The sequence below is a fragment of the Paraburkholderia terricola genome (assembly GCF_900142195.1).
Lineage (GTDB): Bacteria > Pseudomonadota > Gammaproteobacteria > Burkholderiales > Burkholderiaceae > Paraburkholderia > Paraburkholderia terricola.
Genome location: NZ_FRAB01000014.1, coordinates 1 through 55497, shown reverse-complemented (window position 1 = coordinate 55497; position 55497 = coordinate 1). Strand labels below are relative to the sequence as shown.

Genomic DNA, 55497 nt, shown 5'->3' with positions numbered 1-55497 from the left:
GACCGGCCGCAGCTTCGGCAGCCGCAACTGCACCCAGTAGGCGGTCGGCACCACCAGCAGCACGCCGACGACGATCGTGAACACCGCCATCATGATCGAATAGCCGAACGAGGCCTGAAAGCGCGGATCGGCCAGCACGACGCGGTACGCCTCGAAGCTGTAGACGCCGCGCTTCATGCGCATGCTGAACTCGACCGTGGCGATCAACGGAATCAGGAAATACAGCGAACCGACGATCATCGCGGTCCACGCGCCCACCCGCGACTGGCTTTTCATCGGCGCCCCCTTTCAGCGCGCGAACGCAGCCAGATGTAGCCGCCGTTCGAGAGGCCCGTCACCAGCACCATGCCGAGCGCGAGCGCGTAGCCGAGGTTCTGGTTGTGCATCACGTCGCCGCGAATCTGCGCGTACAGCAGGATCGTGACGATGTTCAGCGAACTTCCCGTCAACGCATAGGCCGTGGCGACCGCGCCGAACGAGTTGGCGAACAGCAGCAATGTGGCGCCGAGCACGCTCGGCCACAGCACCGGCAACGCGACGTGGCGCCAGTATTGGTACGCGGTGCCGCCGAGGCAGTCGCACGCCTCGCGCCATTCGCGCTTCAGGCCGTCGAGCGCGGGCGTGACGATCAGCACCATCAATGGAATCTGGAAGTACAGGTAAGTCAGCGTCAGGCCGGTAAAGCTCAGAATGCTGAAGCCGGTCGAATAGAGATTGATGTCGAGGTACTTCTTCAGCAACACGGTGACGAGTCCGACGCGCCCCAATGTGCAGATGAAAGCGAACGCGAGCGGCACGCCGGCGAAGTTCGAAGCGACGCCGGAAAACGTCATCAGGGTCGGGCGAATCCAGCGCGGCAGCTTGCCTTGCACCGCCGCCCAGGCCAGCAGCGAGCCGATCACCGCGCCGCCGAGCGACGACGCCGCGCTCACCTTGAAACTGATCAGATACGCGTTCATGACCGTGGGCTGAAGCAGGTCACGAAAGTTGGCGAGCGTGAAGTGACCTTGCGAATCCTGGAACGCGCCGATCATCAGAAAGCCGGTCGGCAGAATCAGAAACAGCAGCGCGAAGGTGAAAAACGGCACCACGCCGATCCAGGCAAGCAACTGCGACGCGCGGCCCGGACCGTCGACGCGAGGCGTTGGGGTGGGCACGGGAGGAACCAGCAGTTCCGTTTGGACCGACCCGGCATCCGATGAAGCACTCATAGCTCACCCTTGGCAATCTGGCTAACGCCGGGGGCACCGCTCATTACGAGCGGCGCGCCGCCGGCCCGACTTCACGCTATGGTTTGAAGCCGCGGTACGTCCGCGGCCAGGTTCGTCGCTGCGCTCAGTTGATGCTCAGTTGGCGCTCAGTTGAGCGCTTACCTGACGCTCACTTGACGTTCGCGCCGACCGCTTCGTCCCAATGCTTGGTGATGGTTTCCTTGTACGCGTCCTGTTGCGACAGTGTCGGGAACACCACGTTCTTGTACGACGAAGGCGGCGGCAGCTTGTCGAGCAGCGCTTGCGGAACCTTCTTCGCCGCGACCATTTCGTTATAGCGCATCGGGTGGCAATAGCCGGCTAGCCAGCCGATCTGGCCTTCGTCCGAGTACAGGTATTCCATCCACAGCTTGGCCGCGTTCGGATGCGGCGCATACGCGCTGATCGCCTGGACGTACACGCCCGCGACCACGCCGGTTTTCGGAATCACCACCTGCACCTTCGGATTGCCCTTCAACGTATCGCGGTCGGCCAGCGCGTTGTAGTCCCAGCGCACGATGATCGGCGTCGTGCCCTGCGCGAGCGATGCGGCCTTGCCGATCACCGGCACGAAGTTGCCGCTCTTGTTCAGATCGGCGAAGTACTTGAGGCCGGCTTTATCGGCCTTGCTCACGTCGCCCTTGCTTTGCGACAGACCCGCCGCGAACACGGCCTGAATCGCCTGGTTGGCCGAGCGCGGATCGCCCGCGAGCGACACGGCGTTCTTGTAGTCCGCCTTGAGCAGGTCGCTCCAGTCGGTGGGCGCCTTGTCGATCATGTCGGCGTTCACTTCAAACGACAGCACGCCGTAGTAGTCGCCGTACCAATAGCCGTCGGCGTCTTTCAGTTCCTTGGGAATCGAGTTCCACGACGAAACCTTGTACGGTTGCAGCAAACCCTCCGCCTTCGCCGTGGGCCCGAACGACAAACCCACGTCGATCACGTCGGGCGCTTGCGGCCCCTTGTTGCCCTTGTTCGCCTTGATGGCTTCGACTTCGTCGCCGGAACCGGCGTCCGGATTCAGTTCGTTGATCTTGATGCCATATTTCTTCTGAAAGCCGGCGACCAGTTGACCGTAGTTGCACCAGTCGTGCGGCAACGCGATCACGGTGAGCTGGCCTTCCTGCTTGGCGGCGGCGACCAGCGCGTCGAGCGGCGCGGCCGAGGCGCTGCTCACGCCGGCTGCGGCAACGCCCGCGACGGTCGACAGCGAAAGTATGCGAGCTAACGCGGTGCGGTTCATGGTTTTCCCCATCCTCTGCCGAAATTGCTACGTTTGGAAAATTTCTGGTTCGAGCATCAAGGCGGGCGGGTGTGATTCGCACTCGCCCGCCCGCGGCATGTTCACACCGGATTAGCCAGTGCGGAAAACATGTCGGGTTTCAGTCTATCGATACGATCGGTACAAATCATGTCAACGCCCCACTGCGCCAGCAGCAGGGCGCGCGCCGGTTCATTCACCGTGTAGGCGAGCACGCGCAAGCCGGCCGCGTGGATGTCCGCGACCAGCGGCTCGCTCAGATACCGGTGGCTTGCGTGCAGCGACACGCAGTCCAGTTCACGCACGATGCGCAGCCAGTCCGCCGGCACCTCTTCGAACAGCATGCCGCGTCGCAATGAAGGCGCGGCGTCGCGCGCCGCGGCGAGCGCGTCGAATGAAAACGATGAAAGCAGCGGCGGCGTCTGTCCTTGCCACAATGTCAGCGCGCCGCTTGCGACCAGCCGACCGGTGATCTCGTCGCGGCCCGGACACGGCTTGATTTCGATGTTGGCGGCAATGCCGTCGCGCGCGCAACGCATGGCCGTGTCGGCCAGCGTCGGCAGACGCGTGCCCGCGAATTGCGGTCCGTACCAGGCGCCGGCGTCGAGCGCGGCGAGTTGCGCCCAGGTGTAGTCGGCGGCGGCGCCATGACCGTTGGTGGTGCGTTCGAGGGTGTCGTCGTGCAGCAGGAAAAGCTGGTTGTCCGCGGAAAGCTTGGCGTCGAATTCGACCATGCGGTAGCCGTGGCGCACGCACGCGTCGAAACCGGCCAGCGTGTTCTCAGGCGCGAGGCTGCCGCCGCAACGATGCGCGACCAGTTGCGGATACGGCCAGTCTGCGGATACAGCGCGATCAATCCCGTTTCCCACGTCTCGTCACCTTCCATGCGGATAGTTCGAAATAGGCACGACGCTATGATTTGCGAAGGCTAAGTTGAAATACACAAACTTGCAAGCTGCCAAAAAAATACAACACAATCCGGCTAAAGTAGTACGCTTGACATCGCCCGGACACACATTCGTGTCCACGATGTCGTCCTTAGAAACAAAGTCGTGTAACGCGCGTTCGCATCCAGGGAAAAACGCATGTGGCAGGAAGACCGTCATCAGAGAATTCGAGCGTTGTTGTCGACGCTTCAACGCGTGTCGACCGAACGGATCATGGCGGACCTTGGCGTGTCACGCGAAACCGTGCGGCGCGATCTGCTCGATCTCGAAGCGCTCGGCGAACTGCGGCGCGTGCACGGCGGCGCAATCAGACCCGCCGACGAAGCGCCGATCGCCGAACGCGCTCACACGCGCGTCAAGTCCAAAACGGCGATTGCCAAGGCGGCCACCGGTTTGATCGCGAGCGGCCAGACGCTTTTCATCGACGCGGGCACGACCACCGCGGCGCTCGCCGAACAACTGGCGAAACTGGCGAATCTCACCGTTGTCACCAACTCGATCGACGTCGCGCTGAAAATGCGCGGCGCCGTGGAGCAAGCCGACGCGGCCAACGAAGTGATCCTGCTCGGCGGCTCGATCAGCGACCGCGCAATGGCGACCACCGGCGCCACCACCGTGCTCGACATCCAGCGCTATCGCGCGGACATGGCGCTGCTGTCGCCGGTCGGCGTCGACCACCGGCATGGCGCGACCAACTACGACCACGCCGAAACGGAAGTGGCGCGCGCGATGGTCGCCAACGCGGACCGCGTGATCATCCTCGCCGACTACAGCAAGATCGGCCAGCGCAGCCGCATTTCGTATTGCCCGATCGATCGGATCGACGTGCTCGTCACCAACAAAAAGGCGGCCGAGGCCGCCGACTTTGCATCGCTAAAAAAGAAGCTGGAAGAAATCGTGCTGGCCTAGGATCGGGCGCTCGCGCCTATTCCTTCACATGCATCGTATCGAGCACGCGTTTGCGCAAGCGCGTGTCGTGCAGCGCGCCGGCTGCGTCGAGCACCGGATAGGCGGTCGAACAGAACAACGAGTTGAGCCGCTTCATGTCGCTGATCAGGTCCAGATGCAACGCGCTGGTCTCGATGCTGCGCAGGCTCTGTCCCGCGAGACGATCGAGGTGCTTGTAGGAATACGCGCGCTCCAGGTCGCGAAAGCGCTCCTTCTCCGCCAGCAGGCGCTCGGCGCAACGTAGATCGTTATTGAGGAACACGGAGAGGCCAAGTTGCAGATTGCTGACGAGCCGCGCCTGGAGGTCGTCCAGTTCGCCCAGCCCTTCCTCTGAAAACGAAAGGCGGTGCGCGATCTTCTTCTCCTCGATATCGCCGACGATCCGCTCGATGATGTCGCCCGCATGCTCCAGGTTGATCGTCAGCGAAATGATGTCGGTCCAGCGGCGGCTGTCGGCTTCGTCCAACTGCTCGCGCGAGATCAGCGTGAGGTACGTTTTGACCGCGGCGTAGAGTTCATCGACGTCGTCGTCCATGCGGACGGTTTCGCGCGCTTTGTCCAGGTTGTTGTGGTGAATCAGCTCCGCCACGTTGTCGAGCATCGTCCGCACGATGTCGCCGATACGCAGCGCCTCGCGCGAGGCATTCGCGAGCGCGAGCGTGGGCGTGGACAGCGCTGCCGTATCCAGGTGCAGCGGCCGCAGTTCGCCGTTTGGCAGCGGCCGGTCATGCAGCACGCGGGTGCAGATGCGCGCGACCGGGTCGATCAGCGACAGGCACGCGCAGCAACGCAGCGCGTTGTAGATCAGATGGAAGCCGACCGTGGCTTCACGCGGATTCGCGATCAACACCGGCAAACCGCGCGCGAGCAGCGAGGTGAACGGCAGGATCAGCAGCGCACCGGCCAGCTTGAACGCGAAGCTGCCCAACGCGAGCCGCCGCGCCGCCGAATTTTGCGCGACGGTGCCCATGAGCGCGAGCACGCCGCTGCCGAGATTCGCGCCGATCACCAGACACAACGCGACCTTCAGCGAGATCACGCCGGACGAGGCGAGCGTCGCGGTGAGCAGAACCGCGGCGAGGCTCGAATAGGACAGCATCGCGAACGCCGCGCCGACGAGCGCATCGAGCATGGTGTCGCCGGTCAGCGCGCCGAACATCACGCGCACGCCGGCGCCTTGCGTCATCGGCTGGGCGGCCTCGACGATCAGATGCAGCGCCAGCAGGATCAGGCCGAGACCGATCAGCGTGCGCCCGACCTGCCCCAGGCGCGTTTGCTTGCGCGACAGGAAGAGCGGCACGCCGAACAGAATCAGAATCGGCGACAGCCATGAAAGGTCGAGTGTGAGGACTCGCGCCATCAGCGCGGTGCCGACATCGGCGCCGAGCATGATCGCAAGGCCGCTGGTCAGCGGCACCAGACCTTGCGCCGCGAACGACGTGACGATCACCGCGGTGGCATTGCTGCTCTGTACCAGGCTCGTTACGCCGACGCCCGACAGAAAGGCGCGCCAACGGCTGCTGGTGCTGCGGCCGAGCACGCTGCGCAGATCGGCGCCGAGCACCCGCAGGATGCCGGTACGCACGATGTGCGAGCCCCACACGAGGAGCGCCACACCGGCCAGGAGGTTAAGGAGTATCAACATAAGGCACTGCGCGTCCGTTCCTGCTGCCATGACCCGAACCGCATGCCGCGCGAACCGGCACCCGGGGCGTATGACAGTAGTGTTGCACAATTTTGCCTTATTGTAATTTTGTGCTTTTAAATATACGCTCGGTGGCACGCGGTGTACGAATGGCGTCGACCTTTGTGGACGCATGTTTCGTCGTTCATCGCTCCGCTACTTACTTCGTTCGCCCACTTGATCACGAGGACGCTGGATGAGCCGCAATCTTGCGCTGTTCGACCTGGACCACACGCTGCTGCCGCTCGACAGCGATCAGGCGTGGGCTCACTTCATTGCGGGCCTGGGCATAGAGGGCGCTGCGCGGCACGCGCAAGAGATCGACGAGTATTACCGGCAGTACGTGGCCGGTACGCTCGATATGACCGACTATCTGAACTACACGCTGGCGCCGCTCGCCCGCCACTCGCGCGAGCAACTCGACGCATGGCATGCGCAGTTCATGCGGGACGTGATCACGCCGGCGATTCTGCCGGCCGCGCGCGAACTCGTGCAACGCCATATCGAGGCGGGCGATTTGTGCTGCATCGTTACCGCCACCAATGTGTTCATCACACAGCCGATCGGCAAGGCGCTGGGCTTCGAGCATCTGCTCGGGATCGAACTCGACACGGAACACGGCGATCCGCTCGCGCGCTTTACCGGAAGCTCAGTGGGCGTGCCGACTTTTCGCGAAGGCAAGATCACGCGCACCGAGAACTGGCTGGCGTCGCTCGGCCATTGCTTGCAGGATTTTCCGCAGAGCTATTTCTATAGCGACTCGATCAACGACGTGCCCTTGATGGAGCGCGTCACGCACCCGGTCGCGACGAATCCCGACGCGCGGCTGCGAGCGATTGCGGCAGAACGCGGCTGGCCGGTGATCGAGCTGTTTGCTTGAATCGACAGGCGTCGCCTCGACGGTGTTAACCGCGGCTCCAGCGCCTGGATGCCGCGACTGAGCAACCTATAGCGGGCACTGCATGGGTTCTCGCGAATGATGACGCGTCGATATCCAGTTGCGCAAGCTGGCCGTTCGGCAGATTGACCGCGTGCGGCACGCAGCGCGATGATCTTCGCGTTGCCATTCTTCGCATCCGCCATGGTCTTCGTATTCAGTTGTTTGAGCTGGCTGTTCTTCAATGTCGGCGTGCCGGTGTTTGGGCCGATTGCACTGCTGCCCTTGTTGAGTTTATCGCGCGTTTTTCGGCGGGCGTCGCAGGGCGTTGCGATAAAAGCCATCAAAGACGGACAGCTTCTCTGGGTCGTCATTTCGATGTGCGCGAGCGCTTGTTATGAGATTGACTCTGCGCTAGGCGACGCACGAACCGACGGCTCGCTGGCTTTCATGCTGGCGGGGCTGGTCTGGCATGTGTTGTTTATCATCGTGGCGTCGATCCTCGTATCGTTCGCTGCGGCTGACGCGGTGTATCACCCCGCGCGAAACGACAGCGAAGAACCGTGCGACCGAAGGCTGATGTGGTTTTCGCTATTCATGACCGCAGCCGTCGCCGCCTCTTTCTCCGCATCTCATTATTCGCTAGCCTAACCAATACCAGGACGATTGCACTATACTTTTTCACCGAGCCTAACAGGGAGAGCCAACATGCCGAATCTGATCGATCACCTCATCGAGAATCGCGCGCTGCGCAATCGCTTTATCGACCTCATGTACCCGTTCACGTTAATTGGTGCAACGCTGGCTTCGATCTCAATGCTGCTCGCGCGCTACTATCGGTAGTCCGCTCGCATGTTCCGTGAGCGCATGATTCCAGCGCTCACAGTTCGCTTGCCAAAAAGAACAAAGCCCGCAACATGTGCGGGCTTTGCTTTTTTCAAACCGACCGTAATCAACCCGCTCAGACCACGCCTGCTCCGTGCGCCTGCAAATCGGCGTGGTAGCTCGATCGAACCATCGCGCCCACGGCGGCATGCGTGAAGCCCATCTTGTACGCTTCTTCCTCGTACATCTTGAACGTGTCGGGATGCACATACGAGCGCACCGGCAAATGATGTTCCGACGGTTGCAGATACTGGCCGATCGTCAGCATGTCCACGTCGTGCTCGCGCAGGTCGCGCATCACTTGCAGGATTTCTTCCTCGGTTTCGCCGAGGCCGACCATCAGGCCGGACTTGGTGGCGACGTCCGGATGCAGCGCCTTGAAGTCCTTCAGCAGCTTCAGCGAATGCGCGTAATCCGAACCCGGACGCGCTTCCTTGTACAGACGCGGCACCGTTTCGAGGTTGTGGTTCATCACATCGGGCGGTGCGGCGTTCAGAATGCCGAGCGCGCGATCCAGGCGGCCGCGGAAGTCCGGCGTCAGAATTTCGATGCGCGTTTCCGGCGACAGCTCGCGCGTCTGCCGAATGCACTCCACGAAGTGAGCCGCGCCGCCGTCGCGCAAATCGTCGCGATCGACGCTGGTGATCACCACGTATTTCAGCTTCAGCGCGGCGATGGTGCGCGCGAGGTTGCCCGGCTCCTCGGTGTCCAGCGGATCGGGGCGGCCGTGGCCGACGTCGCAGAACGGGCAGCGGCGCGTGCACTTGTCGCCCATGATCATGAAGGTCGCGGTGCCCTTGCCGAAGCATTCGCCGATGTTCGGGCAGCTTGCTTCTTCACACACCGTGTGCAGATTGTGCTCGCGCAGAATCTGCTTGATTTCGTAGAAGCGCGAATTGCCGGTCGCCGCCTTGACGCGGATCCAATCCGGTTTCTTCAATTTTTCGATTGGGACGATCTTGATCGGAATGCGGGCGGTTTTGGCTTGTGCCTTCTGCTTCGCGGTGGCGTCGTAGGCGGCGGAAGCCGGCACGGCTTCGGCGGCGGGAGAAGTTGCGAGGTTCGCGGTAACGTCAGTCATTCGTTCGGTCCAGTCAGGCGGTGATCGCACCGGCCTGCGGTTGGGCGACGGCCGCGGGACTGCCGTCGAGGTTTGCGGTGAGGCGTGCTGCAAGGGTGCGGGCCACGTCGTCCCAGCCGGCGGCAACGCCGAGCGTCGCCATATCGACTGTTTCGAGCCCCGCGTAGCCGCATGGGTTGATGGCCAGAAACGGCCGCAAGTCCATGTTCACATTGAGGCTCACGCCGTGATAGCTGCAGCCGTTGCGGATTTTCAGACCCAGCGCGGCGATCTTCGCGCCGGCGTGCAAGCCGGCTTGCGGATGAGGCGCCACGTAGATGCCGGGGGCGCCCGCCTTGCGTTCTCCGGCGAGATTATACGCCGCGAGGGTGTCGATCACGGCCTGCTCGATCCGCGTGACCAGTTCCCGAACCATCAGTTTGCGGCGGCGCAAATCGAGCAGCAGGTAGGCCACCACCTGACCGGGCCCGTGATACGTGATCTGACCGCCACGGTCCACCTTGACGAGCGGAATGCCGCTATCGGCCGCCAGCAGATGCGACGGATCGCCGGCCTGGCCCAAGGTGAAGACGGGAGGATGTTCGACCAGCCAGATTTCGTCGGGAGTGTCGGCCGTGCGCGCGTCGGTGAATGCGCGCATGGCTTCGAAACTGGCTTCGTAAGGTTCGCCGCCGCGCCAGCGCAGCGTGAGCGGCGCCGTGGCGGACAATGGAGACGGGGAAACCGGGGTGGCGCACATGGTGGCGCTAGTTTACCGAAAACCAGCGATCCCCGCCGGGCGCGGCGGCGACGCCGAGGCGAACGCCGGAAGCGCGGCCTGCGCCGGACATGCGCGGCAGGCCGCGCGCCGCGGCCTGCCAGTGCGCGATTCCCCGCTCAAACCGTCCGCCAGCCGCCGCGCATGCGCGCCGCCAGCCGTTCGCCAACCCGGGCGAACCAGTTCAACGCGCGTTCGTCGCAGCGCGTCGGCACGGAAAACATCACGTTCGCCTGCGCGCTGTCCTCGGCGCTCAGCCAAAGCCGCTCGCCGCGCCGAAGCCGTAGCGTGTGGCCGGGTTGCAGCCAATAGTCTTCCGTGTCGTCGCTGCGTGTCACCCAGACCGCGCCGCCTTGCACGACGAGCCTGGTGCTGCGCGCCACCTTCATCGGAACCGTTTCGCCACGGCGGATTTCAAACGCAATGCTAGAGGAAATTTCTCGCATGATGCCCTCGCCAAAAATCGTTTCATGGCTACAATCGTAGGCGTAGCAAGGGTTGACGCAAAACGATCTATTTTCACCTCTATGTGAGAAAAATTTCGATGGATCTCCGGCAATTACCCGCGCTGAACGCAGTCAAGGCATTCGAGGCCGCCGCCCGCCACGAGAGCTTCTCGCGCGCCGCCGACGAACTGTTCGTCACCCACGGCGCCGTCAGCCATCAGATTCGTGCGCTCGAGGCCGAACTGGGCGTCTCGCTGTTCGCCCGCGACGGCAAACGCGTGCGGCTCACCGAAACCGGCCGGCGCTACGCCGCACAGGTGCGCTCGGCGCTCATGGCGCTCGCCGACGCCACCCGCGAAATCCGCGCGGGCGACCGTGAGCGGCGGCTGGTCGTGTCGATGCTGACTTCGTTCGCGGCGCGCTGGGTGACGCCGCGCATCGGCAGCTTTATTGAAGCGCATCCGCAGTGGGATCTCGAACTGCTGTCCACCAACGCGCTAACCGACTTCGCGCGCGACGACGTCGACGTGGCGATCCGTTTCGGCTTCGGCAAATATTCGGGGCTGCATTCGGAGCTTCTGCTGGAGGAGATTTTCTTTCCGGCGTGCGCGCCGACCTTCAACGGCGGCAAGCTACCGCAAACGCCGACCGATCTGGCCAAGGTACCGCTGCTGCGCTCCGACGACGAATTGTGGCGTCCGTGGTTCGACGCCGCCGGCCTCACCGACTGGCCGGAGCCGAAACGCGGCGTGCTGTATCAGGATTCGTCGAATCTTTTGCAAGCGGCCATCGACGGCCAGGGGGTCGCGCTCACGCGCCGCTCGCTGGCGATGCACGAAATCGCCGCGGGGCGCCTCGTGCGGCTATTCGATGTGGATGGGCCGAGCCCGTGGCAGTACTACTTCATCTGCCCGCCGCAGATGCTCGAAACCGCGCGGGTCAAGGCGTTCCGCGACTGGGTATTCGACGAGGTGGGCCGCTTCAAACAGCTTTTCGAGCGGGCTTGCGAGGCGCGGCCCGCGGCAGGCACCGAGCAGACGGCGAACGCCTTGCGCGCCGCGCCGTGACGCTCGCGCAGGCGTTAAAGCACCACCTTCACCATCGGGTGACCGGTAAGCGCGCGGTAGATATTGTCGAGCTGTTCGCGGCTGGTGGCGCGAACCGTCACCGTCAGGCCGGTGTAATTGCCGCTGCTGGACGGCCGCGTCTCGACGTTTGCGGCGTCGACTTCGCTATCGAACTGCCGAACCACCGTGACGATCGTCTCGGTGAATTCGGGGTGCGACTTGCCCATGATCTTGATCGGGAAATCGCACGGAAACTCAAGCAATGATTCGTTCACGGAACTCATTTTCCACTCCTTGCCGCGCTTCTCGCGCCTGCTTTGCCTTGGCGCGCTGATACGCCGCGTACAGCGCCGCAAACACCGCGCCCGGCTTACCGTCGCCAACCGGCTGACCGTCCAGTTGCGTGACCGGCAGCACTTCCTTGGTGGCCGAGCTGACGATGATCTCATCGGCCGCGCGCAATTCGGCTTCGGCGATCTCGCGCGCCTCGAAGCGGATGCCGCACTCGCTCGCCAGTTCTTCGATCAGCCCGTAGCGAATCCCTTCGAGAATCTTGTGGCTGCGCGGCGGCGCGGACAACACACCGTCTTTCACCATCCACACGTTCGACGACGAACCCTCGGTCAGCATGCCGTCGCGAAACTGGATCGTCTCGAACGCGTCGTTTTCCGCCGCGTATTGCGCCATCAGCACATTGCCGAGCAGCGACACCGACTTGATGTCGCAATTGAGCCAGCGACGGTCTTCGGCGCTCACGCAGCGCACGCCTTGCGCGCGCTGCGCGGCGCCGGGCAGATTGAGCGGCGTGACCATCACGAACACGGTCGGCTGGATGCCGGCCGGAAACGCGTGAGCGCGCTTCGCGACACCGCGCGTGACCTGGATGTAGGCGATCGCGTCCTGCTCGGGGCTGAGGCCGGCGTCCGCTTCGTTCGCCGCGACCACGCGCTCGATCAACTCGCGCCAGCCGGCGTCGCCAAACGGATTGACGATGCCGATCTTGTCGACCGACCGGGCGAGGCGCGCGAGATGTTGCGTGAAACGGAACGCCGTGCGGCCGCCGGCATGCGCATACAGCGGCGCGACTTCATAAATGCCGTCGCCGAAAATAAAGCCGCGGTCGAGAACCGGCACGCGCGCTTCGGACAACGGCACCAGTTCGCCGTTCAGATAAACGATCGGGTCGAGCGAAACATCGGAAAGGGCGGTCATCGCGATTGGGCGCTTATTTTTTCTTGTTGAACATCAGCATCAGCGAATCCCACACGCGGCCCACCACGCCGGCTTGCGGCACGGCCTGCAACGCGACCACCGGGAATTGCGCCAGCACCTTGCCGTCCGCAACCAGCTTCGCCGTGCCGACCTGCTGACCGCTGGCGATCGGCGCGATCAGCGGATCGATCTGCTCGATCTGCGGCTTCACCTTGTCGGCCATGCCCTTCGGCACGGTGATGTACTGATCGCTCTTCACGCCGATCTGCACGGTGTCCTGCGCGCCCTTGTAGACGCGCGGCGTGCCCACCACCTGCGCCGCCTTGTACAGACGCACCGTGTCGTACGCGGTGTAGCCGTAGTTCAGCATCTTCAGGCTGTCCTGCACGCGGTCGTGCTCCTTCGGCTCGCCCATCATCACCGTGACCAGACGGCGCGCCGCGCCGGGCGTGCCCGGCAGCTCACGCTTCGCGCTCGCGATCAGGCAGTAGCCGGCAGCTTGCGTGTGGCCGGTCTTCAGACCGTCGACCGTCGGGTCGATCCACAGCAGACGGTTGCGGTTCGGCTGCTTGATCTTGTTGTACGTGAAGTCCTTGACCGAGAAGATGTTGTAGTAGTCGGGAAAGTCACGAATCAGACGCGCCGACAGCACCGCGAGGTCGCCCGCGGTGGTGTAGTGCTGCGGATCGGGCATGCCGTTCACGTCGGCGAAATGGGTGTTCTTCATGCCGAGGCGCTGCGCCTCGGTGTTCATCATGTTGACGAACTGCGACTCGCTGCCGCCGACCAGTTCGGCCAGCGCGATCGCCGCGTCGTTACCCGACTGGACGATCATGCCGTACACCAGGTCGTGCACGGTGACCGGCTTATTCGATTCGATGAACATGCGCGATTCGTCGGTGCGAACGCGGCGCACCGCTTCGCCCGGCATCACCGTTTGCTCCATCGTGATCTTCTTCGTCTGCAATGCCTCGAAGACGAGATACGCGGTCATCAGCTTGGTGAGCGACGCCGGCTCCACGCGCTCGTCGGGATTGCCGGATGCGAGCACCTGGTTGCTGGTCGCGTCGACGAGTACCCACGAACGCGCGTTCACCGCCGGCGGCGGCACTTGCGCGAACGCGGTGCTGGCAACGAGGGTTGCCGGCAACACGATGCCGAGGGTGACGGCACGGCCAAGCGTATTAGGAACGAAGGAAACAGCGGATGGAAATGACGTGCGGCCGAAAGTGGAGAAACGCATAGGGTCGATTCGTGCGGAAAAGTACATCGTGCGCAGGGCGCATTGTTGGAAGAGCCGGTCGGCGAGCGTCTGGCCGTAAAACGGCGCGGCGCCCGTTGGACTTCCGGCCACGCGGTCGGTTCGCACAGCACGCCCGCATCCGGCACCGCTGCGCGCGAGAAGAAACCACGCGTCGCGCGAACTGCCGGGTGGGCGGCGCTGCGCCCAAAAAAGAGCGCCCATTATACGCGCGCTATCTCGCCAACCATCCGCGGGGCGCGGCGATTAATTGCGGTTTGTGCGTACCTGTACCCCGGAAAACGCGCGCTGCCCGCCCTTCAGCGCCACGCGTCGACGATGATCCGCTTGAGAATGTGCAGCTTGCGATGCAGAAAGTGCTCGGCGCCCGGAATCACGATCACGGGCAATTCCTGCGGCCGGGCCCAGTCGTAAACGGATTGAATGGGAACGGTGTCGTCGGTTTCGCCGTGAATCAGCAGCGTGTTGTCCGGCACCGGCGCGACTTCCCAGCGGCTCGCCGCCGTGCCGACGAACACCATGCGCTCGATTGCCTGGCCTTCCTCGCGCAGCTTCGCGGCGACGTGCGACAGCACGAACGTGCCGAACGAAAAACCCGCGAGCACGAGCGGCAGATCGCCCTGCCCGGCTTCGGCGCGCATGTGATCGATCACGGCGCGCAGATCGTCGCGCTCGCCGATGCCCGCGTCATGCTCGCCTTGCGTTTGCCCGACGCCGCGAAAATTCGTGCGATATGTCACGTAGTTCAACTGCACGAGCGTGCGCGCCAGCGTCTGGGCGACCTTGTTGTCCATCGTGCCGCCGAACAGCGGATGCGGATGCGCGACCAGCGCAATGCCGCGCGGCGCGGCGCCGTTTTCACGGGTTCCGTCGGGCAGATCGCGCGCGACCTCGATCTTGCCGACCGGGCCGTCGATCAGATACTTCTTCGTGTGTACGTTCATGGGGACGCTTATTGATCGATTTTCAGACGCTCGACAATCTTGCCGTTCACGAGATGCGAATCGACGATTTCGTCGATGTCGCTCTCGTCGATATACGTGTACCAGACGCCTTCGGGGTACACGACGAGCGTCGGGCCGAGTTCACAGCGGTCGAGACAGCCGGCCTTGTTGATGCGCACCTGGCCGGGGCCGGCGAGGCCCAGTTGCTTCACGCGTTTTTTCGCGTACTCCTGCATCGCCTGGGCGTTGCAGTTCGCGCAGCTTGGGCGATCGGCGCCGGGTTCGCGCTGATTGAGGCAGAAGAAAACGTGGTACTTGTAGAAGGAATCCATGTGTGCGGTGGCGAGGCTGTAAGAGTGGAAAAGGCGCTGGATGCGCCACGGCGCGCCTGTCGGTAATGCGGACGATTATAGCGAGCGGGGCTCGCGATCGCTGGCGGCGGGCCGTGCTTCGGCGGGTCCGCGCTACGCATGGAGGTGGCGGCCGCACCGGCTTCTTCACGCGCCGGGGCAAACCGGCGCCCCACGCGCCGTCAAACGTGCGTCACGCGCCGCTTGAGCCACGCCTGCTCGACGACGAACGCGAGCCACACCAGCGCCGCATACGGCCAGATCCACGCGAGCCAGTGCGCGAGACCGTTGAAATGCAGATACCGCCCCTGCCGCCAGTCCGCCAGCACGACGTCGAAATACGGATTCACCGGCAGCAGATTGACGAACACCAGCGCGACCGTCAGCGCGCAGGCCGCGAGCGCCGCGCGCGAACGGCGCCGCAAGCGCAGCGCCAGCAGCGCCGCGACGGTGCCGCACGCAAGCCCGGCGAGCGCGCCGGAGGTCGCCCAGTCGAATGTCAGACCCGACTGCGACTGTAGAAACGTCGCGCCCACCTTGACGCCCAAGGTCATGACGATGAACGCGATCAACAGTCGCACGCGCGGCGCATGACGGCGCACCGCCAGCGACGCCAGCGCGAGCGCGGCAAACAGATTGAGGGTGGTGATCGCCGCTTCCCACAGGTCGATGGGCAGCCACGCGGCGACCCGTGCCGGCCATGCGCCGACGTGCCAGCGCAGCGGCGTCCATGCGAGCAGCGCATCCTGTGTCGTCGAATCGAAGCGCAGCCACAACGCGCGCGGCCAGTTGCCGAGACCGAACAGGCGGGGCGCCGGATACATCGTCGCGAAAGGCCACGAGAAGATGAGGCACGCGAGCGCCGCACGGTCGCGTTCGAACCAGAGGAGCCGCAAGCGCCGCAACAAGCCGCGATCGAGCAGCGCGCCGGTGGCGGGCGACATGATCGCCGCGCCGAGCAGCGCACCGAGCGCGTTGGCGGCCAGATCGACGTTGGAAGCGACGCGCGTGGGCAGATAGGTTTGCACCGCCTCCATGGTCCCCGACAGCAGTCCGCCCAGCACGAAGGCCAGCGCGACCGCCAGCGGGCCGCGCCAGCGCGGATAGACCGCGAGCACCACGAGCGCGCCGAACGGCATGTAGCCGAGCACGTTGGTGATCACGTCGAAGGCCGTGAGGTACTGCGGCAAGGGATCGGACAGAAAGGCGAACGGTGCGAGGCCGAGCGAGCGCCAACCGTAAAACGGATACCACGAACCGTAGACGATCAGCGCGGCATACAGCACCAGCGCCTGCCGGGAGAGCGCCGACGGGCGCCGCTGCCAGGGCTTTTCGCTCATGCAGCGCTCCGTTGCGTGCGCCGCCGGGAGGTCATTGCGCGGCGACCAGCGCCTGCACGCCGAGCCATGCGCCGATTTGCGCGACCAGATCGTCGCTGGCCGTGGCGAGCGCCTGCGCGCCGCCGGCGGCGTCCGACGAACTGGCCGGCGCACGCGAGACGAACGTGCGCTGGCCGATCACCTTGCCGTTCTGCGTCAGCGTGGCGCGCGCGGTGACTGCGGCGTGGCTCTGGGAACTGCTGTCGAAAACCTGCTCGAACTCGCTCAGATCGACCTTCAGCACCGGTGCGCGCACGCCGTCCGCGCCCGTCAATACGGTGCCGTTCGAACTGAGCGCGTTGCGCAGACGCTGGGTCAGCAACTGCGCGGGCGGCATCGTCCAGTGGCTGTTCGCGTAGGCGGCGGTTTGCTGCGCGTCGGCGTAGCTGAGCCGGTAGATCAGCTTGTCGGATTCGAGCATGCCCGGCGCGCTGACGTCGAGTATCTTCACAGCCGGCAACTGGCCCGCCGAAGCGGCCTGATTCGGCGGGCCGAAATCGTAGCGGATGTCCGAGATTGCCGCAGGATTACCCGCGCAACCCGCGGCCAGCACGCCGAACGCGAGCAGCGCCGCCAGCGCGGCGCGCGTGGACCATCCCGAGGACAACAATCGGTGAATCGAGCGTGACATAACCATCTTCCTTCCTCAAAACCTTCAAATCATTTATCGGCGCGGGCGGCGGGCCACTTGAAACCGGCCTCGCCAGGTCCGGGCGCCGCGCCCGGCGCGCCGAACAGCACGCTGCGCGGATTGCTGCTCAACGTATCGGCCGCGCGGTCCACCGAACGGGCCGCCGAGCGCACGTCCTCGGCGAGCGAATTGACGCGCGGCAAGGTGTCGTAGCCGACCCGCGCCGACAACTCCTGCAGCGAGCCGTTCATCGACGTCAACGCGTCGCCCGCCTGCTGCGCCGCCGCGCCGACCTTGTTGAGGTTGGTCTCGAACGGACCGTCCGGGCGGTTCAGACTGGTGATCAACTGATTGGTCGACGCGAGCGTGCGATCCAGTTGGTCGATCGTGGCGGGCAGCTTGCCGGCGACCGGCGCCGCCTGCTGGGTCAGCGTGGCCACACCGTCGGCGGCCTTCTGGATGCTGGCCGCTGTGCCTTGCAGTTGAGCGGCCATTTCCGGCGACAGCAGATTATCGACGTCGTCCGCGACTTTTTCGAGTTTGCGCAGCAGCACGTCGCCGCGTTGCTGCAATTGATCGAGCAAGCCCGGACGCATCGGCAACTGCGCGACCTGCTTGGGCGACGACGGCAGCGGCGACGGATCGCGCCCGCTGTCGTCCAGCTGGATGAAGGCAATGCCCGTCACCCCCTGGAAGCCCAGGCTGCCGAAAGTCGAATGGGTGATCGGCGCGTGCGTGTCGACGAGGATGCGGATCAGAATCTGCCCCGGATGAGCCCGGTCGAATTTGATGGACTGCACCTTGCCGACGTCGAGCCCGCGATAGCGCACCGCCGCGTCGGTATAAAGACCCGTCACGTTGGTGCGCGCGATCAGATCGTACGGCACCCGCACGGAACGGTCGACGTTGAACAAAAAAGCCGCCACCGCGATCGCAACCAGCAGGACGATCGTGAAGAGCCCCGCCCAGAAGGCGTGTGATTTGTTTTCCATTGTCAGGTTCCCTGGTTCACAGCGGCAATTCGGACGACGCCGGTTCGAGCGCCGCGCGCGGCAGTTTCGCGCGGCGCTCCGGCGGCAGCGCCTGCAACGCGCGGCGCCCGCGCAGGCCGAGGAAATATTCGCGGATGAAAGGATGATCGACGCCCGCCGCCTCCTCGACCGGCGCGGCGACCAGCACCTTGCGATCGGCCAGCACCGCGACGCGGGTGGACAGCGCGACCATCGTGTCGAGATCGTGCGTGACCATGACCACGGTCAAACCCAGCGCGCGATGCAGCGCCGAGATGAGTTCGACGAATTCATCGGACGCCTGCGGATCGAGCCCGGCGGTCGGTTCGTCGAGAAACAGTAGTTCGGGTTCCAGCGCGATCGCGCGCGCAATGCCCACGCGCTTGATCATTCCGCCCGACAGCGCCGACGGCATCTTCGACGCGTGCTTGCACGGCAGACCGACCATTTCCAGCTTGAGCATCACGATGTCGCGCAACAGGTCCTCGGGCACCTGGCCGAGTTCGCGCACCGGCTGCGCGATGTTGTCGAATACCGAAAGCGACGAGAACAGCGCGCCGCGCTGAAACAGCATGCCGGAGCGGCTGCGCATCAGCAGCGCGGTTTCCGGCGAGATGGTCGCGAGGTCCTCGCCGAACAGCTTGATGGTGCCCGACGACGGCCGCTCCAAACCGAGAATCTGCCGCACCAGCGTGGTTTTGCCGGAGCCCGAGCCGCCGACGATCGATACGATCTCGCCGCGCCGCACGTCCAGATTCAGGTGCTGATGCACGATGTTGCGGCCGTAGCGCTTGGTCACGTCGATCACCTCGATCACCGGCTCGGCGATCGAGGGCATCGGCTGGCCGCGCACGGCCTGGGTAAGCGGCGCGATCATCCGAGCCCCACGTTCTGGAAGAGGATCGCGAACACCGCGTCCGCGAGAATCACGATGGTGATCGAGGTCACCACCGAAGTCGTCGTGCCTTCGCCGAGACTCTGCGAATTGGCCTTGATGCGGAACCCGAAATGGCAGCCGACGAGCGCGATCAGCATGCCGAATGCGACGCCCTTGCCGAGGCCGATCCACAGATTCGCGACCGGCACCACGCCCGGCAACGCGCGCGCGAAGTAGCTCATGTCGATGCCGAGCACGATCTTGGCGGCCAGCGCGCCGCCGGCGAGCGCGATGATGTTGGTCCACATCACGAGCAGCGGCATCGCCACGCCGAGCGCGATCACGCGCGGCAGGATCAGCCGCAGCCCGTGCGGAATGCCCATCACGCGCATCGCGTCGAGTTCCTCGGTCACGCGCATCACGCCGATCTGCGCGGTGATCGCCGAGCCCGAACGGCCCGCCACCAGGATCGCCGACAACACCGGCCCCAGTTCGCGGATCACCGAGAGCCCGAGAATATTCACGATGTACTGATTCGCGCCGAAGAGCCGCAGTTGCTGCGCGGACAGATAGCTGAGCACGATGCCGATCAGGAACGCCACCAGCGCGGTGATCGGCAGCGCCCGGGTGCCGGCGTTGTAGATGTTCGCGGAGATCTCGGTCCACGGCGTGATTTTCGGCTTGCGCACGATCGCCAGCAGATCGAGCACGACGCGCCCGAGCATGCCGACGCCGCCATATAGATGCTCGAAGAACGAGAAGATCGCGAGGCCGAGCCGCGTGAACGGATCGAACTTGACGACCGGCTCGGCCGTTTCGCGCGCCGTGTCGAGCAGCGCGATGCGCTCGAAAATATCGCGCTGCGTATCGGTGAGCTCGGTGTCCGGCGGCATCCGGTGGCCCCACACGCGCCATAGCGCCTGGCCGCCCACGTGGTCCATCCGGTCGATGCCCGAGAGGTCCCACTGGCGGATGCCCGTGGCGCCTATCAGCGAACGCAACTGGGGAATCACGTGTCCGGTCGCGCGGTCGCGCGCGAGCGCGAGCGCCGTCCACTGGCCCGAGAGCCGGACGATCTTGCCCTGGCTGCCGGCCGCGACTTCAAGGCCGGGCGGAGTGTCGTAGTTCAAGGATCGCAGGAATCTGGTTATCGGATTAAGCGGCCATTGTAGCGAAGGCGCGGCGGATAGATCGTGCCGGCGGCCGGCCCGGTTGGCTGTCGCTACAATACCGGACATGAACGCTGACAAGACCTCATCCCGGGCCGCCGCGGCTGCCGACTGGCGTATCGATCGCGAGCGCGCCGTCGCGCTGTTCGGCCCGCACGCGCATGACTGGCCGATCGAAATCGTCGAGGAAACCGGCTCGACCAACGCCGACCTCATGACCCGCGTCAAGGCGTTGCCGCGCAAGGCCGGCGCGCTGCCGCGTCCGATCGTGCGGGTCGCGTATCTGCAAACGGCCGGGCGCGGGCGCCGCGGCCGGCCCTGGTATGCGGAGCCCGGCAATGCGCTGCTGTTTTCGGTGGCGTGCGTGCTGCCGCGCCCTCTCGAAGGATTGGCGGGGCTAAGTCTCGCTGTCGGCGTGGCGCTGGTCGACGGGCTGCGTTCGCTGCCGGTCGCGGGTCCCGGCCAGATCGCGCTGAAGTGGCCGAACGACGTGCTGCTCGAAGGCGACAAACTGGCCGGCATCCTCATCGAAACCGCGTGGAGTACCGACGAGGCCAGCGCCGTCGTGATCGGCATCGGCACCAACGTGAAGGGCGCGGACGAACTGGCGGCCAAGGTCGGCGCACTGAACGCCGGCACGCCGCCGCAGGCGCGCGGCACCGCGCCGACGGCACTGCAACGCGCACTGCCCAACGCGAATCTCACCGACACGCTCGCCGCCGAACTGAACGCGCTCGAACCCGCGCTGCAGCGCTTCGGCGCCGACGGCTTCGCGCCGTTCCAGGCGCGCTGGAACGCCGTGCATGCGTACGCGGGGCGCGAAGTCGTGTTGCTGGAGCAAGGCGAGGAACTGGCGCGCGGCGTGGCGGCGGGCGTCGACGAGCGGGGTCAATTGCTGCTCGACACGGCTGCGGGCCGCCAGGCCATCGCCACCGGCGACGTCTCGCTGCGTCTCGCCGACGGTGCCGCATGACGAACGGTGCGCCCTATCTGCTGATCGATGCGGGCAATAGCCGCATCAAGTGGGCTTTGGTGCAGGCGGACGGCGCGCGGATCGCGTCGGGGGCGCTGGCGCACGACGGCGCGCAAGACGCTCTTGAGTGGTCGAACTTGCCGACGCCCGGCAGCGCATGGTTATCGAACGTCGCGGGCGATGGCGTCGCGGCGCGGATCACAGCGCTGCTTGCCACTCACTGGCCGCAATTGCCGCTCACGACGATTCGCGCCTGCGCGCGGCAATGCGGCGTGACCAACAGCTACACCACGCCGCACGCGCTCGGCAGCGACCGTTGGGCCGGCATGATCGGCGCGCACGCGGCGTTTCCCGGCGAACCTCTGCTGATCGCGACGTTCGGCACGGCGACCACGCTGGAGGCGTTGCGGGCGGACGGCTGTTTTGTCGGCGGCCTGATCGCGCCGGGTTGGACCTTGATGATGCGCTCACTGGGCGAGCACACCGCGCAACTGCCGACGCTCGACGCCGACGCGGCGCGCGGCCTGCTCGACGCCGGCGGCACGCTCCGGGCGGCGCACCGCGGCCCGTTCTTCGCGACGGACACGCCGCGTTCGCTGTCGGCCGGTTGCACGCTGGCGCAAGCCGGCTTGATCGAGCGGATGTGGCGCGACTTGCAGGAAGAATGGCAGGTGCCGGTGCGTCTGGTAGTGAGCGGCGGCGCCGCCGATGAAGTGACAAGCGCGCTCAAAGTGCCGCATACTCGCCACGATTCGCTCGTGCTGTCCGGTCTTGCGCTGATTGCCGCCGAACGCGCGATGCAACGCGGCGCCTGAGTTCCGCCCATCAAGATAACGGCGGCCCGATTTTCGGAGTGAGAGAACAACAATGCTGCGCTGGCTGATCGCCATACTCTTTCTTGCCAACCTGCTGGCGTTCGTCGCGGTGCGCGGCGTATTCGGGCCCCCGCCCACAGCCGGAGGACGCGAGCCTAACCATTTGAACCGGCAAGTCCATCCGGAGTGGTTGCGCGTTCAACCCATCACGCCGGCTCAGGCCGCCGACCAGCCGGTAGTCGGCGGCCCGGCGCCGGCCGCGCCGATCGCGGCATCGGCCTTGCCTCAGTAAGCAGACACTCGAAGGGGGCCAGGCAGCGCGTAAGCGCATCAGACTTGCGCGGCGCGCGAGCGCGTCGTTCAGCCTTGCGTGCGAACCTTCTTCAGCAGCGCGCTGGTCGAGCGGTCATGCTCGAACGGGATCGCCAACGCCTTCCCGCCCCATCCGCGCACGATGGCCGACTCGGGCAACGCATCCATGTCGTAGTCACCGCCCTTGACGAGCACGTCCGGCCGCAGTGCCGAAATCAACTCGACAGGCGTCTTTTCGCCGAAGCACACGACGTAATCGACGCTCTCCAGAGCCGCCAGCAGAGCCATCCGATCAGCCTCGTTATTGATAGGCCGATCGTCGCCCTTGCCTAGCATGCGGACCGAGGCGTCGCTATTCACGCCGACGATCAGACAGGCGCCCAACGCTTTCGCGTCCGCCAGGTACGTGACATGCCCGCGATGCAGGATATCGAACACCCCATTGGTAAATACCACCGGCGCGCTCAACGAGGGACGGAGCTCGACCAGCGCATCGCGCGTGAGAATCTTGCGTTCGAAAGTAGCAGCCATGACGGAGTCGGAAAGAAACGGGAAAGTGCCGCCACGATACACGTTGGGCGGCACGAAGCAAAACGGTCCGGCAAGCTCACGCCTGCCGGACCGTTCTTTGAAACCGTAAGACCTGTTCGTGGCGCGAGCGCCGCCGGAGTCGACTCATACCGGCAAACTCAAGCCAGCGAATTCACAGCCATCAAGCCGGCTGCCCAGCCGATTTCTGGTCGGCCTGCAAGCGCGCAACCACTTCCTTGCGGTAGCGATTCAATTCCTGCGCCGTATTGAACGTGCGCTCGAACAGGATCGACAGATTGTGCAGGATACGTTCGACCACCTTCTTTTCCCAGCCGTCGTCGAAACGGATTTGCTCGTCGAGCCAGCGTTCGAGCCATTCCGGATCCGGCAGACGCGACTGAATCGTGTCGCGCGGGAACAGCGCCTGGTTCACGTGCAGATTGGTGGGGTGCAGCGGCTTTTCGGTGCGGCGCGCCGACGCCATCAACACGCCGATCTTGGCGAAGGCCGCGCGCGCGATGTCGCCGGTCTGCGCCATTGCTTTCTTCATGTAGCGCAGATAAGCGCCGCCATGACGCGCTTCGTCGCGCGAAATGGTTTCGTAGATATGCTTGATGACCGGCTCGGTGTGCCACTCTGCCGCACGGCGATACCAGTGATTCAGGCGGATTTCGCCGCAGAAGTGCAGCATCAGCGTTTCGAGCGGCGGCGCCGGATCGAATTCGAAACGCACGGCGTGCAGTTCTTCTTCCGTCGGACACATTTCCGGTTTGAAGCGGCGCAGATACTCCATCAGCACCAGCGAATGCTTTTGCTCCTCGAAGAACCACACGCTCATGAACGCGGAGAAATCGCTGTCGTGGTGGTTGTCACGAAGAAACATTTCCGTGGCGGGCAACGCCGACCATTCGGTGATCGCGTTCATCTTGATCGTCGCGGCCTGCTCGTCGGTCAAGAGCGATGCATCGAACTTGTCCCAGGGAATGTCTTTCTCCATGTCCCATCGAACGGATTCGAGCGATTTATAAAGTTCCGGATAAAGCATGGTGTTCATAGTCCCACCCCTGTTCTGCGCATACTGTCTGTGTCTGTCACTACTACATGTAGCACTTTTGCTGACGACGAACGAACGCACCGTTCGCCGGCCAAGCATTCAATTTTACGCGGTAATCGGCTGCCTGGATGCGCCGGGCAGCAAGAAGTCCGGGCGTTTGCGCGGGCGCCTGATCTTGATGACGCGCTGCGCGGCCAACCGTGGGTGAGGGATACCCTGTGCCTGAGGTCGAGCCAGTTTTGCGATGAAGCCGCACCGTCCAGCCCTGCGCCGGTGGTGCCGGCGACGAATGGAGCAAGGGCGGCTGGATTGGTTGTTTTCAGCGCACGCCCAAAAGCCAGATAAAGCTTACACAATCATAGCACGCTGACTTTACGGGACCCTCGCGGTAGCGGCCGCAAGTGCGGTGCCCGATTGACCTGCCTCAATGAACCACGCGATCCAGCGAGTGTGGTGGACGATCTGGGGCAAAACCATGACAGGCGGTGAAGTTCTCGATTGAATAGGCACCGCCCGTTCGTGCGTCTTTTGCGCGCTTTGCGTCGTCTATGTCAGGCCGCGCCAGTCGCGCCCCGTTTCATTGCCGCCGTCAAACCGACTTTTTCGCGACTCGCGGGCTCACGCTCGCGCTGCCCGCGCGCTTCGTGGATGTCGATGCCCGCTTCGCCGCCGGTCGCCTGGGCGCGGCTCGCGGCACCGACTCGGGCTCCTCGCGCGCGTCAGGCGGTTGCGCGCCTTCCGACGCCGGCGCTTTCGCCTCCTCTTCCGGGGACTCCGTCGGCGAACTGTCTGTTGCGGCGCCCGCCGCGGGCTGTGTCATCGCGAATTGGGCGATCTGATTGAACTGGGATTGCAGCAGGTTCCACCACGCGGAGGCGTCGAAGGGAGTGGTCGCGGGGGCCTCGTCCTGATCGCCCGCCGATTCGGCCGCGCCCGGAGACGATGCCCCCGATGGCCCGGCACTGCTAGAGGCTGGACGCGGCGCGTCGGAATGCGGCCAGCCGGTCGCCGGTGACGGGCTCGGCGCGGCGGATGCAGCCGGCTGTTCCATCGACGCCTGCGCGAACGCGCCGAACGCGCGCAACGTGGCGAGCGTCGCGCGCTGCACTTCGAGCGCCTGAATGGCGGACTGCAACATGCTCAGATTGAGCTTGAGCCATTGCTCGACGGCGCGCATGTCGGTAATGCGCTTGTCGAGTTCCTCGACGCTGGTGAGCGGCGCCATCATGTCGGACATCATCGAGAGCGACGGCCCGAGGCCGGCGCCGGGTTGCGCGCCGGAAAAAGCCGAGCCGAACGGAGAGAGCCGCATCATGCCCCACATCTGGTCGAGCATTTCAGCGGGCGGAAAGCCAGGGAAGCCGGGAAAGGGCGGCGTGGAGCCAGGTGTATCGGTCATGCTTGTCGCCTCGCTGCTTGAAGGGAAGGAAATAGCGCCGTCCCGCGCGCGTCTGATTCGATGATACCGTGCGAGGCGCCTGCTTTTGCGTCTCGCTCGTGGCCGTTTTTTGCCGGCGCATCTTGATACGCTGCGTAGGCCGCGCGCCGCCGCGCCTCAGGAATTCTCGTCGTCCGACGCAGCGCCGCGGGCCGACTTTTGCGGCCGCCCACTCCACGGATCCGCTCCGCCGAAGTCGGGCGCGCGCCGCTCGCGCAGCGAACTCACGCCTTCGCGCACATCCGGCCCGGCAAACCCCATGAACTCCAGCGCGAGCGACGTATCGAACGCCGGCCCCGCCGAGCGCAGCCAGTTGTTCAACGCATACTTGGTCCAGCGAATCGCCGTTTGCGAGCCGTCGGCCAGTTTGCGCGCGACCTCGAAGGCCTTGGGCAGCAGATCGTTTTCGTCGACCGCGAGCGATACGAGGCCGATCCGCTCCGCTTCCGCGCCGCTCACCGGCTCGCACAGCATCAGGTAATACTTCGCTTTCGCCATGCCGCACAGCAGCGGCCAGATGATCGCCGCGTGATCGCCGGCGGCGACGCCCAGACGCGTATGCCCGTCGATGATGCGCGCCGTCTTCGCCGCGATCGAGATATCGGCGAGCAGGCCCGCCACGAGCCCCGCGCCGACCGCCGGGCCGTGCATCGCCGAGACGATCGGCTTGCTGCAGTTGATGACGTTGTAGACCAGATCGCGTGCCTCGCGCCACACGCGCGCGCGCACGTCGAAATCGGTCGCCATGTCCTCGACCAGTTGCAGATCGCCGCCCGCCGAAAAGCCCTTGCCTTCGCCGCGAATGATCGCGACACGCACTTGAGGATCCCGATCGATGTCGCGCCAGATTTCCGCGAGCTCGAAATGCATCCGCGCGTCGGCGGTGGCGAGTGCGCTGCGGTTCGCGCCCTCGCCGCTCATCACGACTTCGAGCACGCCGTGCGGATGGCGGTGCAATTGAAGCGCCTGGTAGTGCGCGTAATGCGCGTCGTTGCGATGGGGTGCGTGAGACATGGCAGGTAATCCGTCGATCGATGCATCGGTTGAAACCGCTGCGCTAAAAACCCGTTCAGCGCGACTGATAAACCCACTTCGCGTTTCTGATTTCGACCATCACGCGCGCTCGTTGATCGAGCCCGAGGTGGTCGGTGGCGCTCATGTTGACCACGCCGTTGGTGTCCGCGAGACCGCGCGTGCCTTCGAGCGCATCGCGCAGCGCGCGACGAAACTCTGGCGTGCCCGGCGCGGCCGTCTTCAGCGCGATCGGCACGGCGTTGCTGAGCAGCATGCCCGCGTCCCACGTGTACGAACCGAACGCCGACACGCTGCCCGGTCCGCGCAGCGCTTCGAAGCGCGCGATGTAGTCGAGCGCGAGGCGTTTCGCGGGATGATCGGCCGGCAATTGCGCGGCCACCAGCACCGGGCTGGCGGGCAGGAACGTGCCGTTGCAATCGGCGCCGCACACGCGCAGGAAGTCGTTGTTGCCGACGCCGTGATTGTGATAGATCAGCCCTTTGTAGCCGCGTTCCCTGAGCGTCTTCGGCGGCAACGCGGCGGGCGTGCCGGCGGCGCCCACCACCACCGCGTCGGGCTTCGTCGCGAGAATCTTGAGGACCTGGCCGGTCACGCTCGGATCGGTGCGGTTAAAACGCTCGCTCGCGACCACGTTGATGCGATGCAACTGCGCGAACTTCGCGACCTCGACGTAGAACGTCTCGCCGAGCGCGTCGGCCTGGCCGATGAACGCAATCGTCTTGACGCCGCGCGTGCTGGCGTGTTCGGCGATGGCCGAGGCCATCATCGCGTCCGTCTGCGGCGTCTTGAAGACCCAATGGCGCCTGGCGTCCACGGGCTCGATGATTTTCGCCGACGACGCAAGCGAGATCATCGGCGTTTCGCCATCGGCGACCACGTCGATCATCGACAGCGAATTCGGCGTGATCGAGGAGCCGATGATCGCGTCGACGCGATTCTCCGAAATCAGCTTCTTGGTGTCCTGCACCGCCTGGGTGGTGTCGGACGCGTCGTCGAGCACGATGTATTCGACGCTCTGGCCGCCGATCTGTCTGGGCAGCAGCGTGGCCGTGTCACGGGCGGGAATGCCGAGCGATGCGGCCGGTCCGGTCAGCGACAACACGAGGCCGATCTTTACCTGCGCGAGCGCCAGGGCGGGCCATGACGCGGCGAGCGCGGCGCCGAGTCCGGCGGCGATACCCTGAAGCGCAAGACGCGATTTGCCCGTGCGGGCTTTCGCGGCGCAAGCGCGAGCGTCTCCGGTTGCAGGTTCAAAGGATTCAAGTCGCGGCATGCTGTCTCCTCACGTCGGTCTTTCGTTTTTTGATGTACTGCCGATGTCGTGCTGCTTTTTTTGCGGCTTGTTTGCTGATTGTTTGTACCGCGCGCGCCGACGCTCGCGATGAACGGCGGCGGGCCACCCCGAGGCGTGCGGCCGCGCCAGTCAGTGTAGCGGCGCGCCGGGGCCGCGGCATCGGGCGAAACCCTTTCGCCGCTTCAATCCAGCGGCGCGATGCCCTGGTCGATCGAACCGAAAATCGACTTGCCGGCTTCATCGAACATTTCGATCTTCACGGTATCGCCGTAGCGCATGAATTCGGTTTGCGGCGCGCCGTGCTCGATGGTCTCCAGGCAGCGCTTCTCGGCGATACAGCAGTAGCCGCGCTTCGCGTCCTTGTTCGACACCGTACCCGAACCGACGATCGTCCCGGCGCGCAGATTGCGCGTTTTCGCCGCGTGCGCGATCAACTGGCCGAAGTGAAACACCATGTCGGTGCCCGCGTCCGGCTGGCCGACCTTCTTGCCGTTCCAGTGGACGATCATCGGCCGATGCACGCGGCCTTCGCGCCAATGTTCGCCGAGTTCATCGGGCGTCACGGCGACCGGCGCGAACGAGGTGGCCGGCTTGCTCTGGAAAAAGCCGAAGCCTTTCGCCAGTTCGGCGGGAATCAGATTGCGCAGCGAGACGTCGTTCGCGAGCGTGATCAGACGCACGCTTCGGAGCGCCTGGTCGGGCGTGGCGCCCATCGGCACGTCGGTGGTGATCACGGCGAGTTCCGCCTCGAAGTCGATGCCGAACGCTTCCGACGCGCACAGCACATCGTCTTTCGGGCCGATGAAGTCGTCGCTGCCGCCTTGATACATCAGCGGATCGGTCCAGAACTCGGACGGCATTTCCGCGCCGCGCGCGCGCCGCACCAGCTCGACATGGTTCACATACGACGACCCGTCGGCCCATTGGAATGCGCGCGGCAGCGGCGCCATGCATTCCTTCGCGTCGAACGCGAAGGTGTTGCGCGCGCGGCCCTGATTGAGCGCTTCGTAAAGTTCCTGCAATTGCGGCGCGTAGAAGGTCCAGTCGTCGAGCACGCGCTGCAACGTGGGCGCGATCGCGTCGGCGATGGCCGCGGTATGCAGGTCGCGCGACACGACGATCAGTTGGCCGTCGCGCGTGCCGTCCTTCAGCGTGGCAAGTTTCATAGGGGAGTGAACCGTGTTGGTGACGATGGAAGGAATCTATTCTACGATGGTGAATCGGCGCGGCCCAAGCGACTGCAGGTTTCGGCCGCGAGCCACGCCGATCAAGGCACCTTTCTCACCGTCGTTTAAACGCGCTCCGTGCGCCTCGCTCATGCCTCCAACTGCCCGCTCCGGCGCGATTCACAGCAACGCCGACTCCGCTGAGCCGCTCGATACGCCGGAAACCGACGACGAAAGCGTCGAGACCGGCGAGGAGAAACTGCGCTCGGGCATTCAGTCGATCGAAGTCGGTTTCCGCTTGCTCGACGTGCTGACCCACGAGCCGCGCGCCATGATGCTGCGCGATCTGGCGCAACGCGCCGGCATGAGCCCGGCGAAGGCGCATCGCTATCTGGTGAGTTTTCTGCGCCTTGGCGTGGTCGCGCAAGATCCGCTGTCGGGTCGCTACGAACTGGGCGGCTTCGCGTTGCAATTGGGGCTTGCGCGGCTCGCGCGCGTCGACGGCGTGAAGCTCGCGCGCATTGCGCTCGCCGAACTGCGCGAGCGGCTCGACTTGACAGTGGGCATCGCGGTCTGGGGCAATCAGGGACCCACAATGGTTCACTGGATGGAATCGAGCCATCCGGCCAAGGCATCGCTGAAACTCGGCGACGTCATGCCGTTGCTCGGCTCCGCGACCGGTCTGCTGTTTGCCGCGTATCTGCCGTCGAGCAAGACGGCGGCGATGCTCGAACGCGAACTGGCCGATTCGCGCCGCTCGTCCCATATGGGCGGGCCGCGCACGCACGAAGAGGTCGAGCGTGTGCTCGCCGACGTGCGGCGGCATGAAGCGGCACGCGTGGAAGGCATGCTGCTGCCGACCATCCACGCCTTCTGCATGCCGGTGTTCGACTCCACCGGCGAGCTCGCGCTCGGCATCGTGGCGCTGGGCCATGAGGGTGCGTTCGATATCCGCTGGGGCGGCGAGATCGATACGGCGTTGCGCGAATGCGCGCAGAAGCTCTCGTATGAGTTGGGGTATAGTGCGACGCCCCGCTAGGGTTCGAGCCCGCGCGGCATAAGGCCGGCACGCTGACGTTGCCAGCTTGACGCGATTCGATGCCTTCGGCGTGGGTGCGATTTCGCCGTCGCGGAACATCGTTTGCGGCGGCGCGGTCGAATCCGTTCGCTGCCGGCCTCGCGGCTCGGCGGGCCGATGCGGCCCGCCAGTTCTTCGCGGCATTTTGCGGCGGCATTCGGCGGCGGTTTTTGCGGCGGTTTTTCACGGTAGCCGCCGCGCACATGCCCACAGGCGTTGTCCAATCCCGACACTTCCTTCCGCACGCATTCATCGCCAAAAAATGGCCTCACCCTTCACCGCACGCCGCCGCTCCGACCGCCTGCCGCCCGCCGCGCAGCGCGCCGGCTCGCGCGCGTGGCGGTGGATTGCGGCTCTCGTGCTGGTGGCCGTTCTGCACTGGATCGCCGCGCAATGGTTCGAGCGCAACCGCGCGACGCTGAATCCGTCGGATAACGAGCGTGTCCCCGTGCAGGTCGCGCTGCTGACGCCTGAACGCATCGAGCGGAAACCGACCGCCGCGCAGCAAGCACCAACACCTGCGCCGACGCATAAGGCAGTTCCAAGCAAGCCGCGCGAGCATGTGCTGACGGCGTTGCAGCCGGCGACGCAAGCTCCGGCTGCTGCATCGGACACCGCGGCAAGCGCCCCCAATGCGAACGCAAATGCGAACTCCAATGCGGGTGCCAGCGGCGCCGGTGCAGCCAGCGCGCCCGCAGGCGCGAGCGCACCGCAAGCATCACCGGGCGTGAAGTTCTCCGTTCCGCCATCCGGCGAACTGCAATACGACACGTTCTACAACGGCGTGCGTAACCAGCCCGGCACGATCCACTGGTCCAGCAGCGCACAAAACTACGAAATGGTCGTCTCCGTGCCGTTGCCGTTCGTCGGCACATTCGTCTATTCGAGCCACGGCCGCATCGACGCATTCGGCCTCGCGCCCGATCAGTACGTCGAAAAACGCGGCCGCCGCGCGGAAGACATTTCGATCTTCAATCGCGTCGACAAAAAGATCGCCTTTACGCGCACGCCGACCACACTGCCGCTGCCCGACGGCGCGCAAGACCGTTTCAGCATGGTGATGCAGCTTGCGAGCCTGGTGCGTGGCGATCCCGCCGCCTACCAACCGGGCGTGACGCGGCAATTCTTCGTGGCCGATAGCGATAGCGGCGAAAACTGGCCGGTCGAGACGATCGGCGACGAAACCATCCGCACCGCTCAGGGCTACCTCGATACGCGCCATTTCAAACGCCTGCCCCGCCGCGAGGGCGACCGGCGCCGCATCGACGTGTGGCTCGCGCCCTCGCTCGGCTGGCTCCCCGCGAGAATCCTGCAGACCGAGCCGAACGGCACGCAATTCGAACTGGTGTGGCGCGGCAAGCTCGACGCCAGTGGTGCCGTCGGTTCGTCGAATGCGGGAGGAGCCAATGGTATTGGCGATGGCCGCACGGCGTCGCCTGATGATTCGGCGAGCCCGCCGCCTTCAGGCGCGTCAGCGGTTCCGTCCGGGCAAGGGCCGGAGCCCGCGCCACCCGCTCCCGCCGATTCGTCCGATCCCGCCAATAACCCAGGCATCATCAAGCCCTGAAAGCCTGGGACCCGAGCAGGGTCTCGAGCAAATCGCGAAACTTCCGCGTCAACGCTCGCTCGCACAAACAGTTCCAACCGTTTGCGCGGCGCTGAGTATGATGTGGTAACGGCGTGTCGTCCGACGCCCGCTACAGCGCGCGAATGGATCCTTCTACTGCGTTCCCTTCAAGGAGCCCGTATGCAAGTGAACATCAACGGCATCGAGACGCGCTATGTGCTGAGCAATGAGGGCGGCGGCCCCTGGCTCACGTTCATCCACCAGCTCGGCGGCGACCTGTCCGTGTGGGACCAGCTCGCCGGCTATTTCCGCGACGACTACACCGTGCTGCGCTACGACCTGCGCGGTCACGGAGAAACCGCGGTATCGAGCGAACCCTTCACCATCGCCGACCTTTCGCGCGACCTCGCCGCGCTACTCGATGCGCTCGACGCACCTCGCACGCATCTGGTCGGCATGTCGATGGGCGGCATGGTCGCGCAACAATTCGCACTGGACTACCCTTCGCGCGTCGATACGTTGACCGTTGCCGACAGCACGGGCGGGACGCCGCCCGAGGGCCGCGCGCTTTTCGATCAACGCGCCGCCGCGGCCCGCCAGGACGGGATGGCGCCGCTGGTATCCGCCACACTGAGCCGCTGGCTGACGCCCGGCTTTCAGGCCGCGCACCCCGAAGCGGTCGAACAGATCAGCGAGGTACTGAGCCATACGTTGCCGGAAGGCTACGCCAAGGCGTGCGAAGCCCTGCGCGATTTCGACGTACGCAGTAAGCTGGGAGCCATACGTTGTCCAACCTTGACCGTGGCGGGCCGCCACGACACGGGCACGCCGCCTGCTGCGACACAGGCGGTAGCAGACGCCATCGAAGGCGCGCAGTTCGAACTACTCGACGCCGCTCATCTTGCGCCTGTCGAGCAAGCTCACCGTTTTGCTGCACTGCTTGAAACGTTTCTTGAAAGACCGGTCTAACCGGTAGGTTCGGAACCTTTAGGAGCGTCAATCCCGGACCCACCCCTTGAATTCCACACCACAAGCTCCAGATATGGCGCAGGAACGGCCAGGAGCCAACGGAAATAAGGAGTGTCGCCATGCAAATGATCTATAACAGCCCCAACTATTGTGTCGTCGAGTTTCCGCCGCAGGAAGGTCCGCTGGCCATGAAGTCAGGTGGCTATGAGATCGTCGATAAAAACATGCAGCGCGAAATTTACATCGACGGTGCAATGGCGGCGCGTTTTCGCGAGCACGTGCAAAAGCTGATCGAAGAGGAACCGTCGCTGGACGAAGTAGACGAATTTCTCGGCCAGTTCGACAGCCTGATGCATCAACCGGTCATTCTTCACTAACCGCAGGGTTCGGCTCAACGTTTTTGGCGACCTACATCGACCGCGCCGTCCGGCTCCGCCAGCGGCCCTTATAAGGCGGTCAGCAGCATGAAACGGCCCAGCAGGCTTTTGCCTTGCTGGGCCGTTTTGTTATCCGCGCGGCGCATGCCCCGATTGCGGGCATGGTTGCTCCGGCCCGCGCCCGGCGGAACCGGGCAGCAGCGGCTACAATGACAGGCTCCCGAGAAAAGCCGGCGCAAGCCCAAGTCCGCCATGAACCAGCCTGCTCAAATTGCCCCGTCAGCCCGTCCCGACGCCGCCTACACGCGCGGCGCGGCGCTGCCCGCGCTGCTCAAGTCGCGCATCCTGATCCTGGACGGCGCAATGGGCACGATGATCCAGCGTTACAAGCTCGACGAAGCCCGCTATCGCGGCGAGCGCTTCAAGGACTATGGGCGCGACATCAAGGGCAACAACGAGCTGCTGTCGATCACGCAACCGCAGATCATCCGCGAGATTCACGAGCAATACCTGGCCGCGGGCGCGGACATCATCGAAACGAACACGTTCGGCGCGACCACGGTGGCGCAAGCCGACTACGGCATGGAAGCGCTTGCAGTCGAGATGAATCTCGAGTCGGCCAAGCTCGCGCGCGCGGCGTGCGACAAGTATTCGACGCCCGACAAGCCGCGCTTCGTCGCCGGCGCGATCGGGCCGACGCCCAAGACGGCGAGCATTTCGCCCGACGTGAACGATCCTGGTGCACGCAACGTTACCTTCGACGAATTGCGCACGGCGTACTACGAACAGGCCAAGGCCTTGCTCGACGGCGGCGCGGATCTGTTCCTCGTCGAAACGATCTTCGACACGCTCAATGCGAAGGCCGCGTTGTTCGCGCTCGACGAGCTGTTTGAAAACACCGGCGAGCGTCTGCCGATCATGATTTCGGGCACCGTCACCGACGCGTCGGGGCGCATTCTCTCGGGGCAGACCGTCGAGGCGTTCTGGAACTCGCTGCGTCACGCCAAACCGCTCACGTTCGGCCTGAACTGCGCGTTGGGCGCGGCGCTGATGCGCCCGTACATCGCCGAACTGGCGAAGCTGTGCGACACCTACGTGTCGTGCTATCCGAACGCGGGCTTGCCGAACCCGATGAGCGACACCGGCTTCGACGAGTTGCCCGCCGATACCTCCGGGCTGCTGAAGGAATTCGCGCAGGCAGGCCTCGTGAATATCGCCGGCGGCTGCTGCGGCACGACGCCGGAGCATATCGCGGCGATCGCCAAGGCGCTGGCTGAAGTAAAGCCGCGCCAATGGCCGACGCAATACCGCGACGCAGCCTGAAAACGGCGGCCCGGATTCCGGGCCGCCGCTTCCCGCCATCGAAACAGACGCATCAATCGCCCGCAAATCACTCGCACCTACGCCATGACCGATCACACCATGCGCCTTGCCGGCCTCGAGCCGTTCAACGTCACCTCCGGGACGCTCTTCATCAACGTCGGTGAACGCACCAACGTGACGGGCTCCAAGGCGTTCGCGCGAATGATCCTGAACGACCAGTTCGACGAAGCAGTAGCGGTCGCGCGCCAGCAGGTGGAAAACGGCGCGCAGGTCATCGACGTCAACATGGACGAGGCGATGCTCGATTCGAAAGCGGCGATGGTGCGCTTCATGAATCTGATCGCGTCGGAGCCGGACATCGCGCGCGTGCCGATCATGATCGACTCGTCGAAGTGGGAAGTGATCGAAGCGGGCCTGAAGTGCGTGCAAGGCAAGGCGATCGTCAACTCGATCTCGCTGAAGGAAGGCGAGGAAGCGTTCCGCCATCACGCGAACCTGATTCGCCGCTATGGCGCGGCCGCCGTGGTCATGGCGTTCGACGAGCAAGGCCAGGCCGATACGTTCGAGCGCAAGACGCAAATCTGCAAGCGCTCGTACGACTTCCTCGTGAACGAAGTGGGCTTCCCGCCCGAAGACATCATCTTCGATCCGAACATCTTCGCGATCGCAACGGGTATCGAAGAGCACAACAACTACGCCGTCGATTTCATCAACGCCACGCGCTGGATCAAGCAGAACCTGCCGTATGCGAAGGTGAGCGGCGGCGTGTCGAACGTGTCGTTCTCGTTCCGCGGCAACGATCCGGTGCGTGAAGCGATCCACACCGTGTTCCTCTACCACGCGATCCAGGCCGGCATGGACATGGGCATCGTCAACGCCGGGCAACTCGGCGTGTATGCCGAACTCGACCCCGAGTTGCGCGAGCGCGTGGAAGACGTCGTGTTGAACCGCCGCGAAGACGGCACCGACCGTCTGCTCGAAATCGCCGACAAGTTCAAGACCGGCGCCGCGAAGAAAGAAGAGAACCTCGAATGGCGCAATCAGCCGGTCGAGAAGCGTCTGTCGCATGCGCTGGTGCACGGCATCACCAACTTCATCGTCGAGGACACCGAGGAAGTGCGCGCGAAAATCGCCGCGGCGGGTGGCCGGCCGATCAACGTGATCGAAGGTCCGCTGATGGACGGCATGAACGTCGTCGGCGATCTGTTCGGCCAGGGCAAGATGTTCCTGCCGCAAGTGGTGAAGTCGGCGCGCGTGATGAAGCAGGCGGTCGCGCACCTGATTCCGTACATCGAGGAAGAAAAGAAGCAGTTGGCCGCCGCCGGCGGCGACGTGCGCGCGAAGGGCAAAATCGTCATCGCCACCGTCAAGGGCGACGTGCACGACATCGGCAAGAACATCGTGTCGGTGGTGCTTCAGTGCAATAACTTCGAAGTGGTCAACATGGGCGTGATGGTCCCGTGCAACGACATTCTTGCGAGAGCAAAGGTCGAGGGCGCGGACATCATCGGCCTCTCGGGGCTCATCACGCCGAGCCTGGAGGAGATGGCCTACGTCGCGTCCGAAATGCAGCGCGACGATCATTTCCGCATCAAGAAGATACCGCTTTTGATCGGCGGCGCGACCACGTCGCGCGTGCACACCGCCGTGAAGATCGCGCCGCATTACGAAGGCCCGGTGGTGTACGTGCCGGACGCGTCGCGCTCGGTGTCGGTGGCGTCGAGCCTGCTCTCCGACGAAGGCGCGGCGAAGTACGTCGACGAACTCAAGGCCGACTACGACCGTATCCGCCTTCAGCATGCCAACAAGAAAGCGCTGCCGATGGTCACGCTCGCCGAAGCCCGTGCGAACAAAACCAAAGTGGATTGGGCGAGCTATCAGCCGGTCAAGCCGAAGTTCATCGGTCGCCGCGTGTTCAAGAACTTCGATCTGAACGAACTCGCGAACTATATCGACTGGGGTCCGTTCTTCCAGACCTGGGACCTGGCCGGCCCGTACCCGGCGATCCTGAACGACGAGATCGTCGGCGAATCGGCGCGGCGTGTGTTCTCCGACGGCAAGTCGATGCTCGCGCGCCTGATCCAGGGCCGCTGGCTGCAAGCCAACGGCGTGATCGCGCTGCTGCCGGCCAACACGGTGAACGACGACGACATCGAAATCTACACGGACGAATCACGCTCGCAAGTCGCGCTGACCTGGCGCAACCTGCGTCAGCAAAGCGTGCGGCCGGTGGTGGACGGCGTGATGCGGCCGAACCGGTCGCTTGCCGACTTCATCGCGCCGAAGGATTCGGGCGTGGCCGACTACATCGGCATGTTCGCGGTCACGGCGGGCCTCGGCGTGGACGTGAAGGAAAAGCAGTTCGAAAAGGATCACGACGACTACAGCGCGATCATGCTCAAGGCGCTCGCCGACCGCTTCGCCGAAGCCTTCGCCGAGGCGCTGCATGCGCGCGTGCGGCGCGACCTGTGGGGCTATGCGAACGCCGAAACGCTTTCCAACGACGAACTGATCGCGGAAAAGTACCGCGGCATCCGCCCGGCGCCCGGCTACCCGGCCTGCCCGGACCACCTGGTGAAGCGCGATATGTTCGACGTGCTGCAAGCCAACGAAATCGGCATGACGGTGACCGAATCGCTCGCCATGCTGCCGGCGGCGAGCGTCTCCGGCTTCTATCTGGCGCATCCCGACAGCACCTATTTCTCGGTCGGCAAGATCGGTCAGGATCAACTCGAAGACTACGCACAGCGCATGTCGTTATCGAAGGCCGATGCCGAACGGGCTCTCGCACCATTGCTCTAGGCACGGCGTGGCGTGGCGTGGCGTGGTGTGAAACCCACTATATCGGGCGAGAAACACTGAATATTTGCGGCGGCGTAATTTTCGTCTTTGTAGACTGAATTGCTTTTACCGCCAGACGCGGCCAAAAAACGCGTCGGCTCATCTAATTGCAATCGTCGACGGAGAGAATCATATGAAGAAGCTGACGCTGTTATTGACTGCAGTTTCCCTTGCCTTGGGCGCCCCGGCGGTGCTGGCCCAGCCTGCCGCTCCCGGCGGCTCCAGCGCGGTCAGCTCGTATTCGCCGCCCACCGTGAAGCACGTCAAGAAACCCAGGAAGCAGAAAATGAAGAAGGGTGCGTCGGCGCCGGCAGCGGCCCCGGCGGAGGCCGCCAGCCAGTAAGCAGCGCACGCCGGCCGGTTGTTCGCGTCCGGTAAACACAAGAGCCCGCACTCAGCGGGCTCTTTTCATTGGCACACCGGCGTCAGCGGCGCAACGCGCGCCGCGCGCCGTCACCGAGATCGCGCCGGGATCACAGGCCCCACACGATATCCGCGTTTTCCTTCTGCGCCGCGCGCAGCATGTCGAGGAACGGGTACGCGCGCTGCGCGAGTCCCGGCGGAATTTCATGATGCTCGTGACCTTCCTCGCCTTCGTGGAAATGGCCGTCGTGCTCGGCGCGTTCCTGCTTGTCGATGGTGATGGCCGCTTCGAGTTTCGCGATCGCCACGCCCAGTTCATCATGGGCAACGACGCCCCGCTCGCCAAGGCGTTTGCCGATGATGCCGACCAGATACTGTGCGAGGTTCTCCAGCATCACCACGTCGGGGCAGGCGCGGCATTTGAAAGTAATCAGCATGTCTGTTCCCTTTTTCGTTATGTTGGATCGACGCGCGAGCGGCTCGTGGACGACTGCCGGCGCGCGTTACGTTAGCCCGCCGATCAGGCGCGGCGGCCACGGCCCTTGCCGGGCATCTCATTGAACATATTAGCACCTGCTAAAATCCGTCTGGACGGAAAAGCGCGCCGCCATGCGCCGCGCGCGGCATGGCGCAGGCGGCGCGGCTGGGCCCGGTTGGCCCACCCCGCTTAGGCGCTGCGTGCAACGGCAAGCGGTTGTTGCCACCGCTTGCTGCCCGCCGCGGCAGCCCTTGCATGTCGCCGCACGCCGCGCTCACCGCGACGCAGGCAATGTGCCCAGTGGCGCCGCTAATGTGCCCGGCGCGCCCGGCAAATCCGGGCGGGCACATCGCCGCTTTCCACGCTTCTGACGAACCGGCTGCGCCCGTCGCGCGGCCGGCGCCTCTTCCGCATCACCGGATTGCCTCACTGGACTCGCAACAAGCATGCTGCCCGCACATAAACACACTCTCGAAACACTGCTCGCCGATACGGTGAAGCAGGTGGCGCAAGCCTCCCAAGGCGCGACCGAAGCCGCTTTCGTGTCGCCCACCATCACGCTGGAGCGTCCCAAGGTCGCCGCGCACGGCGACGTCGCGTGCAACGTGGCGATGCAACTCGCCAAGCCGCTGCGCGCCAATCCGCGCCAACTGGCGCAACAGATCGTCGACGCGCTGCTCGCGCAGCCGCGCGCCCAGGGTCTCATCGAAACCGCCGAAGTGGCCGGTCCCGGCTTCATCAACCTGCGCCTCGCGGCTGCCGCGAAGCAGGCGGTGATCGCCGCCGTGTTCGCGGAGAAAGAGACGTTCGGCCGCTCGCCACGCGACGCCGGCAAGCACGTGCTGATCGAATTCGTTTCGGCCAACCCCACGGGCCCGCTGCATGTCGGCCACGGCCGCCAGGCCGCGCTCGGCGACGCGCTTTCGAACGTGCTGGCCTCGCAAGGCTGGGACGTGCATCGCGAGTTCTACTACAACGACGCCGGCGTGCAGATCCACACGCTCGCGCTGTCCACGCAGGCGCGCGCCCGCGGCCTCGCCCCCGGCGATGCGGGCTGGCCGGCTTCGGCATACAACGGCGAGTACATCGCCGACATCGCGAAAGACTATCTGAACGGCGTCACGGTGGCGGCGAGCGACGGCGAGCCGGTCACCGGCGCGGGCGACGTCGAAAATCTCGAAGCGATCCGCCGGTTCGCGGTCGCCTATCTGCGCCGCGAGCAGGACATGGACTTGCAGGCCTTCGGCGTGAAGTTCGACCAGTACTATCTGGAGTCGTCGCTATACACGGAAGGCCGCGTCGAGAAAACCGTCGAGGCGCTGATCGCCGCCGGCAAGACCTACGAGCAGGAAGGCGCGCTGTGGCTGCGCACCACCGACGACGGCGACGACAAGGACCGCGTGATGCGCAAGACCGACGGCACCTACACGTACTTCGTGCCGGACGTCGCCTATCACGTCGCCAAGTGGGAACGCGGCTTCACCAAGGTCATCAACATCCAGGGCTCCGACCACCACGGCACGATCGCGCGCGTGCGCGCCGGTCTGCAAGGTCTCGGCGTCGGCATTCCGAATGGCTACCCCGATTACGTCCTGCACAAGATGGTCACGGTGATGCGCAACGGCGAGGAAGTGAAGATCTCGAAGCGCGCCGGCAGTTATGTGACGGTGCGCGACCTGATCGAATGGTCGGGCGGCGCGACGCCGGGCACGGAGGCCGCCGTCGACCTGATCGACGAAGAGACGATTCGCCGCGGCCGCGACGCCGTGCGCTTCTTCCTGATCTCGCGCAAGGCCGATACGGAATTCGTGTTCGACATCGACCTCGCGTTGAAACAGAATGACGAAAACCCGGTGCATTACGTGCAATATGCGCACGCGCGAATCTGCTCGGTCATCGCCGAATGCAAGGCGCGCTACGGCATGGACGAAAGCACGCTCGCCAACGTGAACGTCGCGCCGCTCACCAGCGAACGCGCCATGGCCTTGCTGAACAAGCTCGCCGAATTCCCCGACATGCTGCAACACGCGGCCGATGAACTCGCGCCGCACGCGGTCGCGTTCTACCTGCGCGACCTCGCCGGGGAATTCCACTCGTTCTACAATGACAGAGCCGAGCGCGTGCTGGTCGACGATGCAGCCGAACGCAATGCACGCGTCGCGCTGCTCGCGGCCACGCGCCAGGTGTTGGCCAACGGTCTCGCGACGATCGGCGTCTCCGCTCCCGTCAAGATGTAAGTCCTCCGGCGCAACATGCATGCGGCCGTCGCTATAATCGGCGGCCGTTCCAGGATTCTTTTCGTAGGTGATTCATACGATGGCAAAACCACGCCGCACAACAAAGCAATCGAAACAAACCGGGGGGACTTTTCTCGGCATCGTGCTGGGCCTGATCGTCGGCCTTGCGATCGCGGTAGTGGTGGCGCTGTATATCACCCGTGCGCCTACGCCGTTCGTCTCGAAGGTGGCGCCGCCCGCGGCGTCCGATGCCGGCGCGAGCCAGCCGCAGCAATACGATCCGAACCGTCCGCTGCAAGGCAAGACGCCGGGCCAGCCGGTGCCGCAAGCCGCGCAACCCGCACCGCCGAACACCGCGCCCGGCGCGACCAACGCGCAGACCCAGTCGGGCATGCTGGAAGAACCGCAAATCGTCGAAGTGCCGCCGTCCAATGCCAATAACGGCAATGCGAACGGCACGGCGATCGCGCCGAAGCCCGCCCCGGACAACGGCACGGCAACGGCGCCCGTGAAGAAGCCGGGCGAGAGCGCGCCGAGCGCCACCGCCGCGGGCTCCGCGCCGAAGAGCACGTCATCGGCCACGACCGCCAACGCCAAGCCCGGTTCGGGCGCGGCGCCGGCGCCGGGCGATGCGAACACCGGCTACTTCCTGCAAGTGGGCGCCTACAAGACCGCCGCCGACGCCGAGCAACAGCGCGCGCGTCTCGCGTTCCAGGGTTTTGAATCGAAGGTCACGCAGCGCGATGCGGGCGGTGTCACGTACTATCGCGTGCGCATCGGGCCGTTCTCCAAGTTCGAGGACATGAATTCGAGCCGTCAGCGTCTGTCCGACGCGGGCGTGGATACCGCCGTGATCCGCTTTACGAAACAATGAAGCAACACGCCAATCACCAATAAACCTTGATTTGCCGGAGCGCGCCGCCGATGAACTATCGGCGAACGGCGCGTGTCACAGGCAACGGAACACTGAAAACGTTCAACGCCGATTCACAAACGGTGACGGGCATTGCGTGGCGCCACCGCTTTACCGCCTACTTGGGTCATCAACACATGAAAAAACTGCTGAGCATTCTGTTCCTTTCGCTGGGCCTCATCGCCGCCGCGGCGCATGCCGCGCCCGCCACGCCGGTGTCGGGCAAGGACTACACCGTGCTGTCCACGGCGCAACCCACCGACGTGCCGGCCGGCAAGATCGAAGTCATCGAGTTCTTCTGGTACGGCTGCCCGCACTGCAATGAATTCGGCCCGTACCTCGACGGCTGGGTGAAGAAGCAAGGCCCGGACGTGGTGTTCAAGCGCGTGCCGGTTGCCTTCCGCGACGACTTCATTCCGCATTCGAAGATGTTCCACGCGCTCGAAGCACTCGGCCTCAGTGAGAAACTCACGCCGACGATCTTCAAGGAAATCCACGTCAACAAGAACTACCTGCTGACGCCGGAAGATCAGGCCAAATTCCTCGCGAAGAACGGCGTCGATCCGAAGAAGTACATGGAAGCGTACAACTCGTTCTCGACGCAAAGCGCGCTGCAAAAAGACAAGAAGATGCTCGAAAGCTACAAGATCGAAGGCGTGCCGACGCTGGCGGTGCAGGGCAAGTATGAGACGGGTCCGGCCGCGACCAACAGCCTGACGGGCACGCTCGACGTCCTCGACTACCTGGTGCAGCAGGTCCGCGCCAAGAAGATGTAATGTCCGAGGCGCCGGAATGAGTTCACCGTTGAAGGTCTTCATTACCGGCGCGTCGAGCGGCATCGGCCTCGCGCTCGCCGCCGAATATGCGCGGCGCGGCGCGATTCTCGGCCTCGTCGCCCGCCGCGGCGACGCGCTCGCGGCTTTCCAACAGTCCCATCCCCAAAACGCTGTCTCTGTCTACGCCGTCGACGTTCGCGACGCCGAGGCGCTCGCCGAGGCGGCCACGCGCTTCATCGCGCAGCATGGCTTGCCGGACGTCGTGATCGCCAACGCCGGGATCAGCCGCGGCGCGCTCACCGGCCACGGCGACCTGCGCACGTTCCGCGAAGTGATGGATATCAATTACTTCGGCATGGTCGCGACCTTCGAGCCGTTCGCCGCCGCGATGGTCGCCGCGAAACGCGGCACGCTGGTCGGCATCGCCAGCGTCGCGGGCGTGCGCGGCTTGCCGGGGTCGGGCGCGTACAGCGCGTCGAAGTCGGCGGCGCAAAAGTACCTGGAAGCGTTGCGCGTCGAGATGCGGCCGCACGGCGTGGGCGTGGTCACCATCGCGCCCGGCTATATCCGCACGCCGATGACCGAGCACAACCCGTACACCATGCCGTTCCTGATGGACGCCGACCGTTTCGCGGTGAAGGTTGCCGGGGCGATCGAGCGTCAAACCGCCTTTGCGGTGTTTCCGTGGCAAATGCGCATCGCGGCGATGCTGCTGCATGTGCTGCCGCGCTGGCTCTACGACCGCGTTTTCGAACGCGCGCCGCGCAAGCCGCGCGCCGTCACCGAGTAGGCCATGGAGAACAGTGCGGTCGATGCAGCCGGCGTCGCGCACGAACCGGCGAGCGCCGAGGCGCGCATCGTCTCGCTGGTGCCGAGCATCACTGAACTGCTGTTTGCCTTGGGATTGGACAGGCAGATCGTCGGGCGCACCGGTTTTTGCGTGCATCCGCGTGAGAAGGTACGCCAGGTGCGCAAGGTAGGCGGCACCAAGGCCGTGAATATCGACGCCGTTCGCGCGTTGCGCCCTACCCATCTGATCGTCAATGTCGACGAAAACGAGCGCGATACCGTCGACCAGTTGCGCGCGTTCGTGCCGCATATCGTCGTCACGCATCCGCGCACGCCGCGAGACAATCAATCGCTCTACACGCTGCTGGGTGCGATTTTCAGCCGTGAAGAGGAAGCGCGGCGCCTGAGCGACGCGCTCGAAAACCGCCTGCATGAAGCCGCAGCGCATACGTTTGCCGCGCAAAACGTGCTGTATCTGATCTGGCGTGAGCCGTGGATGACCGTCGCGCGCGATACCTATATCGCCGCCATGCTGCGGCTCGTCAACTGGCGCACGCTGCCCGATGTGCGAGGCGGTGCGGCGGGCGCCGCTCGCTATCCCGTGCTCACCGCGCTCGACTTCGACCATGCTCCGTGGCTTGCCGATGTCGATCGCATTCTGCTGTCCAGCGAACCCTATCGCTTCACGCAAGCGCATTGCGATGCGTTGAAACGCGATCCGCGACTGGCGAGGAAGCGTATCGAACTGATCGATGGCGAACTGGTGTCGTGGTACGGCGTGCGCGCGATCGAGGGCATCGACTATCTGATGCAACGCGCCGCGCGGGGATAAGCGCCGCCGTCCCGCCGTCCCGCCGTCCATATGGATATGTGGATTAAGTGGTTGTCGCCGCCAGCACCCTTCGATAAGCTTTCGCGAAGGCCGCGCCGCGTCGATGGAGGCGACATCCACCCATGCGGCAGCGCCGGAAACGTATCACAATCATAGAGGCGGGCGTCGGCTACCCTTGACGACCCGCCACCCGCCACCGGAACACAAGCACACCAAGACGCACTGCCTGACCGCGCTCGTTATGGGAGATCCTATGCGCTTCAAACTGCTCGCAGCCGCCGTACTGTTCACGGCGCCCGCGCTCGTGCTCGCCAAACCGCTGACCGTCTGTACCGAGTCGAGCCCCGACGGCTTCGATGTCGTGCAGTTCAATTCGCTGGTGACGACCAATGCGTCGGCGGACGTGGTCTTCAACTCGCTGGTCTCATACGACGAGGCCACGAAGAAGGTGGTGCCGGCGCTGGCCGACAAGTGGGAGGTGAGCGCCGACGGCCTCGCCTACACGTTCCATCTGCGTCCGAACGTGCAGTTCCAGACCACCGATTACTTCAAGCCCACTCGCACGCTGAATGCCGACGACGTGGTGTTCACGTTCGACCGCATGCTCAACGACAGCAATCCGTGGCACAAGGTGGCGGGCGCGAGCGGCTTTCCGCATGCGCAGTCGATGGGCTTGCCCAAGCTCATCAAGGCGGTCACCAAGGTCGACGACAACACCGTCAAGTTCGAGTTGAACGCGCCGGACGCGACCTTCGTTCCGATCCTGACAATGGGTTTCGCGTCGATCTATTCGGCTGAATACGCCGATCAATTGCTCAAGGCCGGCAAGCAGGTCGATCTGAACGCGAAGCCGATCGGCACCGGCCCGTTCGTACTGAAGAGCTATACGAAAGACGCGGTGATTCGCTACGACGTGAACCCGACCTACTGGGGTCCCAAGCCGAAGATCGATCGCCTGATCTACGCGATCACGCCGGACGCCACCGTGCGCGCGCAGAAGGTGAAGGCGGGCGAATGCCAGATCGCCCTGTCGCCGAAGCCGCAGGATCTCGCCGACGCGAAAACCGACAAGTCGCTGGATATCGTCAAGACGCCCGCCTTCATGACCGCGTTCGTCGCGTTGAACACGCAGAAAAAGCCGCTCGACAACCAGAAGGTGCGCGCCGCGCTGAACATGGCGTTCGATCGCACCACGTATCTCAAGACAGTGTTCGACAATACCGCCACGCCGGCCGTGAACCCGTATCCGCCGAACACGTGGAGCTACGACAAGGCGGTGAAGGCGTGGCCGTACGATCCGGCGAAAGCGAAGAAGCTGCTCGCGGACGCGGGTTTCCCGAACGGCTTCGAAACGACGATCTGGGTGCGTCCGAACGGCAGCGTGCTGAACCCGAATCCGAAGGCCGGCGCCGAACTGCTGCAGGCCGACTTCGCGAAGATCGGCGTGAAGGCGGACGTGAAGGTGATCGAATGGGGCGAACTCATCAAGCAGGCGAAGCAAGGCCAGCATGATTCGCTGTTCATGGGCTGGGCCGGCGACAACGGCGACCCGGACAACTATCTGTCGCCGCTCTTCAGTTGCAACGCGGTGAAGTCGGGCATCAACTTCGCGCGCTTCTGCAATGAGGACCTCGACAAGCTGATCGCGGACGGCAAGGCCACGCCGGACCAGGCCAAGCGTGCGAAGGCGTATGAACAGGCACAGCAGATCATCCACGACCAGGCGCTGTGGATTCCGCTCGGTTATCCGACCGCGGCGGCGATCACGCGCACGAACGTGAGCGGTTATCACGTGAGCCCGTTTGGCCGGCAGAACTTCGGCACGGTGGCCGTGCAGTAATACCGCTTAGGCTTGAACGAAACCGCATGAAAAAGCCCGGTTGCGAAAGCACCGGGCTTTTTTCATCAAAAGGTTGAAGGGTAAAACCGATCAAGCCGCAAACCGGATCACGCCATCCGAAGCCTGCGTGCGCTTCAACGTGCCCGCAAGCCACAGCAGATGCAAGTGCGCCAAGGCTTCACCCATCGCAAACGTCATCTGGTGGATGTCGAGCTGGCGTTTGAACATCAGCGGCACGATATCCGCTGCGCTTTGCGGTTTTTCGGCGCACGCCTCGCGCACTTCGGCGAGGCGCGCGTCGTGATGCTCGCGCAGTTGCCTGATGCGCGTGCGCACGCCGCGAAACGGCTTGCCATGCGACGGCAGCACCAGCGTCTCTTCAGGCATCGTCTCGTAACGGCCGAGCGATTCCAGATACAGCGCGAGCGGCGAGCCTTCCGGCTCGATGTCGAACACCGACACGTTGGTCGAAATGCGCGGCAGCACCATGTCGCCGGAGATCAGCACGCCGGTCTCCTCGCAGTGCAGCGCGCAGTGCTCCGGCGAATGGCCGAAGCCCGTCACCACCCGCCACGTCTTGCCGCCGATCCTCACGCCGTCCGCTTCGCGCAAACGGCGGTATTGGCCGGGAATCGCCGGCACGAGGCTCGCGTAATAGCTCTTGCGGGCGCGCAGCTTGTCCAGCGACGCTTCGTCGGTCACGCCGTGCCGCGCGAAGTGACGCGCCGCGCCCTCGCCGCCCGCATTCGAGCCGTCGCCGGCCGCCATCACGCGCGCTTGCATGTACTCGCCGAGCGTCATCCATAGCCGGGCGTCCCAGCGTTGCTTGTCGCCGCCAGCGCACACCCAGTGCGCGAGACCGATGTGATCCGGGTGGCAATGCGTGACGATCACGCGCAGCACCGGCAGGCCGTCGAGCACCGAGTCGAATACTCTCTCCCAGTTCTCCTTGATCACGTCCGACGTAATGCCGCAATCGACCACCGTCCAACCCGGCTGACCGTCGATCTCATCGCGCAACAGCCACAGGTTGATATGGTCCAGCGCGAAGGGTAGCGGCATGCGCAGCCAGAACACGCCGGGCGCGACTTCCATCGCGCGGCCGGCTTCCGGCAAGCTGTCGTTGAACGGATAGTCGAGTTGATGTTCGAGTGCATTCATTGCGGGTGTCTTCCTCCGTCGGCCGTCCGGCATGGCGAGGTATGCGATGCCGGGCGGCGTGGTTGCGGCCCGGTTGGGGCATGCCGGTGCCGTATTGCGCCTGGTTGCGTTTCGCTCAAGTTGACGATAACGTTAACGTTGATTCTATCGTCCAATCCAACTTTCTGCCCGGCCACGGCATGCCCCGATGAACACGCAATACACGATCACCGAGCTCGCGCGGGAATTCGACGTCACGCCGCGCGCCATCCGCTTCTACGAAGACCAGGGTTTACTCTCGCCAAGCCGCGAAGGATCGAGCGGCTTGCGCCGCGTCTATTCAGGCCGCGACCGAACGCGCCTCAAGCTCACGCTGCGCGGCAAACGGCTCGGCTTCACGCTGTCGGAGATCCGCGATCTGCTGGACGTGTACGAATCGCCGACCGACACCGTCGCGCAATTGCACGCGTTCCTCGCCACGGTCGCGCGCCATCGCGAAGTGCTGGAACGTCAACTGGAAGACCTGAACGCGACGCTCGAAGACCTCGCGCAATACGAAACCCAGGCGCGCGCGCTGCTGGAAAACGGCACACGCGAAGCCAGGCCCGCATGAAAGCGGACCGCGCAAATTTTTTTGCCGGCAGTTGAGCCGATTAAGGCATGCCAAACTGACGCATTGAGCGGAGATAGCCGGAAAGTCGGCGAACGCCCGCGAAAATGCAAGCCGCGCGCGGCATGCGCCAAGGCATGAGTCGAGCGGCGCGATGCGTCGCGGGCCCACCCGGACGATACAATTACGGGTGTCTTCACGACATGGGACGAATGCACGGTCGACATGAATCACTTCCCCAAACTGTTGTCGTCGCAGATCGGCTTTGACGTCGCCCAGACGATGCTCGAAGGATTCGAGCGCCACTACCGCATCTTTCGCGAGGCCGCGGTCCATGCCAAGACGCTGTTCGAACGCGGCGACTGGCACGGCCTGCAAAAACTCGCGCGCGATCGCATTACGTCATACGACGATCGCGTCGAGGAATGCGTCGAACTGCTGCAAGACGAATACGACGCGGAAAATATCGACAGCGACGTGTGGCAGCAGATCAAGCTGCACTACATCGGCCTTCTGACCACGCACCGCCAGCCCGAGTGCGCCGAGACGTTCTTCAATTCAGTCTGCTGCAAGATCCTGCATCGCTCGTATTTCAACAACGCCTTCATTTTCGTGCGGCCGGCGATCTCGACCGAATACATCGAGAACGACGAACCGGCCGCGAAGCCGACGTATCGCGCGTATTACCCCGGCAAGGACGGTCTTGCCGCCACGCTCGAGCGCATCGTCACGAACTTTCAGCTGGAGACGCCGTTCGAGGATCTGACACGCGACGTCGGCTGCGTGATGCAGGCGATTCACGACGCCTTCGGCGTATTCGACGAAGCGCCCAACTTCCAGATTCACGTGCTCTCGTCGCTGTTCTTCCGCAACAAGTCGGCGTATATCGTCGGGCGGATCATCAACGGCGATTTGCTGTTGCCGTTCGCGGTGCCGCTGCGTCATGTGAGGCCGGGCGTGCTCGCGCTCGACACGGTGCTGCTCAAGCGCGATCAGTTGTTGATCATCTTCAGCTTCTCGCACTCGTATTTCCTCGTGGATATGGAAGTGCCGTCCGCTTACGTGGAGTTTCTCGGCACGATCATGCCGGGCAAACCGAAGGCGGAAATCTATACCTCGGTGGGCTTGCAGAAGCAGGGCAAGAATCTGTTCTATCGCGATCTGCTGCATCACCTGTCGCATTCGAGCGACCAGTTCATCGTCGCGCCCGGCATCAAGGGGCTCGTGATGCTGGTGTTCACGCTGCCGTCTTTCCCGTACGTCTTCAAGCTGATCAAGGACAGCTTCCCGCCGCCGAAGGAAACCACGCGCGCGCAGATCCAGGAGAAGTATCAGCTCGTCAAGCGGCACGACCGTTTGGGCCGCATGGCCGACACGCTCGAATATTCGAGCGTCGCGCTGCCGCGCTCGCGGCTCGATGAAGCGCTCGTGCGCGAACTCGAAAAGGAAGTGCCGTCGCTGCTCGAATACGACGGCGAGAACCTCGTGATCCGCCATATGTATATCGAGCGCCGCATGGTGCCGCTCAATCTGTTCCTGCAACACGGCTCCGACGAGGACGTCGATCACGGCATCAAGGAATACGGCAACGCGATCAAGGAACTGATGCAGGCGAACATCTTTCCGGGCGACATGCTGTACAAGAACTTCGGCGTGACGCGTCACGGCCGCGTCGTGTTCTACGACTACGATGAAATCGAATACCTGACCGACTGCAACGTGCGCGCGGTGCCCACGCCGCGCAACGAGGAAGACGAAATGTCGGGCGAGCCGTGGTACTCGGTCGGCGTGCACGACATTTTCCCGGAGACGTATGGCACGTTCCTGCTCGGCGACCCGCGCGTGCGCCGTTCCTTCATGCGGCATCACGCGGACTTTTTCGATCCCGCGCTGTGGCAGCGGCACAAGGATCATCTACTGAAAGGCGAACTGCCGGACTTTTTCCCGTACGACAGCAGTGTGCGCTTTTGTATCCGCTATCCGGAACGCTTCGCCGATGCTTCGAAAGCACCGGCCCCATCAGACGCAACGGACGCGCAAGCCGACGAGCGCAGCGTGCGGGTGGCGTGAACATCCTGCGCCGTCCGCATTGCTGAACGCATCGTCCGAAACCTTATGTAACGACACCGACCGGTCTATCGGTCGAGCAACCGCCAAGACGCACCATGAACTCGAACGCTTCCACTCCTCCGAACCCGCTCGCGCATCTCTTCGACAACAACGATGCGTGGGTGACTCGCAAGCTCTCCGAAGACCCCGAGTACTTTTCGCGCCTCGCGCATCAGCAGACGCCCGAATATCTGTGGATCGGCTGCTCCGATTCGCGTGTGCCGGCCAACCAGATCATCGGCCTGCCGCCGGGCGAAGTATTCGTGCACAGAAACATCGCCAACGTGGTCGTGCATACCGATCTGAACTGTCTGTCGGTGATCCAGTTCGCCGTCGATCTGCTGAAGGTCAAGCACATCATGGTGGTCGGCCACTACGGCTGCTCGGGCGTCGGCGCGGCGCTGCACGGCCGCCGCGTGGGACTCGCGGACAACTGGCTGCATCACGTGCAGGACGTGCGCACCAAGCATGCGGCGCTGATCGAGGAATGGCCGCTCGGTGAAGCGCGGCATCGGCGGCTGGTCGAACTGAACACCATCGAGCAGGTGGTGAACGTGTGCCGCACGACCATCGTCAACGATGCCTGGGCGCGCGGCCAGGAACTGACCGTGCACGGCTGGGTGTACGGCGTGCATGACGGCAAGGTGCGCAATCTCGGCATGACCGTCGGCGAACCGGGCGCGCTCGACGCGGTGTATCAGGGCTGCGTCGCGGGAGTATCGGCAAGCGGCGCGCACGGCGCGGACAACGACATGGTCGCGGCCGACGCCGCGCAACTCGGCGAGGTGCCGGCGATCGTCGAAGGTGTGATCAAGGAGCTGAAACATGAGTGAGACAAACGCTGATCCGATCGTCATCGTGGGCGTTGCCCGCACGCCGATGGCGGCATTTCAAGGCGACTTCGCTTCGTTGACCGCGCCGCAACTCGGTTCGGTCGCGATCGAAGCCGCCGTTCAACGCGCGGGCCTGAAACCCGGGCAGATCGACGAAGTGGTGATGGGCTGCGTGCTGCCCGCCGGGCTCGGTCAGGCGCCCGCGCGTCAAGCGGCTCTCGGCGCCGGCTTGCCGCTCGCCACGGGCAGCACCACCGTCAACAAGATGTGCGGCTCCGGCATGCGCGCGGCGATGTTCGCGCACGACATGCTGGCCGCGGGTTCGGTCGAGGTGATCGTCGCGGGCGGCATGGAGAGCATGACGAACGCGCCGTATCTGCTGCCCAAGGCGCGTGGCGGCATGCGCATGGGCCACGGCCAGGTGCTCGACCACATGTTCTACGACGGCCTGGAAGACGCCTACGAGAAAGGCCGCCTGATGGGCACGTTCGCCGAGGAATGCGCGGCGTCGTTCGACTTCACGCGCGAGGCGCAGGACGCGTTCGCCGTCGAGTCGTTGAACCGTGCGAAGCGCGCGAACGAGGACGGCTCGTTCGCGTGGGAAATCGCGCCGGTGAAAGTCGCGAGCCGCAAGGGCGAGGTGAGCATCGATCGCGACGAGCAGCCGTTCAAGGCGAACCTCGAAAAAATTCCGACGCTCAAGCCCGCGTTCAGCAAGACCGGCACGGTGACGGCGGCGAACTCGTCGTCGATTTCCGACGGCGCGGCCGCGCTCGTGATGATGCGCGAGTCGACCGCGAAGCGCCTCGGTGTCGAGCCGATCGCGCGCGTGGTCGGTCATTCGACCTTCGCGCAGGAGCCGGCGAAGTTCACCACCGCGCCGGTCGGCGCGATTCGCAAGCTGTTCGAGAAGAACGGCTGGCGCGCGGACGAAGTGGATCTGTACGAGGTCAACGAAGCGTTCGCCGTCGTCACGATGGCCGCGATGAAGGAACACGGTTTGCCGCACGAAAAGGTCAACGTGAACGGCGGCGCTTGCGCGCTGGGGCATCCGATCGGCGCGTCGGGCGCACGGATTCTCGTCACGCTGATCGGCGCGCTGAAAAAGCGCGGCTTGAAGCGCGGCGTCGCGACGCTGTGCATCGGCGGCGGCGAAGCCACCGCGATGGGTATCGAACTGGTTTGACGCGCGGCTCCAGGCACTCCAGGCAGTCGGGGCCGTTGCGGCAGTTGAGGCACGAGGTGATTCGATGAAGACAGTGTTGATCGTGGGTGCGTCGCGCGGCATCGGCCAGGAGTTTGCGCGGCAATACAAAAAGAGCGGCTGGCGCGTGCTCGCCACCGCGCGCGACGGGGCCGCGCTCGACGCATTGAACGAACTCGGCGCGGAGACTTTTTCCGTCGACGTCACCGCGCCCGACGAAATCGCCGCGCTCGGCTGGAAGCTCGACGGCGAACGGCTCGATGCGGCGATCGTCGTGTCGGGCGTCTACGGCCCGCGCACCGCAGGCATCGAGACCATCACCGCCGATGACTTCGACCATGTCATGCACACCAACGTGCGCGGTCCCATGCAGTTGATGCCGATCCTGCTGCCGCTCGTCGAGGAAACCGGCGGCGTGTTCGCGGTGATCTCGAGCAAGATGGGCAGCATCGGCGACGCGGGCGGCACGACCGGCTGGCTCTATCGCGCGAGCAAGGCGGCGCTCAACAACGCGCTGAAACTCGCGTCGCTCGAGGTCAGGCGCGCGACCTGCGTTTCGCTGCATCCGGGCTGGGTGCGCACCGACATGGGCGGCGCCGAGGCGGCGATCGATCCGGCGCGCAGCGTCACCGGCATGCGCGAATTGCTGGCGCAGGCCGCGGCCGCGCGCGAGGCGTTCAATGGCCGCTTCTATCAATACGACGGCACGCCGCTCGACTGGTGAGAGCGCCAAGAATGAGGAGACTGAGCGATGGTGCTTGACCAGGACCACCTGATGGTGCGCGACGCGCTGCGCACGTTCGTGCGCGAAGCCGTCACGCCGCACGCGGCGCGGTGGGACCGCGAGCGGGTTTTTCCGCACGACGTGCATCGGCAACTCGCCGAACTCGGCGCATACGGCGTGCTGGTGCCCGAAGCCTACGGCGGCGCGGGCATGGACGCCTTGGCGCTCGCGCTGATCCTCGAGGAAATCGCCGCTGGCGACGGCGGCACGTCCACCGCCATTTCCGTCAACAATTGCCCGGTGTGCAGCATCCTGCTGAGCTACGGCAACGACGCGCAGAAGCGCGACTGGCTCACGCCGCTCGCGCGCGGCGAGATGCTCGGCGCGTTCTGCCTGACCGAACCGCAGGCCGGCTCCGACGCCTCCGCGCTGCGCACCACCGCGACCCGCGAGGGCGACGCGTACGTGCTGAACGGCGTCAAACAGTTCATCACGAGCGGCAAGAACGGCAACGTCGCGATCGTGATGGCCGTGACCGACAAGGCGGCGGGCAAGCGCGGCATCAGCGCGTTCATCGTGCCGACCGATACCAAGGGCTACGTCGTCGCGCGAATCGAGGACAAGCTCGGCCAGCATTCGTCGGATACGGCGCAGATCATTTTCGAGGACTGCCGCGTGCCGGCCGCGAACCTCATCGGCGCGGAAGGCGAAGGCTACCGGATCGCGTTGTCGGGGCTCGAAGGCGGGCGCATCGGCATCGCCGCGCAAAGCGTCGGCATGGCGCGCGCCGCGTTCGAGGCGGCGTTGGCCTACGCCAAGGAGCGCGAGAGCTTCGGCGCGCCGCTCTTCTCGCATCAGGCCGTGCAGTTTCGCCTCGCCGACATGGCGACGCAACTCGAGGCCGCGCGTCAACTGATCTGGCATGCCGCGGCGCTGAAAGACGCCGGCCAGCCGTGCCTCACCGAAGCCGCGATGGCCAAGCTGTTCGCTTCCGAAGCCGCCGAGCGCATCTGTTCCGCGGCCTTGCAGATTCATGGCGGCTACGGCTATCTGAGCGACTTCCCGGTCGAGCGTATTTACCGCGATGTCCGCGTGTGCCAGATCTACGAAGGCACGAGCGACATCCAGAAGATCCTGATCGCTCGCGGTCTTGGCTGAACGTCCAATGAACGAGCCATTGTTGCCGGCGCAGCGTCCATCCGACTGTCCCTGCGGCGGCGCCGCGCCCGGCCAGCGCGCCGGCGCCCGCGCGCCCCGCTTCGCGCAATGCTGCGGCCGTTACATCGACGGCGGCGAAGCGGCGCCGCGCGCGCTCGAACTGATGCGCTCGCGTTACAGCGCGTACGTTCTCGGCGCGACGGATTATTTGCGCGCCACCTGGGCACCGCACACCTGCCCCGCCGACCTCGACGCGGACCCCGCCGCGCCCGATGCGCCACGCTGGCTCGGACTTCAGATCAAGGCATTCGCCGAAAGCGACGCCGATCACGCGACGGTCGAATTCGTCGCGCGTTACAAGGTGGGTGGCCGCGCGCACCGGCTGCACGAGCTGAGCCGCTTTATCCGCGATGAGGACGGCCGCTGGCGCTATGTCGATGGCGACGTGAGCGAATAGCCCGACGTCTTCCCGAGCCTTACACCACGCGCCAGCCTGCGAGGCGCGTTCACATGCGGCCCTCAAAGACCGGCTTCCTGTTCGTGTTGGCCCGGCGCCACAGCCCATGCGCCCGCCACTTTGCCTCGTGCAGCCGGCCGCCGGCGAGACCAGCGTCTTCAAGCCCGCATGAGCCCGATCCGCGCACGGCAATTTTTTCGTCGCGGGTTCTCCTTGATTGCACAAAACAAAATTGTCGTGCCAGGATGAGGCCGTAGCTTCATGGCGTCACGTTGCGAAAGCCGGTCATAACCGGCTACGCAAAATGCGCAAGGACGCTGCCGGTCACCAGATAGTGTGGGTTCGGCGGCGCTTCCGGGCAGCATGGGTGGCGCTCATCATCGGCGCGTGGGGTCGCGTCGGCCGTTTGGGTTCAATCCCGTGCGATCTCCAGTGGCGTGCGTGCGCTTCGCGCAGCAGTACGCGGGTGTGTTTTTGCGTGTCGAAAACACCGGTGAAAGCAAAATGTCAGCAGCCGTTCTGGACAAGTGGGCATGACGGTATTCAGGGCAAGTTTTTGAGGCGGATGCGTTAATGGTGTTCAGCAAGGTTCTGACGAAGTGTGCGGTGATCTGTGCAGCGGCTGCGTGCGCTGTCGCCGTCGCGCACGCCGCTCCGCTCGCCGACACCCAGGCGGGACCTCTCGCCCGCGCGCAGGTGCCGCGCATCGCGCTCGACGACGACGTCTATCTGCCGGCTGCGGGCCTCAACGAAAAAATCATCCGCGTGCCGGTGGACGCTGCCGGCGCGGTCACGCTCGAAACGACGATCTACAAACCGGACGGCCCAGGCCCGTTTCCGATGATCGTGTTCAACCACGGCAAGATTCCCGGCGACCCGCGCACGCAGGAACGCAGCAACCCGCTGCCGTTCGCGCGCGAATTCGTGCGCCGCGGCTACGTGGTGGTGGCGCCGAACCGCCAGGGCTTCGGCCATTCGGACGGCGTTTATCAGCAGGACGGTTGCGACGTCGAACGCAATGGCATGAGCCAGGCCGGCGACGTGGCGGCCACCATCGGCTACATGTCGAAGCAGCCTTACGTGGACGCTACGCATATCGTGGTGGCCGGCACCTCGCACGGCGGTCTCGCGACGATGGCCTACGGCACCGAAGCCGCGCCGGGCGTGCGGGCGCTGATCAATTTCTCGGGCGGTTTGCGGCAGGACGCGTGCAGCGGCTGGCAGGCCAATCTCACGCGCGCATTCGGCGCGTACGGTGAAAAGACCAAGGTGCCGTCGTTGTGGATGTACGGCGATAACGACTCGGTGTGGACCGCGCCGCTGGTGGCGGGCATGTACGCCGCGTATGCCGAGCATGGCGCGAGCGCGAAGATGGTGGATTTCGGCAACTACAAGAACGACGCGCATCGGCTGGTGGGCGACCGCGACGGCGTGCATGTGTGGTGGCCGGCCGTCGAGGCTTTCCTGGCCCGCGTGGGCATGCCGACGGGCGTGCAGTATCGCGTGTCCGATCCTTCGTTGCCGAAGGCGAGCGGGTTTGCCGCTGTCGATGCGGTGGATGCGGTGCCGTTCGTCGACGAAGCCGGGCGCAATGGCTATCGGAACTTCCTGCATCAGTATCCTAGCCGGGCTTTTGCCGTGTCGGATACCGGCGCGTGGTCGTGGGCCGAGGGCGGCGACGATCCGATGTCGGTGGCGGTTGCCAATTGCCAGAAGCAGAGTTCGGCGCCTTGCCGGTTGTATGCGGTGGATAACGCTGTTGTTTGGGGTTCTGGGGGCACTCAGACCGCTGCGAGCGGTGCGGATCAAGGTCGGCATGCTATTGCTAGCCGGGAGTGAGGGTCGGTTTTTTTTGCCTGCTCGGCGGGGTTGGTTTTTGGGGTTGGTTTTTTGGCCTTTCCTTGCTGGCTTAGTGGTCTATTGGCGTTGCCCCTGTGCGGGGCAATGCTCTCAACTTAAGCCCCGCTGCATCAAGCGAGTTTGTACGCGAGATGGAAGTGGGGCTTGGCTTTTCTGGGTGGTCTTGGATAGGAGCGTGAGGGCTGTGTCCGGCATCGGGTCTGGTGGATCATTTCCAGCACACCGGCGAGGCCGTCCAGACAGCGCTGGATGCGCAGAAGACACGCGCCGAGGATGGGCTTGAGTGCGCCCAGTGCATACACCCGGTTAGGACGGCTGGCATGTCTGTCGTCGTGCGGCGCATCGAGATCGCTGAGCAGTGTGCA

At 64.6% G+C, this 55497-nt stretch carries 55 protein-coding genes and 1 pseudogene (1 of these 56 only partly in view); 29 read left to right on the top strand and 27 right to left on the bottom strand.

Translation table 11 applies throughout. From position 1 onward, the window contains the following. From BUE39_RS14430 to ugpQ, 4 genes are all read right to left on the bottom strand, one after another. Positions 1–276, bottom strand: partial view of an ABC transporter permease gene (locus BUE39_RS14430; RefSeq protein ID WP_073429348.1) — the start only. 516 nt of this gene lie to the left of the window's left edge; the window shows 276 of its 792 coding nt (coding positions 1–276); the start codon lies at positions 274–276; its stop codon lies off the left edge, out of view. Next, on the bottom strand, positions 273–1211 hold the full coding sequence (locus BUE39_RS14425; protein WP_073429347.1) for an ABC transporter permease: 939 nt from the start codon (positions 1209–1211) through the stop codon (positions 273–275). The genes BUE39_RS14430 and BUE39_RS14425 overlap by 4 nt, the downstream gene beginning before the upstream one ends. 169 nt (positions 1212–1380) lie before the next feature. Next, entirely contained in the window at positions 1381–2493 is a 1113-nt protein-coding gene (locus tag BUE39_RS14420) for an ABC transporter substrate-binding protein (protein ID WP_073429346.1), read from the bottom strand. Between the two features lie 101 nt (positions 2494–2594). Next, entirely contained in the window at positions 2595–3380 is a 786-nt protein-coding gene (gene ugpQ / locus BUE39_RS14415; protein WP_073429345.1) for a glycerophosphodiester phosphodiesterase, read from the bottom strand. Between the two features lie 216 nt (positions 3381–3596). Between ugpQ and BUE39_RS14410 the strand changes: the two genes are divergently transcribed. Further along, positions 3597–4367, top strand: coding sequence for a DeoR/GlpR family DNA-binding transcription regulator (locus BUE39_RS14410; protein ID WP_073429344.1), 771 nt, complete (start codon positions 3597–3599; stop codon positions 4365–4367). A 16-nt stretch (positions 4368–4383) separates the two neighbouring features. Here BUE39_RS14410 and BUE39_RS14405 read toward each other — a convergent pair whose 3' ends face one another. After that, positions 4384–6051: a Na/Pi cotransporter family protein gene (locus BUE39_RS14405; protein WP_073429343.1), complete on the bottom strand. Its 1668-nt coding sequence runs from the start codon at positions 6049–6051 to the stop codon at positions 4384–4386. Between the two features lie 235 nt (positions 6052–6286). Between BUE39_RS14405 and BUE39_RS14400 the strand changes: the two genes are divergently transcribed. The 3 genes from BUE39_RS14400 to BUE39_RS35900 all read left to right on the top strand — a co-directional run bounded on the left by BUE39_RS14400 (position 6287) and on the right by BUE39_RS35900 (position 7810). Further along, on the top strand, positions 6287–6970 hold the full coding sequence (locus BUE39_RS14400) for a histidinol-phosphatase (protein WP_073429342.1): 684 nt from the start codon (positions 6287–6289) through the stop codon (positions 6968–6970). Between the two features lie 168 nt (positions 6971–7138). Next, complete coding sequence (locus BUE39_RS14395) at positions 7139–7618, top strand: hypothetical protein (protein ID WP_235004878.1); 480 nt, start codon at positions 7139–7141, stop codon at positions 7616–7618. A gap of 57 nt (positions 7619–7675) precedes the next feature. Continuing rightward, entirely contained in the window at positions 7676–7810 is a 135-nt protein-coding gene (locus BUE39_RS35900; protein ID WP_268801995.1) for a hypothetical protein, read from the top strand. 118 nt (positions 7811–7928) lie between these two features. On the opposite strand, the gene lipA is transcribed toward BUE39_RS35900, so the two are convergent. The 3 genes from lipA to BUE39_RS14380 all read right to left on the bottom strand — a co-directional run bounded on the left by lipA (position 7929) and on the right by BUE39_RS14380 (position 10136). Beyond that, entirely contained in the window at positions 7929–8933 is a 1005-nt protein-coding gene (gene lipA / locus BUE39_RS14390; RefSeq protein WP_073429341.1) for a lipoyl synthase, read from the bottom strand. A gap of 13 nt (positions 8934–8946) precedes the next feature. Continuing rightward, positions 8947–9672: a lipoyl(octanoyl) transferase LipB gene (gene lipB / locus BUE39_RS14385; RefSeq protein ID WP_073429340.1), complete on the bottom strand. Its 726-nt coding sequence runs from the start codon at positions 9670–9672 to the stop codon at positions 8947–8949. Positions 9673–9809: 137 nt separating this feature from the next. Continuing rightward, a complete protein-coding gene (locus BUE39_RS14380) occupies positions 9810–10136 on the bottom strand; it encodes a DUF2917 domain-containing protein (protein ID WP_073429339.1) in 327 nt (108 codons plus the stop codon). Positions 10137–10234: 98 nt separating this feature from the next. Here BUE39_RS14380 and BUE39_RS14375 point away from each other — a divergent pair, with 98 nt between their 5' ends. After that, positions 10235–11203, top strand: coding sequence for a transcriptional regulator GcvA (locus tag BUE39_RS14375; protein ID WP_073429338.1), 969 nt, complete (start codon positions 10235–10237; stop codon positions 11201–11203). 14 nt (positions 11204–11217) lie between these two features. On the opposite strand, the gene BUE39_RS14370 is transcribed toward BUE39_RS14375, so the two are convergent. The 10 genes from BUE39_RS14370 to BUE39_RS14325 all read right to left on the bottom strand — a co-directional run bounded on the left by BUE39_RS14370 (position 11218) and on the right by BUE39_RS14325 (position 19997). Beyond that, complete coding sequence (locus tag BUE39_RS14370) at positions 11218–11487, bottom strand: DUF493 family protein (protein WP_073429337.1); 270 nt, start codon at positions 11485–11487, stop codon at positions 11218–11220. Next, positions 11459–12415, bottom strand: a complete 957-nt coding sequence (locus tag BUE39_RS14365; RefSeq protein ID WP_073429336.1) for a D-amino acid aminotransferase — start codon at positions 12413–12415, stop codon at positions 11459–11461. Before BUE39_RS14365 ends, BUE39_RS14370 begins: the two co-directional genes overlap by 29 nt. Positions 12416–12428: 13 nt before the next feature. Further along, positions 12429–13658 (bottom strand): D-alanyl-D-alanine carboxypeptidase family protein, encoded by a 1230-nt coding sequence (locus BUE39_RS14360; protein WP_073429447.1) that lies wholly within the window; start codon positions 13656–13658, stop codon positions 12429–12431. A gap of 317 nt (positions 13659–13975) precedes the next feature. Beyond that, on the bottom strand, positions 13976–14620 hold the full coding sequence (locus BUE39_RS14355) for an alpha/beta hydrolase (protein ID WP_073429335.1): 645 nt from the start codon (positions 14618–14620) through the stop codon (positions 13976–13978). Between the two features lie 8 nt (positions 14621–14628). Beyond that, a complete protein-coding gene (locus BUE39_RS14350) occupies positions 14629–14952 on the bottom strand; it encodes a (2Fe-2S) ferredoxin domain-containing protein (protein WP_073429334.1) in 324 nt (107 codons plus the stop codon). A gap of 200 nt (positions 14953–15152) precedes the next feature. Next, positions 15153–16310: a VanZ family protein gene (locus BUE39_RS14345; RefSeq protein ID WP_073429333.1), complete on the bottom strand. Its 1158-nt coding sequence runs from the start codon at positions 16308–16310 to the stop codon at positions 15153–15155. A 31-nt stretch (positions 16311–16341) separates the two neighbouring features. Beyond that, entirely contained in the window at positions 16342–16980 is a 639-nt protein-coding gene (locus BUE39_RS14340; RefSeq protein ID WP_073429332.1) for an ABC-type transport auxiliary lipoprotein family protein, read from the bottom strand. Positions 16981–17009: 29 nt separating this feature from the next. After that, on the bottom strand, positions 17010–17972 hold the full coding sequence (locus BUE39_RS14335; RefSeq protein WP_073429331.1) for an MlaD family protein: 963 nt from the start codon (positions 17970–17972) through the stop codon (positions 17010–17012). A gap of 16 nt (positions 17973–17988) precedes the next feature. After that, a complete protein-coding gene (locus tag BUE39_RS14330; protein WP_073429330.1) occupies positions 17989–18867 on the bottom strand; it encodes an ABC transporter ATP-binding protein in 879 nt (292 codons plus the stop codon). Then, complete coding sequence (locus BUE39_RS14325) at positions 18864–19997, bottom strand: MlaE family ABC transporter permease (RefSeq protein ID WP_073429329.1); 1134 nt, start codon at positions 19995–19997, stop codon at positions 18864–18866. The genes BUE39_RS14330 and BUE39_RS14325 overlap by 4 nt, the downstream gene beginning before the upstream one ends. A gap of 106 nt (positions 19998–20103) precedes the next feature. Between BUE39_RS14325 and BUE39_RS14320 the strand changes: the two genes are divergently transcribed. The 3 genes from BUE39_RS14320 to BUE39_RS14310 are packed head-to-tail and all read left to right on the top strand — an operon-like array spanning position 20104 to position 22116. After that, complete coding sequence (locus BUE39_RS14320) at positions 20104–21009, top strand: biotin--[acetyl-CoA-carboxylase] ligase (protein ID WP_073429328.1); 906 nt, start codon at positions 20104–20106, stop codon at positions 21007–21009. Further along, positions 21006–21824 carry a type III pantothenate kinase gene (locus tag BUE39_RS14315; protein WP_073429327.1) on the top strand — a complete coding sequence of 273 codons (819 nt, stop codon included), beginning with the start codon at positions 21006–21008 and terminating at the stop codon, positions 21822–21824. The genes BUE39_RS14320 and BUE39_RS14315 overlap by 4 nt, the downstream gene beginning before the upstream one ends. 52 nt (positions 21825–21876) lie before the next feature. Then, on the top strand, positions 21877–22116 hold the full coding sequence (locus tag BUE39_RS14310; RefSeq protein WP_073429326.1) for a hypothetical protein: 240 nt from the start codon (positions 21877–21879) through the stop codon (positions 22114–22116). 68 nt (positions 22117–22184) lie between these two features. On the opposite strand, the gene rfaE2 is transcribed toward BUE39_RS14310, so the two are convergent. The 6 genes from rfaE2 to BUE39_RS14280 all read right to left on the bottom strand — a co-directional run bounded on the left by rfaE2 (position 22185) and on the right by BUE39_RS14280 (position 28654). Next, positions 22185–22667, bottom strand: coding sequence for a D-glycero-beta-D-manno-heptose 1-phosphate adenylyltransferase (gene rfaE2, locus BUE39_RS14305; RefSeq protein ID WP_073429325.1), 483 nt, complete (start codon positions 22665–22667; stop codon positions 22185–22187). 181 nt (positions 22668–22848) lie between these two features. Then, positions 22849–23721 carry a ferritin family protein gene (locus BUE39_RS14300; protein WP_073429324.1) on the bottom strand — a complete coding sequence of 291 codons (873 nt, stop codon included), beginning with the start codon at positions 23719–23721 and terminating at the stop codon, positions 22849–22851. A gap of 589 nt (positions 23722–24310) precedes the next feature. Further along, positions 24311–25120, bottom strand: a complete 810-nt coding sequence (locus BUE39_RS14295) for a PhaM family polyhydroxyalkanoate granule multifunctional regulatory protein (RefSeq protein ID WP_073429323.1) — start codon at positions 25118–25120, stop codon at positions 24311–24313. A gap of 156 nt (positions 25121–25276) precedes the next feature. Continuing rightward, complete coding sequence (locus tag BUE39_RS14290) at positions 25277–26173, bottom strand: enoyl-CoA hydratase/isomerase family protein (RefSeq protein WP_073429322.1); 897 nt, start codon at positions 26171–26173, stop codon at positions 25277–25279. A 55-nt stretch (positions 26174–26228) separates the two neighbouring features. Then, positions 26229–27467: an ABC transporter substrate-binding protein gene (locus tag BUE39_RS14285; protein ID WP_073429321.1), complete on the bottom strand. Its 1239-nt coding sequence runs from the start codon at positions 27465–27467 to the stop codon at positions 26229–26231. Positions 27468–27670: 203 nt separating this feature from the next. Then, positions 27671–28654: a fumarylacetoacetate hydrolase family protein gene (locus tag BUE39_RS14280; protein ID WP_073429320.1), complete on the bottom strand. Its 984-nt coding sequence runs from the start codon at positions 28652–28654 to the stop codon at positions 27671–27673. A 19-nt stretch (positions 28655–28673) separates the two neighbouring features. Here BUE39_RS14280 and BUE39_RS14275 point away from each other — a divergent pair, with 19 nt between their 5' ends. The 7 genes from BUE39_RS14275 (at position 28674) to BUE39_RS14240 (ending at position 37152) form a co-directional block, all read left to right on the top strand. Beyond that, complete coding sequence (locus BUE39_RS14275) at positions 28674–29693, top strand: IclR family transcriptional regulator (protein WP_412534863.1); 1020 nt, start codon at positions 28674–28676, stop codon at positions 29691–29693. A 301-nt stretch (positions 29694–29994) separates the two neighbouring features. Further along, positions 29995–31299, top strand: a complete 1305-nt coding sequence (locus tag BUE39_RS14265; RefSeq protein WP_073429317.1) for a DUF3108 domain-containing protein — start codon at positions 29995–29997, stop codon at positions 31297–31299. 180 nt (positions 31300–31479) lie between these two features. Beyond that, positions 31480–32268 (top strand): alpha/beta fold hydrolase, encoded by a 789-nt coding sequence (locus BUE39_RS14260; RefSeq protein ID WP_073429316.1) that lies wholly within the window; start codon positions 31480–31482, stop codon positions 32266–32268. A gap of 119 nt (positions 32269–32387) precedes the next feature. After that, a complete protein-coding gene (locus tag BUE39_RS14255) occupies positions 32388–32645 on the top strand; it encodes a BTH_I0359 family protein (protein WP_007179533.1) in 258 nt (85 codons plus the stop codon). A 252-nt stretch (positions 32646–32897) separates the two neighbouring features. Then, positions 32898–33968 carry a homocysteine S-methyltransferase family protein gene (locus tag BUE39_RS14250; protein ID WP_073429315.1) on the top strand — a complete coding sequence of 357 codons (1071 nt, stop codon included), beginning with the start codon at positions 32898–32900 and terminating at the stop codon, positions 33966–33968. A 66-nt stretch (positions 33969–34034) separates the two neighbouring features. Next, positions 34035–36770 carry a methionine synthase gene (gene metH / locus BUE39_RS14245; RefSeq protein ID WP_268801996.1) on the top strand — a complete coding sequence of 912 codons (2736 nt, stop codon included), beginning with the start codon at positions 34035–34037 and terminating at the stop codon, positions 36768–36770. A 172-nt stretch (positions 36771–36942) separates the two neighbouring features. After that, the gene (locus BUE39_RS14240; RefSeq protein WP_073429313.1) at positions 36943–37152 is read left to right on the top strand and encodes an acid-shock protein; all 210 of its coding nucleotides are present in this window, start codon (positions 36943–36945) and stop codon (positions 37150–37152) included. A 130-nt stretch (positions 37153–37282) separates the two neighbouring features. Here the strand turns inward: BUE39_RS14240 and BUE39_RS14235 are convergent, their stop codons facing one another. Next, complete coding sequence (locus BUE39_RS14235; protein ID WP_073429312.1) at positions 37283–37609, bottom strand: DUF1840 domain-containing protein; 327 nt, start codon at positions 37607–37609, stop codon at positions 37283–37285. A gap of 487 nt (positions 37610–38096) precedes the next feature. Between BUE39_RS14235 and argS the strand changes: the two genes are divergently transcribed. The 6 genes from argS (at position 38097) to BUE39_RS14205 (ending at position 45037) form a co-directional block, all read left to right on the top strand. Next, positions 38097–39887 (top strand): arginine--tRNA ligase, encoded by a 1791-nt coding sequence (argS, locus tag BUE39_RS14230; protein ID WP_073429311.1) that lies wholly within the window; start codon positions 38097–38099, stop codon positions 39885–39887. Between the two features lie 79 nt (positions 39888–39966). Next, positions 39967–40761, top strand: a complete 795-nt coding sequence (locus tag BUE39_RS14225) for an SPOR domain-containing protein (protein WP_073429310.1) — start codon at positions 39967–39969, stop codon at positions 40759–40761. Between the two features lie 176 nt (positions 40762–40937). Next, positions 40938–41576, top strand: a complete 639-nt coding sequence (locus BUE39_RS14220) for a thiol:disulfide interchange protein DsbA/DsbL (protein WP_073429446.1) — start codon at positions 40938–40940, stop codon at positions 41574–41576. 16 nt (positions 41577–41592) lie between these two features. Further along, complete coding sequence (locus BUE39_RS14215) at positions 41593–42366, top strand: SDR family oxidoreductase (protein WP_073429309.1); 774 nt, start codon at positions 41593–41595, stop codon at positions 42364–42366. A 3-nt stretch (positions 42367–42369) separates the two neighbouring features. Continuing rightward, entirely contained in the window at positions 42370–43197 is an 828-nt protein-coding gene (locus tag BUE39_RS14210) for a helical backbone metal receptor (protein ID WP_073429308.1), read from the top strand. Between the two features lie 253 nt (positions 43198–43450). Beyond that, complete coding sequence (locus BUE39_RS14205; RefSeq protein WP_073429307.1) at positions 43451–45037, top strand: ABC transporter substrate-binding protein; 1587 nt, start codon at positions 43451–43453, stop codon at positions 45035–45037. A gap of 90 nt (positions 45038–45127) precedes the next feature. Here the strand turns inward: BUE39_RS14205 and BUE39_RS14200 are convergent, their stop codons facing one another. Then, positions 45128–46198 carry an MBL fold metallo-hydrolase gene (locus BUE39_RS14200; protein ID WP_073429306.1) on the bottom strand — a complete coding sequence of 357 codons (1071 nt, stop codon included), beginning with the start codon at positions 46196–46198 and terminating at the stop codon, positions 45128–45130. A 187-nt stretch (positions 46199–46385) separates the two neighbouring features. On the opposite strand from BUE39_RS14200, the gene BUE39_RS14195 reads away from it, so the two are divergent. The 8 genes from BUE39_RS14195 to BUE39_RS14155 all read left to right on the top strand — a co-directional run bounded on the left by BUE39_RS14195 (position 46386) and on the right by BUE39_RS14155 (position 55111). Continuing rightward, positions 46386–46790 carry a MerR family transcriptional regulator gene (locus tag BUE39_RS14195; RefSeq protein WP_073429305.1) on the top strand — a complete coding sequence of 135 codons (405 nt, stop codon included), beginning with the start codon at positions 46386–46388 and terminating at the stop codon, positions 46788–46790. A 222-nt stretch (positions 46791–47012) separates the two neighbouring features. Beyond that, on the top strand, positions 47013–48857 hold the full coding sequence (gene aceK / locus BUE39_RS14190) for a bifunctional isocitrate dehydrogenase kinase/phosphatase (protein ID WP_073429304.1): 1845 nt from the start codon (positions 47013–47015) through the stop codon (positions 48855–48857). Positions 48858–48952: 95 nt separating this feature from the next. Beyond that, the gene (gene can, locus BUE39_RS14185) at positions 48953–49729 is read left to right on the top strand and encodes a carbonate dehydratase (RefSeq protein WP_073429303.1); all 777 of its coding nucleotides are present in this window, start codon (positions 48953–48955) and stop codon (positions 49727–49729) included. Then, positions 49722–50915 carry an acetyl-CoA C-acetyltransferase gene (locus BUE39_RS14180; protein ID WP_073429302.1) on the top strand — a complete coding sequence of 398 codons (1194 nt, stop codon included), beginning with the start codon at positions 49722–49724 and terminating at the stop codon, positions 50913–50915. Before can ends, BUE39_RS14180 begins: the two co-directional genes overlap by 8 nt. A 64-nt stretch (positions 50916–50979) precedes the next feature. Further along, complete coding sequence (locus BUE39_RS14175) at positions 50980–51657, top strand: SDR family oxidoreductase (RefSeq protein ID WP_073429301.1); 678 nt, start codon at positions 50980–50982, stop codon at positions 51655–51657. A 27-nt stretch (positions 51658–51684) separates the two neighbouring features. Continuing rightward, positions 51685–52815, top strand: a complete 1131-nt coding sequence (locus BUE39_RS14170; RefSeq protein ID WP_073429300.1) for an acyl-CoA dehydrogenase family protein — start codon at positions 51685–51687, stop codon at positions 52813–52815. A 7-nt stretch (positions 52816–52822) separates the two neighbouring features. Then, positions 52823–53272, top strand: coding sequence for a YchJ family protein (locus BUE39_RS14165; RefSeq protein ID WP_073429299.1), 450 nt, complete (start codon positions 52823–52825; stop codon positions 53270–53272). 573 nt (positions 53273–53845) lie between these two features. Further along, positions 53846–55111, top strand: a complete 1266-nt coding sequence (locus tag BUE39_RS14155) for a dienelactone hydrolase family protein (protein ID WP_073429298.1) — start codon at positions 53846–53848, stop codon at positions 55109–55111. A gap of 131 nt (positions 55112–55242) precedes the next feature. Here BUE39_RS14155 and BUE39_RS35460 read toward each other — a convergent pair. Next, positions 55243–55497, bottom strand: a pseudogene (locus BUE39_RS35460) (IS4 family transposase); the annotation flags it as partial.

Excerpts from the sequence above, each read along its gene's own strand:
- BUE39_RS14345 (WP_073429333.1), bottom strand. The coding sequence starts at position 16,310 with ATGAGCGAAAAGCCCTGGCAGCGGCGCCCGTCGGCGCTCTCCCGGCAG.
- BUE39_RS14300 (WP_073429324.1), bottom strand. The coding sequence starts at position 23,721 with ATGAACACCATGCTTTATCCGGAACTTTATAAATCGCTCGAATCCGTT.
- BUE39_RS14370 (WP_073429337.1), bottom strand. The coding sequence starts at position 11,487 with ATGAGTTCCGTGAACGAATCATTGCTTGAGTTTCCGTGCGATTTCCCG.
- BUE39_RS14265 (WP_073429317.1), top strand. The coding sequence starts at position 29,995 with ATGGCCTCACCCTTCACCGCACGCCGCCGCTCCGACCGCCTGCCGCCC.
- BUE39_RS14310 (WP_073429326.1), top strand. The coding sequence starts at position 21,877 with ATGCTGCGCTGGCTGATCGCCATACTCTTTCTTGCCAACCTGCTGGCG.
- BUE39_RS14225 (WP_073429310.1), top strand. The coding sequence starts at position 39,967 with ATGGCAAAACCACGCCGCACAACAAAGCAATCGAAACAAACCGGGGGG.
- BUE39_RS14320 (WP_073429328.1), top strand. The coding sequence starts at position 20,104 with ATGAACGCTGACAAGACCTCATCCCGGGCCGCCGCGGCTGCCGACTGG.
- BUE39_RS14355 (WP_073429335.1), bottom strand. The coding sequence starts at position 14,620 with ATGAACGTACACACGAAGAAGTATCTGATCGACGGCCCGGTCGGCAAG.
- BUE39_RS14425 (WP_073429347.1), bottom strand. The coding sequence starts at position 1,211 with ATGAGTGCTTCATCGGATGCCGGGTCGGTCCAAACGGAACTGCTGGTT.
- BUE39_RS14205 (WP_073429307.1), top strand. The coding sequence starts at position 43,451 with ATGCGCTTCAAACTGCTCGCAGCCGCCGTACTGTTCACGGCGCCCGCG.
- BUE39_RS14155 (WP_073429298.1), top strand. The coding sequence starts at position 53,846 with ATGGTGTTCAGCAAGGTTCTGACGAAGTGTGCGGTGATCTGTGCAGCG.
- aceK (WP_073429304.1), top strand. The coding sequence starts at position 47,013 with ATGAATCACTTCCCCAAACTGTTGTCGTCGCAGATCGGCTTTGACGTC.
- BUE39_RS14295 (WP_073429323.1), bottom strand. The coding sequence starts at position 25,120 with ATGACCGATACACCTGGCTCCACGCCGCCCTTTCCCGGCTTCCCTGGC.
- BUE39_RS14380 (WP_073429339.1), bottom strand. The coding sequence starts at position 10,136 with ATGCGAGAAATTTCCTCTAGCATTGCGTTTGAAATCCGCCGTGGCGAA.
- BUE39_RS14175 (WP_073429301.1), top strand. The coding sequence starts at position 50,980 with ATGAAGACAGTGTTGATCGTGGGTGCGTCGCGCGGCATCGGCCAGGAG.
- BUE39_RS14235 (WP_073429312.1), bottom strand. The coding sequence starts at position 37,609 with ATGCTGATTACTTTCAAATGCCGCGCCTGCCCCGACGTGGTGATGCTG.
- BUE39_RS14170 (WP_073429300.1), top strand. The coding sequence starts at position 51,685 with ATGGTGCTTGACCAGGACCACCTGATGGTGCGCGACGCGCTGCGCACG.
- BUE39_RS14335 (WP_073429331.1), bottom strand. The coding sequence starts at position 17,972 with ATGGAAAACAAATCACACGCCTTCTGGGCGGGGCTCTTCACGATCGTC.
- BUE39_RS14215 (WP_073429309.1), top strand. The coding sequence starts at position 41,593 with ATGAGTTCACCGTTGAAGGTCTTCATTACCGGCGCGTCGAGCGGCATC.
- BUE39_RS14330 (WP_073429330.1), bottom strand. The coding sequence starts at position 18,867 with ATGATCGCGCCGCTTACCCAGGCCGTGCGCGGCCAGCCGATGCCCTCG.
- BUE39_RS14220 (WP_073429446.1), top strand. The coding sequence starts at position 40,938 with ATGAAAAAACTGCTGAGCATTCTGTTCCTTTCGCTGGGCCTCATCGCC.
- argS (WP_073429311.1), top strand. The coding sequence starts at position 38,097 with ATGCTGCCCGCACATAAACACACTCTCGAAACACTGCTCGCCGATACG.
- BUE39_RS14395 (WP_235004878.1), top strand. The coding sequence starts at position 7,139 with ATGATCTTCGCGTTGCCATTCTTCGCATCCGCCATGGTCTTCGTATTC.
- BUE39_RS14360 (WP_073429447.1), bottom strand. The coding sequence starts at position 13,658 with ATGCGTTTCTCCACTTTCGGCCGCACGTCATTTCCATCCGCTGTTTCC.
- BUE39_RS14255 (WP_007179533.1), top strand. The coding sequence starts at position 32,388 with ATGCAAATGATCTATAACAGCCCCAACTATTGTGTCGTCGAGTTTCCG.
- BUE39_RS14250 (WP_073429315.1), top strand. The coding sequence starts at position 32,898 with ATGAACCAGCCTGCTCAAATTGCCCCGTCAGCCCGTCCCGACGCCGCC.
- BUE39_RS14210 (WP_073429308.1), top strand. The coding sequence starts at position 42,370 with ATGGAGAACAGTGCGGTCGATGCAGCCGGCGTCGCGCACGAACCGGCG.
- BUE39_RS14405 (WP_073429343.1), bottom strand. The coding sequence starts at position 6,051 with ATGTTGATACTCCTTAACCTCCTGGCCGGTGTGGCGCTCCTCGTGTGG.
- BUE39_RS14280 (WP_073429320.1), bottom strand. The coding sequence starts at position 28,654 with ATGAAACTTGCCACGCTGAAGGACGGCACGCGCGACGGCCAACTGATC.
- BUE39_RS14420 (WP_073429346.1), bottom strand. The coding sequence starts at position 2,493 with ATGAACCGCACCGCGTTAGCTCGCATACTTTCGCTGTCGACCGTCGCG.
- BUE39_RS14290 (WP_073429322.1), bottom strand. The coding sequence starts at position 26,173 with ATGTCTCACGCACCCCATCGCAACGACGCGCATTACGCGCACTACCAG.
- BUE39_RS35900 (WP_268801995.1), top strand. The coding sequence starts at position 7,676 with ATGCCGAATCTGATCGATCACCTCATCGAGAATCGCGCGCTGCGCAAT.
- BUE39_RS14260 (WP_073429316.1), top strand. The coding sequence starts at position 31,480 with ATGCAAGTGAACATCAACGGCATCGAGACGCGCTATGTGCTGAGCAAT.
- BUE39_RS14200 (WP_073429306.1), bottom strand. The coding sequence starts at position 46,198 with ATGAATGCACTCGAACATCAACTCGACTATCCGTTCAACGACAGCTTG.
- BUE39_RS14315 (WP_073429327.1), top strand. The coding sequence starts at position 21,006 with ATGACGAACGGTGCGCCCTATCTGCTGATCGATGCGGGCAATAGCCGC.
- BUE39_RS14240 (WP_073429313.1), top strand. The coding sequence starts at position 36,943 with ATGAAGAAGCTGACGCTGTTATTGACTGCAGTTTCCCTTGCCTTGGGC.
- BUE39_RS14195 (WP_073429305.1), top strand. The coding sequence starts at position 46,386 with ATGAACACGCAATACACGATCACCGAGCTCGCGCGGGAATTCGACGTC.
- BUE39_RS14285 (WP_073429321.1), bottom strand. The coding sequence starts at position 27,467 with ATGCCGCGACTTGAATCCTTTGAACCTGCAACCGGAGACGCTCGCGCT.
- BUE39_RS14180 (WP_073429302.1), top strand. The coding sequence starts at position 49,722 with ATGAGTGAGACAAACGCTGATCCGATCGTCATCGTGGGCGTTGCCCGC.
- BUE39_RS14400 (WP_073429342.1), top strand. The coding sequence starts at position 6,287 with ATGAGCCGCAATCTTGCGCTGTTCGACCTGGACCACACGCTGCTGCCG.
- lipA (WP_073429341.1), bottom strand. The coding sequence starts at position 8,933 with ATGACTGACGTTACCGCGAACCTCGCAACTTCTCCCGCCGCCGAAGCC.
- BUE39_RS14410 (WP_073429344.1), top strand. The coding sequence starts at position 3,597 with ATGTGGCAGGAAGACCGTCATCAGAGAATTCGAGCGTTGTTGTCGACG.
- can (WP_073429303.1), top strand. The coding sequence starts at position 48,953 with ATGAACTCGAACGCTTCCACTCCTCCGAACCCGCTCGCGCATCTCTTC.
- BUE39_RS14165 (WP_073429299.1), top strand. The coding sequence starts at position 52,823 with ATGAACGAGCCATTGTTGCCGGCGCAGCGTCCATCCGACTGTCCCTGC.
- BUE39_RS14365 (WP_073429336.1), bottom strand. The coding sequence starts at position 12,415 with ATGACCGCCCTTTCCGATGTTTCGCTCGACCCGATCGTTTATCTGAAC.
- rfaE2 (WP_073429325.1), bottom strand. The coding sequence starts at position 22,667 with ATGGCTGCTACTTTCGAACGCAAGATTCTCACGCGCGATGCGCTGGTC.
- BUE39_RS14340 (WP_073429332.1), bottom strand. The coding sequence starts at position 16,980 with ATGTCACGCTCGATTCACCGATTGTTGTCCTCGGGATGGTCCACGCGC.
- BUE39_RS14375 (WP_073429338.1), top strand. The coding sequence starts at position 10,235 with ATGGATCTCCGGCAATTACCCGCGCTGAACGCAGTCAAGGCATTCGAG.
- BUE39_RS14350 (WP_073429334.1), bottom strand. The coding sequence starts at position 14,952 with ATGGATTCCTTCTACAAGTACCACGTTTTCTTCTGCCTCAATCAGCGC.
- lipB (WP_073429340.1), bottom strand. The coding sequence starts at position 9,672 with ATGTGCGCCACCCCGGTTTCCCCGTCTCCATTGTCCGCCACGGCGCCG.